This is a genomic window from Ralstonia sp. NFACC01, from assembly GCF_900115545.1.
GTDB lineage: Bacteria > Pseudomonadota > Gammaproteobacteria > Burkholderiales > Burkholderiaceae > Ralstonia > Ralstonia mojiangensis.
In genome coordinates this window covers 1-55,176 of the sequence record NZ_FOWV01000007.1, presented here as the reverse complement: position 1 = coordinate 55,176, position 55,176 = coordinate 1, and the positions used below count along the sequence as shown (strand labels likewise).

The 55,176-nt window shown below is 65.3% G+C and carries 55 protein-coding genes; 30 read left to right on the top strand and 25 right to left on the bottom strand.

The features are described 5' to 3' along the window. The 6 genes from BM136_RS18510 (at position 1) to BM136_RS18485 (ending at position 5,337) form a co-directional block, all read left to right on the top strand. On the top strand, positions 1-522 hold the full coding sequence (locus tag BM136_RS18510) for a phage tail protein (protein ID WP_092973922.1): 522 nt from the start codon (positions 1-3) through the stop codon (positions 520-522). Positions 523-599: 77 nt separating this feature from the next. After that, positions 600-902, top strand: a complete 303-nt coding sequence (locus BM136_RS18505; protein ID WP_092973919.1) for a DUF6916 family protein — start codon at positions 600-602, stop codon at positions 900-902. A 5-nt stretch (positions 903-907) separates the two neighbouring features. Continuing rightward, positions 908-1,417 (top strand): GNAT family N-acetyltransferase, encoded by a 510-nt coding sequence (locus BM136_RS18500; protein ID WP_092973916.1) that lies wholly within the window; start codon positions 908-910, stop codon positions 1,415-1,417. Positions 1,418-1,497: 80 nt separating this feature from the next. Next, positions 1,498-3,159 (top strand): acyl-CoA dehydrogenase family protein, encoded by a 1,662-nt coding sequence (locus tag BM136_RS18495; protein ID WP_092973914.1) that lies wholly within the window; start codon positions 1,498-1,500, stop codon positions 3,157-3,159. Positions 3,160-3,283: 124 nt separating this feature from the next. Beyond that, positions 3,284-4,171, top strand: coding sequence for an amino acid ABC transporter substrate-binding protein (locus BM136_RS18490; RefSeq protein WP_092973911.1), 888 nt, complete (start codon positions 3,284-3,286; stop codon positions 4,169-4,171). A gap of 257 nt (positions 4,172-4,428) precedes the next feature. After that, entirely contained in the window at positions 4,429-5,337 is a 909-nt protein-coding gene (locus BM136_RS18485; RefSeq protein WP_092973908.1) for an amino acid ABC transporter substrate-binding protein, read from the top strand. Between the two features lie 303 nt (positions 5,338-5,640). Here the strand turns inward: BM136_RS18485 and BM136_RS18480 are convergent, their stop codons facing one another. Beyond that, on the bottom strand, positions 5,641-7,371 hold the full coding sequence (locus tag BM136_RS18480) for a GMC family oxidoreductase (protein ID WP_092973906.1): 1,731 nt from the start codon (positions 7,369-7,371) through the stop codon (positions 5,641-5,643). A gap of 351 nt (positions 7,372-7,722) precedes the next feature. On the opposite strand from BM136_RS18480, the gene BM136_RS18475 reads away from it, so the two are divergent. Beyond that, positions 7,723-9,147, top strand: a complete 1,425-nt coding sequence (locus tag BM136_RS18475) for a coniferyl aldehyde dehydrogenase (protein ID WP_254775696.1) — start codon at positions 7,723-7,725, stop codon at positions 9,145-9,147. Positions 9,148-9,173: 26 nt separating this feature from the next. Here BM136_RS18475 and BM136_RS18470 read toward each other — a convergent pair whose 3' ends face one another. Further along, complete coding sequence (locus BM136_RS18470; protein ID WP_092973903.1) at positions 9,174-9,782, bottom strand: LysE family translocator; 609 nt, start codon at positions 9,780-9,782, stop codon at positions 9,174-9,176. A gap of 105 nt (positions 9,783-9,887) precedes the next feature. Here BM136_RS18470 and BM136_RS18465 point away from each other — a divergent pair, with 105 nt between their 5' ends. Beyond that, positions 9,888-10,772: a LysR family transcriptional regulator gene (locus BM136_RS18465; RefSeq protein WP_092973900.1), complete on the top strand. Its 885-nt coding sequence runs from the start codon at positions 9,888-9,890 to the stop codon at positions 10,770-10,772. 14 nt (positions 10,773-10,786) lie between these two features. Here the strand turns inward: BM136_RS18465 and BM136_RS18460 are convergent, their stop codons facing one another. From BM136_RS18460 to BM136_RS18445, 4 genes are all read right to left on the bottom strand, one after another. Continuing rightward, positions 10,787-11,443, bottom strand: a complete 657-nt coding sequence (locus BM136_RS18460) for a VOC family protein (protein WP_092974476.1) — start codon at positions 11,441-11,443, stop codon at positions 10,787-10,789. 117 nt (positions 11,444-11,560) lie between these two features. Continuing rightward, positions 11,561-11,845 carry a hypothetical protein gene (locus BM136_RS18455; protein WP_015856032.1) on the bottom strand — a complete coding sequence of 95 codons (285 nt, stop codon included), beginning with the start codon at positions 11,843-11,845 and terminating at the stop codon, positions 11,561-11,563. A 454-nt stretch (positions 11,846-12,299) separates the two neighbouring features. Continuing rightward, on the bottom strand, positions 12,300-12,521 hold the full coding sequence (locus BM136_RS18450) for a hypothetical protein (protein ID WP_027678733.1): 222 nt from the start codon (positions 12,519-12,521) through the stop codon (positions 12,300-12,302). Between the two features lie 109 nt (positions 12,522-12,630). Next, positions 12,631-13,074, bottom strand: a complete 444-nt coding sequence (locus tag BM136_RS18445; RefSeq protein WP_027678734.1) for an acyl-CoA thioesterase — start codon at positions 13,072-13,074, stop codon at positions 12,631-12,633. Positions 13,075-13,258: 184 nt separating this feature from the next. Between BM136_RS18445 and BM136_RS18440 the strand changes: the two genes are divergently transcribed. Beyond that, positions 13,259-13,693 (top strand): universal stress protein, encoded by a 435-nt coding sequence (locus BM136_RS18440; protein ID WP_027678735.1) that lies wholly within the window; start codon positions 13,259-13,261, stop codon positions 13,691-13,693. A 42-nt stretch (positions 13,694-13,735) separates the two neighbouring features. On the opposite strand, the gene BM136_RS18435 is transcribed toward BM136_RS18440, so the two are convergent. Further along, positions 13,736-14,533 carry an IclR family transcriptional regulator gene (locus tag BM136_RS18435; protein WP_027678736.1) on the bottom strand — a complete coding sequence of 266 codons (798 nt, stop codon included), beginning with the start codon at positions 14,531-14,533 and terminating at the stop codon, positions 13,736-13,738. A gap of 195 nt (positions 14,534-14,728) precedes the next feature. Here BM136_RS18435 and BM136_RS18430 point away from each other — a divergent pair, with 195 nt between their 5' ends. The 6 genes from BM136_RS18430 to BM136_RS18405 all read left to right on the top strand — a co-directional run bounded on the left by BM136_RS18430 (position 14,729) and on the right by BM136_RS18405 (position 19,605). Then, a complete protein-coding gene (locus BM136_RS18430) occupies positions 14,729-15,493 on the top strand; it encodes an ABC transporter substrate-binding protein (RefSeq protein ID WP_027678737.1) in 765 nt (254 codons plus the stop codon). Positions 15,494-15,513: 20 nt separating this feature from the next. Next, a complete protein-coding gene (ehuD, locus tag BM136_RS18425; protein ID WP_027678738.1) occupies positions 15,514-16,185 on the top strand; it encodes an ectoine/hydroxyectoine ABC transporter permease subunit EhuD in 672 nt (223 codons plus the stop codon). A gap of 2 nt (positions 16,186-16,187) precedes the next feature. Then, entirely contained in the window at positions 16,188-16,949 is a 762-nt protein-coding gene (locus BM136_RS18420; protein WP_027678739.1) for an amino acid ABC transporter ATP-binding protein, read from the top strand. Continuing rightward, complete coding sequence (locus tag BM136_RS18415) at positions 16,946-18,265, top strand: NAD(P)/FAD-dependent oxidoreductase (RefSeq protein ID WP_092973898.1); 1,320 nt, start codon at positions 16,946-16,948, stop codon at positions 18,263-18,265. The genes BM136_RS18420 and BM136_RS18415 overlap by 4 nt, the downstream gene beginning before the upstream one ends. Positions 18,266-18,338: 73 nt before the next feature. Further along, a complete protein-coding gene (locus tag BM136_RS18410; protein WP_092973895.1) occupies positions 18,339-18,728 on the top strand; it encodes a hypothetical protein in 390 nt (129 codons plus the stop codon). A gap of 88 nt (positions 18,729-18,816) precedes the next feature. Then, positions 18,817-19,605 carry a COG4705 family protein gene (locus BM136_RS18405; protein ID WP_092973893.1) on the top strand — a complete coding sequence of 263 codons (789 nt, stop codon included), beginning with the start codon at positions 18,817-18,819 and terminating at the stop codon, positions 19,603-19,605. 192 nt (positions 19,606-19,797) lie between these two features. Here the strand turns inward: BM136_RS18405 and BM136_RS18400 are convergent, their stop codons facing one another. Both BM136_RS18400 and BM136_RS18395 read right to left on the bottom strand, forming a co-directional pair. After that, the gene (locus BM136_RS18400) at positions 19,798-20,661 is read right to left on the bottom strand and encodes a DMT family transporter (protein ID WP_092973890.1); all 864 of its coding nucleotides are present in this window, start codon (positions 20,659-20,661) and stop codon (positions 19,798-19,800) included. A gap of 350 nt (positions 20,662-21,011) precedes the next feature. Beyond that, positions 21,012-21,284: a metal/formaldehyde-sensitive transcriptional repressor gene (locus tag BM136_RS18395; protein ID WP_092973887.1), complete on the bottom strand. Its 273-nt coding sequence runs from the start codon at positions 21,282-21,284 to the stop codon at positions 21,012-21,014. Between the two features lie 98 nt (positions 21,285-21,382). On the opposite strand from BM136_RS18395, the gene BM136_RS18390 reads away from it, so the two are divergent. Together BM136_RS18390 and BM136_RS18385 are read left to right on the top strand one after the other, a co-directional pair. Beyond that, complete coding sequence (locus tag BM136_RS18390) at positions 21,383-22,510, top strand: nickel/cobalt efflux protein RcnA (RefSeq protein ID WP_092973885.1); 1,128 nt, start codon at positions 21,383-21,385, stop codon at positions 22,508-22,510. Positions 22,511-22,721: 211 nt separating this feature from the next. Next, on the top strand, positions 22,722-23,030 hold the full coding sequence (locus tag BM136_RS18385) for a hypothetical protein (RefSeq protein WP_092974473.1): 309 nt from the start codon (positions 22,722-22,724) through the stop codon (positions 23,028-23,030). Positions 23,031-23,089: 59 nt separating this feature from the next. Here BM136_RS18385 and BM136_RS18380 read toward each other — a convergent pair whose 3' ends face one another. Then, the gene (locus BM136_RS18380) at positions 23,090-23,986 is read right to left on the bottom strand and encodes a LysR family transcriptional regulator (RefSeq protein ID WP_092973882.1); all 897 of its coding nucleotides are present in this window, start codon (positions 23,984-23,986) and stop codon (positions 23,090-23,092) included. 102 nt (positions 23,987-24,088) lie between these two features. Between BM136_RS18380 and tam the strand changes: the two genes are divergently transcribed. Next, complete coding sequence (gene tam / locus BM136_RS18375; RefSeq protein ID WP_092974470.1) at positions 24,089-24,868, top strand: trans-aconitate 2-methyltransferase; 780 nt, start codon at positions 24,089-24,091, stop codon at positions 24,866-24,868. Positions 24,869-24,953: 85 nt separating this feature from the next. On the opposite strand, the gene BM136_RS18370 is transcribed toward tam, so the two are convergent. Then, the gene (locus tag BM136_RS18370; RefSeq protein ID WP_092973880.1) at positions 24,954-25,790 is read right to left on the bottom strand and encodes a bifunctional allantoicase/(S)-ureidoglycine aminohydrolase; all 837 of its coding nucleotides are present in this window, start codon (positions 25,788-25,790) and stop codon (positions 24,954-24,956) included. Positions 25,791-25,955: 165 nt separating this feature from the next. Then, complete coding sequence (argC, locus tag BM136_RS18365; RefSeq protein ID WP_092973877.1) at positions 25,956-26,888, bottom strand: N-acetyl-gamma-glutamyl-phosphate reductase; 933 nt, start codon at positions 26,886-26,888, stop codon at positions 25,956-25,958. Between the two features lie 115 nt (positions 26,889-27,003). Here argC and BM136_RS18360 point away from each other — a divergent pair, with 115 nt between their 5' ends. Beyond that, positions 27,004-27,888: a LysR family transcriptional regulator gene (locus tag BM136_RS18360; protein WP_092973874.1), complete on the top strand. Its 885-nt coding sequence runs from the start codon at positions 27,004-27,006 to the stop codon at positions 27,886-27,888. 176 nt (positions 27,889-28,064) lie between these two features. Beyond that, positions 28,065-29,366 (top strand): MFS transporter, encoded by a 1,302-nt coding sequence (locus BM136_RS18355; RefSeq protein ID WP_092973871.1) that lies wholly within the window; start codon positions 28,065-28,067, stop codon positions 29,364-29,366. Between the two features lie 4 nt (positions 29,367-29,370). Here BM136_RS18355 and BM136_RS18350 read toward each other — a convergent pair whose 3' ends face one another. The 5 genes from BM136_RS18350 to BM136_RS18330 form a co-directional block, all read right to left on the bottom strand. Next, positions 29,371-29,802, bottom strand: a complete 432-nt coding sequence (locus BM136_RS18350; protein WP_045205217.1) for a hypothetical protein — start codon at positions 29,800-29,802, stop codon at positions 29,371-29,373. A gap of 48 nt (positions 29,803-29,850) precedes the next feature. After that, positions 29,851-30,288 carry a carboxymuconolactone decarboxylase family protein gene (locus tag BM136_RS18345; RefSeq protein ID WP_092973868.1) on the bottom strand — a complete coding sequence of 146 codons (438 nt, stop codon included), beginning with the start codon at positions 30,286-30,288 and terminating at the stop codon, positions 29,851-29,853. A gap of 78 nt (positions 30,289-30,366) precedes the next feature. Continuing rightward, positions 30,367-31,824, bottom strand: coding sequence for a MocR-like pyridoxine biosynthesis transcription factor PdxR (locus BM136_RS18340; protein ID WP_092973865.1), 1,458 nt, complete (start codon positions 31,822-31,824; stop codon positions 30,367-30,369). A 73-nt stretch (positions 31,825-31,897) separates the two neighbouring features. Further along, positions 31,898-33,112: an NnrS family protein gene (locus tag BM136_RS18335; RefSeq protein ID WP_092973862.1), complete on the bottom strand. Its 1,215-nt coding sequence runs from the start codon at positions 33,110-33,112 to the stop codon at positions 31,898-31,900. 20 nt (positions 33,113-33,132) lie between these two features. Then, positions 33,133-34,338 carry a globin domain-containing protein gene (locus BM136_RS18330; protein ID WP_092973859.1) on the bottom strand — a complete coding sequence of 402 codons (1,206 nt, stop codon included), beginning with the start codon at positions 34,336-34,338 and terminating at the stop codon, positions 33,133-33,135. Between the two features lie 230 nt (positions 34,339-34,568). On the opposite strand from BM136_RS18330, the gene BM136_RS18325 reads away from it, so the two are divergent. The 5 genes from BM136_RS18325 to BM136_RS18305 all read left to right on the top strand — a co-directional run bounded on the left by BM136_RS18325 (position 34,569) and on the right by BM136_RS18305 (position 39,033). Further along, positions 34,569-35,048 (top strand): RrF2 family transcriptional regulator, encoded by a 480-nt coding sequence (locus BM136_RS18325; RefSeq protein WP_092973856.1) that lies wholly within the window; start codon positions 34,569-34,571, stop codon positions 35,046-35,048. Between the two features lie 121 nt (positions 35,049-35,169). Next, entirely contained in the window at positions 35,170-35,697 is a 528-nt protein-coding gene (locus tag BM136_RS25755) for a BRO family protein (RefSeq protein WP_368073443.1), read from the top strand. A 451-nt stretch (positions 35,698-36,148) separates the two neighbouring features. Further along, positions 36,149-36,529, top strand: coding sequence for a DUF2795 domain-containing protein (locus tag BM136_RS18315; RefSeq protein WP_092973853.1), 381 nt, complete (start codon positions 36,149-36,151; stop codon positions 36,527-36,529). Between the two features lie 26 nt (positions 36,530-36,555). Then, entirely contained in the window at positions 36,556-37,095 is a 540-nt protein-coding gene (locus BM136_RS18310) for a DUF4142 domain-containing protein (protein ID WP_092973850.1), read from the top strand. 276 nt (positions 37,096-37,371) lie between these two features. Continuing rightward, positions 37,372-39,033: an S-layer protein gene (locus BM136_RS18305; RefSeq protein ID WP_092973847.1), complete on the top strand. Its 1,662-nt coding sequence runs from the start codon at positions 37,372-37,374 to the stop codon at positions 39,031-39,033. Positions 39,034-39,063: 30 nt separating this feature from the next. Here the strand turns inward: BM136_RS18305 and BM136_RS18300 are convergent, their stop codons facing one another. After that, the gene (locus BM136_RS18300) at positions 39,064-40,515 is read right to left on the bottom strand and encodes a sensor histidine kinase (protein WP_092973845.1); all 1,452 of its coding nucleotides are present in this window, start codon (positions 40,513-40,515) and stop codon (positions 39,064-39,066) included. After that, the gene (locus BM136_RS18295) at positions 40,493-41,173 is read right to left on the bottom strand and encodes a response regulator (protein ID WP_024977145.1); all 681 of its coding nucleotides are present in this window, start codon (positions 41,171-41,173) and stop codon (positions 40,493-40,495) included. The genes BM136_RS18300 and BM136_RS18295 overlap by 23 nt, the downstream gene beginning before the upstream one ends. 147 nt (positions 41,174-41,320) lie before the next feature. On the opposite strand from BM136_RS18295, the gene BM136_RS18290 reads away from it, so the two are divergent. After that, positions 41,321-42,370, top strand: coding sequence for an ABC transporter substrate-binding protein (locus BM136_RS18290; protein ID WP_092973843.1), 1,050 nt, complete (start codon positions 41,321-41,323; stop codon positions 42,368-42,370). Positions 42,371-42,388: 18 nt separating this feature from the next. Here the strand turns inward: BM136_RS18290 and BM136_RS18285 are convergent, their stop codons facing one another. Then, on the bottom strand, positions 42,389-43,516 hold the full coding sequence (locus BM136_RS18285) for a porin (protein ID WP_092973840.1): 1,128 nt from the start codon (positions 43,514-43,516) through the stop codon (positions 42,389-42,391). Positions 43,517-43,807: 291 nt separating this feature from the next. On the opposite strand from BM136_RS18285, the gene BM136_RS18280 reads away from it, so the two are divergent. Further along, positions 43,808-44,242 carry a PaaI family thioesterase gene (locus BM136_RS18280; protein WP_092973837.1) on the top strand — a complete coding sequence of 145 codons (435 nt, stop codon included), beginning with the start codon at positions 43,808-43,810 and terminating at the stop codon, positions 44,240-44,242. A 23-nt stretch (positions 44,243-44,265) separates the two neighbouring features. Next, positions 44,266-44,865, top strand: coding sequence for a hydrolase (locus BM136_RS18275; RefSeq protein ID WP_092973834.1), 600 nt, complete (start codon positions 44,266-44,268; stop codon positions 44,863-44,865). A gap of 4 nt (positions 44,866-44,869) precedes the next feature. Here the strand turns inward: BM136_RS18275 and BM136_RS18270 are convergent, their stop codons facing one another. Beyond that, positions 44,870-45,709 (bottom strand): helix-turn-helix transcriptional regulator, encoded by an 840-nt coding sequence (locus tag BM136_RS18270; RefSeq protein ID WP_092973831.1) that lies wholly within the window; start codon positions 45,707-45,709, stop codon positions 44,870-44,872. 125 nt (positions 45,710-45,834) lie between these two features. Between BM136_RS18270 and BM136_RS18265 the strand changes: the two genes are divergently transcribed. Further along, positions 45,835-47,301, top strand: coding sequence for an MFS transporter (locus BM136_RS18265; protein ID WP_092973828.1), 1,467 nt, complete (start codon positions 45,835-45,837; stop codon positions 47,299-47,301). Between the two features lie 130 nt (positions 47,302-47,431). Next, positions 47,432-48,211 carry an aquaporin gene (locus BM136_RS18260; RefSeq protein WP_092973825.1) on the top strand — a complete coding sequence of 260 codons (780 nt, stop codon included), beginning with the start codon at positions 47,432-47,434 and terminating at the stop codon, positions 48,209-48,211. A gap of 10 nt (positions 48,212-48,221) precedes the next feature. Here BM136_RS18260 and BM136_RS18255 read toward each other — a convergent pair whose 3' ends face one another. The 4 genes from BM136_RS18255 to BM136_RS18240 all read right to left on the bottom strand — a co-directional run bounded on the left by BM136_RS18255 (position 48,222) and on the right by BM136_RS18240 (position 55,035). After that, on the bottom strand, positions 48,222-48,869 hold the full coding sequence (locus BM136_RS18255) for a response regulator (protein ID WP_092973822.1): 648 nt from the start codon (positions 48,867-48,869) through the stop codon (positions 48,222-48,224). Positions 48,870-49,121: 252 nt separating this feature from the next. Further along, positions 49,122-50,336, bottom strand: coding sequence for an EAL domain-containing response regulator (locus tag BM136_RS18250; protein ID WP_092974467.1), 1,215 nt, complete (start codon positions 50,334-50,336; stop codon positions 49,122-49,124). Between the two features lie 943 nt (positions 50,337-51,279). Next, entirely contained in the window at positions 51,280-52,086 is an 807-nt protein-coding gene (locus BM136_RS18245) for a MetQ/NlpA family ABC transporter substrate-binding protein (protein ID WP_092973819.1), read from the bottom strand. A gap of 132 nt (positions 52,087-52,218) precedes the next feature. Next, on the bottom strand, positions 52,219-55,035 hold the full coding sequence (locus BM136_RS18240; protein ID WP_092973815.1) for a sensor histidine kinase: 2,817 nt from the start codon (positions 55,033-55,035) through the stop codon (positions 52,219-52,221). Between the last annotated feature and the right edge of the window lie 141 nt (positions 55,036-55,176).

Sequence of the window (55,176 nt, the reverse complement as noted above, 5' to 3'; positions counted from 1 at the left end):
ATGTCCGATCAATTCGTCGGGGAAATCCGTATCTTCGGGTTCAATTTTGCGCCGGTGGACTGGGCCGCCTGCGATGGGGCGATCATGCCGATCTCGCAGAACACGACACTGTTCTCCATCCTTGGCACCAACTATGGAGGCAACGGTTCAACAACCTTCGGCTTACCCGACCTCCGTGCGCGGGCGGTCATGGGCCCTGTGAGCGGCGTGCTCAACGATCCACAGGGCTCGTCCACCGTCTCGCTGGCGGATACCGAGATGCCATCGCACTCGCACACTGCATACGGTGACAACAGTCGTGCAGCGTCGACGACAGCAGGTGGCCGCCTGCCGGCCCGCTTTCAGGTGACGCTCAACCAGTCGTTCATCAACACAGATGCCTCACCAGCGCCGACGATGACTTCGCTGGCACCGCAGGCGGTCGGCACTTCCGGGGACAGCCAGCCGCACGAGAACATGCAGCCGTTCCTGGTCATGAACTATTGCATCGCCCTGCAAGGCGCTTGGCCGCAACACCCGTAAGCCGCTGCCGTTGCGATGGACTGGCGACGCATGCTGTGCCAGTCCATCGCCCAATTTCCGCATCCGATCTGCCGCCCATGACGATTTCCGCAGAGTTGTTCCAGCCGCATGTCGGCACCGCCTTTTCCGTGCTGCAGGCTCCAGGCGGAGCCCACGACCCACAATTCACGCTGAACCTCGACAAAGTGACGGCCGAGCCGGCCCCTCGTCCAGGCCAGCGCGTGTTCTCATTGTTCTTCGCAAGCGATGCGTCGTTCATGCTGCAGCAGGGGACGTACTTCCTGCAGCACGCCACGCTACCCGAACAGCCGGTGTTCCTCGTGCCGATCGCCCGCACCGCGGAGGGCTTTTGCTACCAAGCCTGCTTCAACATCGGCTGAGCGCCATGCCGATCTTTCCGATCGAACGCGCGGGCACCGCGCTGCGCCCCCTGACCGAAGCCGATCAGCCTTTCCTGCGGCACCTCTATGGCACCACCCGCGAAGCCGAACTGCAGGCGACCGGCTGGACCGATGAACAGAAAGCGCAGTTCGTCCGGATGCAGTTCGATGCGCAGCAACGCGCGTACTTTGCCTATCCCGATGCAGAGTTCTTCGTGATCGAGCAGGACGGCGTACCCGCCGGGCGGATCTACCTACAGCATCGGGAAGGCGCACTGCTGATCATCGATATCTCGCTGGTGCCGGAGCGGTGCGGTTCGGGGATCGGCAGCGCGGTGCTTGCTGCTGTATTTGCGCAGGCCCGCGCTTCAGGAAAACGCGTGCAGATTCATGTGGAACGCTTCAACCCCGCTCAGCGCTTGTATCAGCGGATGGGGTTTCGGCTGGTGGAGGACAAGGGCGTGTATCTGTTTCTCGAGTGGGATGGGGCCGCCATCCAAGCGGAACCCGTATAGAAATCCCCCTCCACCCACCCCCACCGCCGGTGGTCTACCATGGCCCACACAACCAAAAGCACCACGCCAGGAGACCCCCCATGCCCACCGAGGCCACCCACCGCGTCTTCAACCAGGTCCCGGACCTGACCGGCTTCAACCCCTTCACGTCCGACACCACGTTGCAAAACGCACTCGAACGTCTGGGCGGCGGCTGGAACGCCAGCGCGCTGCAAGCCTTCGGTGATCAGCTGGGCGCCCCCGAGACGCTGCGGTGGGCCGCCGAGGCCAACACATACCATCCCGAACTCCACACCCACAGCCGCACCGGCGAGCGCATCGACGCCATCCGCTTCGACCCCGCCTGGCATGCGCTGCTCGGGCTGATGCGCAGCCAGGGGCTGCAGGCGCTGCCCTTCGCCGAGCCGCGTGCGGGTGCATGGGCGGCACGCACCGCTGGCTATTTCATGCAGGCGCAGATCGAATCCGGCACGCTGTGCCCTGCGACGATGACGTTCGCGAGCATCCCCGTTCTGCAAAAAGAGACGGCGCTGTTTGCCGAGCTTGGCCCCCGTCTCTACGCCCGCGAACACGACGCACGCGATCTGCCGTGGCGCCAGAAGACCGCCATCCTCGTCGGCATGGGCATGACAGAGAAGCAGGGAGGCTCCGATGTGCGCAGCAACACCACGGTGGCAACGCCGTTGCGCGGCGAGGGCCGCGGCGCCACATACGCGATCACCGGACACAAGTGGTTCTTCTCTGCGCCGATGTGCGATGCACACCTGGTGGTCGCGCGCATGGGCGCGGAAGACGGGCCGCTGTCGTGCTTCTTCGTACCGCGCTTTCGTGACGACGGCGGCAAGAACCCAATCCAGATCCAGCGCCTGAAAGACAAGCTCGGCAACCGTTCCAACGCCAGCTGCGAAGTGGAGTTCCGCGGCGCAGAGGGCATCCTCATTGGCGAGGAAGGGCGCGGCATTCCGACCATCATCGAGATGGCCACGCACACGCGGCTGGATTGCGTGATCGGCAGCGCGGCCATCCTGCGCCACGCGCTGATGCAGGCGCTGCACCACGCGCGGCATCGCATGGCCTTTGGCCGCCTGCTGGTGGACCAACCGCTCATGCGCAACGTGCTGGCCGATCTGGCCCTGGAATCGCAAGCCGCGACCTTGCTGATGATGGAACTGGGCAGCGCGTTCGAGCGCGCAGATGTCGATCCGCTGGCCGCGGCGTGGAAGCGCATCGTCACGCCCGCCGCCAAGTTCTGGGTCTGCAAGCGCGCCATTGAGGCCACCGGCGAGGCCATGGAAGTCTGGGGCGGCAACGGCTACGTGGAAGAAGGCCCGATGGCGCGCCTGTACCGCGAAGCGCCGGTCAATTCCATCTGGGAGGGCTCGGGCAACGTGATGTGCCTGGACGTGCTGCGCGCCATCGCCCGCACGCCGGACGACGCACTGCGCCTGATGCACGACATTGGCGAGCGCGCACAGGGCCACCGTGCCGTGCGCGCGGAACTGGCCGCGCTGCAGGCGATGCTGCATCAGCCGGGCGACATCCAGGAAACCTCCGCGCGCCGCATCGCGCAGGGGCTGGCACTCACGGCCCAGGCCGCCCTGATGCTGGCCCATGCCCACCCCGACGACGCCGAACGCTTCATCGCCAGCCGCTTCCATCATCAGCATGGCCGCGTGTTTGGCACGCTCGACGGACATGCTCAGGAGCTGGGTGCAGTGCTGCAGCGCGCATGGCCTGTATGAAGATTCTGTGAAGAGAAACACGGGGCGGCCGGCGTGAAAGCGGGATGAAAGATCACATCGCCTAGGGTGGGGGAGCCGCGCGAGCGCGCCGGCACCAGAAAAATAACCAGACAGGAGACATCCCGTGCCGCATCCGACCCGCGTATTGCTCGCGGCCGGCCTGGCGTTGTGCGCTTTCCAGGCGTTGGCTGCATCCCCCGTGCTTGACCGCATCCGCGATACCGGCACTGTCCGGCTGGCGTATCGCGAGAACTCCGTACCGTTCTCCTATGTCGATGGCGGCAAGCCGGTGGGATATTCGATCGACCTCTGCGCGAGGCTGGTCGAGGCGGTCAAGGTGGCGGTCAAGCGGCCCGACCTGAAGGTGCAATACGTGCCCGTGACGCCAGCCACGCGCATCGGCGCCATCACCGAGGGCCGCGCAGATCTCGAATGCGGATCGACCAACAACACGCGCGAGCGCCGCGAGAAGGTAGCGTTCACTATTCCGCATTACATTGCCAGCAGCCGCATGCTGGTGAAGACCAGTTCGGGCATCCACCGCTGGGAAGATCTCAACAACAAGACGGTGGTGTCCACGCGCGGCAGCACGAACGGCGGGCAGATCCGCGCGATGGCCGATGCGCGCGTGCTCAGGGTCAACGTGGTAGAGGCCCGCGACCACGCCGAAGCCTTCGGCATGGTGGCGGCCGGCAAAGCCGATGCGTTTGCGATGGATGATGTGCTGCTCTATGGCTTCCGGGCGACGTCGCCAAACCCGGCGGACTACGCGGTCGTCGGCAGCAACCTGGCGGTGGCGCCGTACGCGATCATGCTCGGCAAAGACGACGCCGAGTTCAAGAAGGTGATCGACCTGGCCATGTCACGCACGATCCTCGATGGCGAGGCGGAAAAGCTCTACAAAAAGTGGTTCCAGCAACCCATTCCGCCCAATGGCGTGAAGCTGGAGATCCCGATGAGCTTCCTGCTGCGCGACTCGTTCAAGTTCCCGACCGACAAGGTGGCGGATTAGTGCAACGCTGATCAACCACGCACCGAGAAGGTGCTTGAGGGTATACCCGCATTCAGCGCATAATGCGCGCCCATGGCGGCGCGTGACATTGCTTCACGCTTTGGCATTCCCGGGGGGAGTGACGACGCGCCCCAGCCAATGCTGCGCAGCCGGGCGGATGTCGCCCGGCAATCGATTGCGCGCACGGCCGCATCGATAGGGCCCCGATGCGGTCGGCTGGCCATTAGAAGCCCGAAACTCTCCTAGGACCTTTGACGATGCCGTTCGCTGCGCGCACGTGGCTGCTGGCCGCGCTTGCCGTTCCCGCTGCTGTTTCCACCGCTGTCTTCCCGTCCACCGCCGTTGCCGCCACCCCGACGCTCGATCGCATCCGCGATTCGGGCACGGTGCACGTGGCGTATCGGGAAGACTCGATTCCGTTTTCGTACCTTGATGGCACCAAGCCGGTCGGCTACACGATCGACATCTGCTCCCGCCTGATCGATTCGATCAAGACCTCGCTCAAGCGCCCCGACCTGAAGGTGCAGTACGTGCCGGTGACAGCCGCCACACGCATGGACGTGGTCGCCTCGGGCAAGGCCGATCTGGAATGCGGCTCGACCAACAACTCGCGCGAGCGCCGTGAGAAAGTCGCCTTCACGATCCCGCACTACATCACCAAGGGCCGCATGCTGGTGAAGGCTGGCTCGCCGATCCAGCAATGGGAAGACCTGAACGGCAAGACGGTGGTGGCCGCGCGCGGATCGAGCAATGCCGATCTCGCACGCAAGCTCAACGAGACGGGCATGACGATGCAGGTGGTAGATGCCAACGACCTGCGCAGCGCGTTTGCGATGCTGGCCGATGGCCGCGCCAATGCGTTTGCCGGTGACGACATCCTGCTCTCGGGCATGCGCGCCACGGCCAAGAACCCGGCCGATTACCGCCTGACGGGCAAGACGCAGCTCGTGTCGTCGTACGCGATCATGCTCAGCAAGCAAGACCCGGAGTTCAAGAAGCTGATCGACCAGTCGATGACGCGGCTGATTGTCGATGGCGAGGTGCCGAAGCTGTACAAGAAGTGGTTTCAGCAGCCGATTCCGCCGAATGGGGTGAATCTGGAGGTGCCGATGAGTTATTTGCTGCGGGATTCGTTTAATACGCCTACGGATAGTGCCGGGAACTGATGTCTGATTTGCTTCGGGGTGCTCGTTGATGTTGTTGGGGCATCCCTGGTTTCATCCCCTGCCGGGGCTGACTCACTTTCTTTGTCTTGCCAAAGAAAGTAAGCAAAGAAAGGCGCGCCCGAGATGGCGACTTCTCCTTGAATTTCTGTGACCGTGCGGGGAAGGAGGCAAACTCGCTGCGCTCAGACAGGCCTCCTTCCTTTTTCCGCCCGCTCACAGAAATTCAAGGCGCCATCTAGGGCTCCAACGGCCACACCGTTGGTATGCGGAGGGCGGCGCTGCGGTTCGTCGCCCTCGCTGTTTTCAGTGCACCTCGGCCGGTGCTGCTTGCGCGGGGATGCCGCTCACCACATTTAACGTCGGGCGTCCGCCCTGGCGCATCAGGTCGGCGGCGCGCTCGGCAATCATGATGATCGGGGCGTTGGTGTTGCCGCCGATGAGCGTCGGCATGACGGAGCCGTCGATCACGCGCAGGCCTGTCAGGCCGCGCACGCGCAGTTCCGGGTCGACCACCGCCATTGCGTCGTCGGCGCTGCCCATCTTGCAGGTGCCGACGGGGTGATAGATGGTGTCGGCGTGCTGGCGGATGAGGGCGCGGACGGCTTCGTCGTCGGAGCCATCGCCGCGGATATTTCCGGAATACAGCTCACGCCCGCCAAGGTCAGCCAACGGACGCTGCGCGAAGATGCTCTTCACGGCGCGGAAGCCGGCAAGCATGCCGTTCATGTCGTCGGGGTCGGACAGGAAACGCGGGTCGATCAGCGGGGCCTCGCGCGTGTCGGCGGAGGCCAGGCGCACTTCGCCGCGGCTCTTCGGGCGCAGCACGCACACGTGGCACGAATAGCCGTGGCCGTAGTTGAACGTGCGGTTGTGGTTGTCGGCCATGGCGACCACGAAGTGCAGTTGCAGATCGGGATCGGCCAGATCGGGCCGGCTCTTGATGAAGCCGCCGGCTTCGGCAAAGTTGGTCGCCAGCATGCCGCGACGCTCGCGCCGGTAGCGCAGGATCTCGCCCAGCATGTGGGCGCTGCCGCGCGCGGAATAGCCGATCAGATCGAGGTTGAAGACTTTCTTGTGCAGGATGATGTCGAGGTGATCCTGCAGGTTCTGGCCGACGCCGGGCAGGTCGTGCACGACCGGAATGCCGAGCGAGCGCAGATGCTCCGCCGGGCCCACGCCTGAAGCCATGAGCAACTGCGGCGAGCCGAACGCGCCCGATGAGACGATCACCTCGCGGCGCGCGCGCAGGGTTTCCGTGCGGCCCGCACGCTCCACCACCACACCCGCCGCGCGCTTGCCTTCAAAGACGATGCGCAGCGCCTGCGTGTCGGGCATCACTGTCAGCTGGCGGCGATTGCGGCTGAACGTGGCGTCGGCCTTGTCGCCGCCGTGCAGGTAGGCGCGTGCGGCGTTCCAGCGCTCGCCGTTGTATTGCGTGACCTGGTATGGGCCGACGCCTTCCTGATCGGGGCCGTTGAAATCGTTGTTGCGGCGGTAGCCTGCGGCCACGCCGGCATCGACAAAACGTTGTGCGATGGGGTTGCCGGTGCGCAGGTCGCTCACGTGCAACGGGCCGGTGCCGCCGTGCAGCGCGTCGTCATCGCGGCCGGCAAAACGCTCGTTGCCTTCGGAGCGCTTGAAGTAGGGCAGCACGTCGCTCCAGCTCCAGCCGGTGCAGCCGAGCGCCGCCCAGTGGTTGTAGTCGCTCGGCGTGCCGCGGATGTAGATCATCGCGTTGAGCGAAGAGCTGCCACCCAGCCCCCGCCCGCGCGGCTGATAGCCCTGACGCCCGCCCAGCCCGGCTTGCGGCACGGTCTGGAACCCATAGTTGCGCTTGTTCTTGAACGGCAGCGACGCCGCGCATCCGGCCGGCACCCAGACGGAAAGATGATGATCGTGCGGCCCAGCTTCCAGCAGCGCGACGGTCACGTCTGGGTCTTCGGTCAGCCGGCTGGCAAGCGCGCAACCGGCTGAGCCTGCGCCGACGATGACGTAGTCAAAGGTGAGCGCGGATGTCTGCGATTCGGTGGCCATGGGTGTCTCCGGATGGTTTTCTAATGGGCGAGCGACGCCGCCGGCTTATTGCCGGTCACGAACTCACATCCTAGGCGTGCCGGGTTGTTTCAAACGACCGGGCTTACCCGCATTAGAGGCATCGTTCGATGTCATGCAACAAAGCGGCGGGAGGCAGCCCCCAAACCCCTAAGCCGAAGCCAACGGCTGGATATTGCGGCACAGCAATTCCACGCTGGCACACGGTTGCGTGCGCCCACGCAGGCCGGGCATGCCGCACACGGCTGGGCCGTATCAGGCCGTCGCAATGGCGGCTGGCGACCATACTGCTTTGCAATTGCACCGATCCGCCCACCTTGCCAGGAGCCCCCCATGCAACCTGCCGATCTGCCTGCCCCGCACCTGCTTCGCATGCAGCAGACCTTTGAGGCCATGCGCGCTGCCCATCAGGCCGACATGCTGCCTGCCTGGCCTGTGCGCCGCGACCGTCTGATGCGCCTCAAACGCCTCGTCATGGACAACCGCGACGCCATCGCCCAGGCCGTCAGCGCAGACTTCGGCAACCGCTCGCGGCAAGAGACTGACCTGCTGGAGATCTTTCCGAGCGTGGACGGCATCAAGCACGCGCTATCGCACGGCAAGCGCTGGATGCGCGTGCAGCGGCGCGGCGTGAGCCTGTGGTTCCGGCCCGCCAGCTCGCGGCTGATTCCGCAACCGCTGGGGGTGGCGGGCATCGTCGTGCCCTGGAATTACCCGATCTATCTGACCATCGGGCCGCTGGTGTCTGCGCTGGCGGCGGGCAACCGCGCAATGGTCAAGCTCTCGGAATACACGCCGCGCTTTTCCGCCCTGTTTGCCGATCTCATCGAGCGCAACTTTGCCGCCGATGAAGTGCGCGTCATCAATGGCGATGCGGCAGTGGCCGAGGCGTTCTCGCGGCTGCCGTTCGATCACCTGTTGTTCACAGGCTCCACCAACGTCGGCCACCACGTCATGCGCGCTGCGGCCGACAACCTCACGCCGGTCACGCTGGAGCTGGGCGGCAAATCACCCACGATCATCGGGCCGGATGCGGATTTCGACCGCGCGGTGGAGCGCACGCTGGTCGGCAAGCTACTCAATGCAGGGCAGACCTGCGTGGCGCCCGACTACGTATTGCTGCCCGCCGGCGCCGAGCAGCGTTTTATCGATGCGGCACGCAAGCTGGTCGACAAGATGTACCCCGACATGGCGCGTAACCGCGACTACACGACACTCATCAGCCCACGCCACTTCCAGCGCATGGCCAGCCTGGCCGACGAGGCTCGCGAGCAGGGCGCGCAGGTGCTGCCGCTCACCAACGCCGTGCCCGACGAAGGCACGCGCCAGTTCCCGCCTGCGCTCATCACGGGCGGCACCGAGGCAATGCGCGTGATGCAGGAAGAAATCTTCGGCCCGCTGCTGCCGCTGGTGCCGTATCGCACGCTGGACGAAGCGCTGGACTACATCAACGCCCGCCCACGGCCGCTCGCGCTATACCTGTTCGAGCGCAACGGCGCCACGGTCGACCGCGTGATGGCCGGCACCATTGCCGGCGGCGTGTGCATCAACGAGACGCTGCTGCACGTAGCGCAAGACGACCTGCCCTTTGGCGGCGTGGGCGCCAGCGGCATGGGCGCGTACCACGGCATCCACGGGTTCGAGCGGTTCTCGAAGATGAAGCCGGTGTTCAAGCAGGCCCGGCTGAACGGGCTGGGCCTGTTCCGCGCGCCGTACGGCAAGACGTTCGAGACGATGATGAAGCTGCTGGTGCGCTGATCGACCGGCACCCAATCACCACCCAATCACGGCTGCCACATCGGCACGATCGAGACGGCCAGCAGCACGCCCAGCACCGCATTGAGCACACGCCACTGGCGCGGCGTCTTCAACAGCCGCGCCAGCACGATCCCGGCCGCGCACCACAGCGACAGCGACGCCAGGGCAGCCAACCCAAAGGTCGTGCCCAGCAGCGCCGCCAGCTGCAGCGGGCCGCTCGCCAGCATTGCGAACGAAGCCGCCGCACCCAATGCCATCGCCCAGCCCTTGGGGTTCAGCCACAGCAGGCAGGCACCGCCCAGCAGCGTGGTCGGCACCGTGGCGGCGGCATTGAGATTGGGCGGACCGCTGCGCGCTACCTTCCACGCCAGCCACAGCAGATAGGCTGAGCCCGCCGCCTTCATCACCAGCAGCAGCCCCGGCGCGGCCATCAGCAACCCGGCCAAGCCCGCTGCCGCACCCGCTGCCAACGAAGCCAGCCCGACGGCAATGCCCACCATGAGCGGAATCGAGCGCCGAAACCCAAATTGCGACCCCGAGGCTGTCGCCAGCGTCGTGGCCCCGCCCGGCGACACGGTAGACACCACGGCAAACAACACCAGCGGCGCGATGGAGGAAAACGCTTCGACGGCCATGGGCTGCACTCTTCGGTTGGTGACGGATGGCCCACTGTAGAGCGCGCAAAATCATTAGCAAATCGAAGGTTTTTGATGCAACCCATTAGCATCTAGAATGCCTCGATGGCCAAGAACCTCGACATCACCCTCGTGCGCACCTTCATTGCCGTGGCCGAAAACGCCAGCATGACGGTGGCCGCCAATGCGCTGCACCTCACGCAGGGCGCCATCAGCCAGCAGATCAAGCGGCTTGAAGACGCGTTCGAATGCCGCCTGTTCGAGCGCGACGGCCGGCGGCTGGAACTCACCCACGCGGGTGAACGCTTCCTCGGCCGTGCCAAGCGCCTGCTCGCGCTCAACGACGAGATCTGGGCCGACATGGCCGCCCGCCCGCTGCAGGGTCCGGTGCGCCTGGGCGTGCCTTACGACTTGGTCGGCACCGTTTTCCCGCCAATCTTCAAGGCGTTTACCGAAGCGTGGCCATCGGTGGAATTGACCATCGTGTGCGGGACGTCGCCCGAGCTGGCGCAGAGCATTGCGCGCGGCGAGCTGGACGTCGCCGTAGTCGAAGCGCCGGTGGATGAAGCGACGGGTGAATGCCTGTGCGTGGAACGTCTGGTGTGGGTCGGCCCGCGCGGCGGCAATGTGCATGCGAAACGACCACTGCCGCTATCGATGGTGGACGAGAGCTGCGCCTTCCGGGCCCGTGTGCTCAAAGCGCTGGGCGAGCAGGGCATCGAATGGCGCACGGTGTTCGAGAGCGGCAACATTGAAGCGACCACCGCCACGGTGCGCACCGGGCTGGCCGTCACGGCATGGCTGACGCCGACGGTGCCGGCGGACCTGGACATCCTCGGCCCCGAAGCCGGCCTGCCTGAACTGCCGATGTTTGCGATCAGCCTGCTGCTGCCCGCGCAAGGCGCGAGTGCCGCAGCGCTTGCGTTGGCCCAATGCGTGCGCGACGGGTTCTCTACGCGGCAGCGCGTGGCGGAGCGCCGCGCCGCCTGACCCGTGGCCGGCGGTTACAGGCCGCCGCCTTCGATCTGCACGCGCCCGTTCGGCGTATCGAGCACAAGCGTCAATGCCGGCCGTGCCGAGTCGGTCAGTTCGACGTGTTGGTTCTCCGGCTCGGAAGCATTCCACCCCAGCCCATGAAGCTTTGCGCGGATGGCCGGCATCCCCGGATGCGCGAGTTGGAATTGGTTCAGGCGCAGCCCAACCTCCTGCATCCGGTCGACCGGGCTTTGGCCGCCTGCCCAGTCGATGAGTGCGGGCCAGCAACCGCCCGCTTCCGCTTCACCGTCGCTGCGGTGAAAGAAGTGCCATCGCAAATCGCCACGCGTCACTTCCAGCAATTCGTGCTGCGGTGATTCGCTTACGTTGCGCGCCAGATCCGGAACGCTCGCGACCCAGCCGAACAACCGGGGCGCCTCTTCCAATGTGCCTTCCCGCGTCAGGCGGTCGAGCGCAAACCAGCGCGTCCTGTTGGGCGCCGCCGCCTCCGGGTCGATGGCGATGAACTCCAGAAAGACGCCGGGCGCAATCTGCGTGACGAGGTTGTGCGTGCCCATCAAGGGATGCTTGCCGCCTGCGGGCAGCGCCACGCCAAACCGCTGCGCGGCATAGGCCTGCGCCTGTTCAAGTGATTGCGCGACGAAGGCGATGTGATCGAGCTTCAAGATGGCTCCCGCTGTATCCGCCTCAAATGTGAGGGCCCAGCATGCCACAGCGCCTTCCACGGCGTTGCAGCGTGGTGCCGGCATCCCCGCCCGTCTCGGGGATGGGTCCAACTGTTCTTATGCGGCGGAAACCCGCCGGCGCTCAATGGCGGCCAACACCTCCCACGTGTGCGGATCCACGTCGCTCCCCCCGAGCGACATCGACAGATACGCGTCGATGGCATCGATAAAGCCTTTCACGAATGCCGGCGGATACGCGTGTTCCGAAAAGTACGTGAGCTGCTCGCGCAGCCTGCCGGGCCGGCAATGCCCAGGGTCGCGCATGACGCTGTGCGTGCGGCACAGAAATGCGCGTGCCGAGACGGCGCCATCCAGGTAGAGGCGGTTTTTGGTCAGCGACATGCGGCACCTCCCGGTTGTGCGGGAAGCCTGCAGCGCCAAGGCGGTGGGGAAGGGTAAGACGCGGGGCGATGCCCGCTGAGTGCGGTAGCCATGTGGCCTCCTGGAGTGGATTGAAGGAGACCCGGCCCTCGCTGCGAACGAGGGTGGCGGGCCTGACGACAGGGTTCGCAGACCGGCCCACTCCAGCTCGCCGGCAGACCCGAAGGTCTCCCTGCCCGGCCCGCCGCAGAAAGCATAGGCGTGCGCAAGCACCGGACATGAAAACGCCGCTCGGAAGCGGCTGTCCGTCTGGAGGGAAAATGGGCTGCGAAACCCGGTCACCGTTGGTGCGGTGACGGTGGGGATTATATGTGCCCATATGGCGGCAAGGACTCGCCTCGAACGCACGGCACCAAAAAACAAAAACCCCGCCAACCGGCGGGGTCCCCCAAATCCTTTTGAGCCTGCAAGCAATTCAAGCCTGCGGCGCGGCCCCATCTTCAGGAGCTGCCTCGGCGCCTTCGGCCTTGGCTTCGTCCTTCTTTTCCAGCATCTCTTCCAGCGCGCCAGCGCCCTTGAAACCGGCGACGGCGGCAACCGCCTTGGTCAGCAGGCCGGCATCCGGGTCGACTTTCTCGGCGGCTTCAACGGCGGCGACGGCGCCGGCGATCTTGCCCACTTCATCCAACAGTCCCATGGTCACCTCCGCGTGATTGAACGGGAGAGCCATCTTCCCACCGGCAAGGGGCGCAAGTGCAAGCAAAGTTAAAAATTTTCCGCGGACGGACGTTTGCGTACAGCGCGCATCACTCTGCTTCTGCGCCGGCAGGGGTGGCGGTGAGCGCGGCAAGGCGCTGACGGGCGCTATCAGTAATCGGGCTCGATTGGCGCGTGGCAACGTCGATCTGCACGATTACCGATTGCGATGTGGCGGCGCAGCGGCCGTTCTGGAAGATGGCCTGCTCCAACTTGACCGAGCTGCGCCCGACGCTCGCCACACGCGTACCGATCTGCACGGAGCCGGGCCAGAGAATCTCGCTGCGGAAGTCGAGCACAAGCTGCGCGATGACGAACTCGCAGCCGGGCGCGGCCAGCGGGTTGTCGGGCGTGAAGAGCATTTCCACGCGGCCTGTCTCTAGGTACGTGGCGAAGACGGCGTTGTTGATGTGGCCCTGGCGGTCGGTGTCGCCGTAGCGGAGCTTGTCGGTCGAGTGCAGCGGGAAATCGGAAAGGGATGGTGTGGTCGTCATGTGGGGCGCGAAATCTGGGTCAACCTGCGCATTCTGCCTGCCTTCCTGTGCAAACGCTGACCGGGTGACCGCACCACAGCGCTTACGTTGACTCGTATCAACGCGTGGCTTTCAGCAGCGCTTACGTTGGAAGCAGACGCCGGCCGCGCACGCTGCGCGACCGCAGACATGGCAAGGAGGCCACATGAAAACCCTGGTACTGGCAACGGACGGATCGGCCTATTCCGATGCGGCAGCGCGGTGCATTGCCGACAAGACCCTCTTCGGCAGCGATGTGACGGTGCACGTGGTGCATTGCATGCCGGACCTGTCTGGCGACATCAAATCGCTCGTCGGTAAGGCAGAAGTTGACGCGTGGTACGCGGAGGAAAGCACCGGCGCGATGGCTTCAGTCTGCGCGATCCTGGGTGCGGCCGGCGTGCCGTTCGAGCAGCACGCACTGGTCGGTTTTCCACCAGAGCGCATCGTGCACCACGCGCAAAGTGCGGGGGCCGCGGCCATCGTCATGGGCTCGCACGGGCGCGGCGTGTTCGTCGAGGCGCTGATGGGCTCGGTGGCAGGGCGGGTGCTCGCGCATGCCGAATGCCCGGTGCTGCTGGTGAAGGCGCCCAAGGCTTGAAGGTGGCGGGCGGCGCGCTGCTCAACTCCGCCGCGCGCCGCGCTATCCCAGTGCCCGCACCGACGTGCTGATCGCCCGCGCGCATTGCAGCAGCGCGGGGCCCAGCTTTGTTTCCATCTCTTCCGCCGTCCACCGCCCGGTGGGCGCAACAAGGTGGATTGCCCCCAGCGGCCGCCCGTTGCTACTGACGATGGGCGCGGCGATGGTCATGTCCCCGAGGAACAGTTCTTCGCAGTTGGTGGCGTAGCCGCGCTGGCGCGCCAGGCGCAGCGTTTCCATGATGTCGGCCACGTCGGTGCGCGTGTGCATGGTGTGCGCCACGCGCTGCGACGCCTCGACGATGGCTTGCGCTTCCGGCATCGGCAGGGCGCTCAGGTAAGCACGGCCCGACGCGGTGCAATACATCGGGATGCGGCTGCCAATGGGCATGTGCACCGGCACAAAGTGCGCACTCACAAAGCGGGCGACGTACACCATCTCGTCCTGATCGGGCTCGGTCAGGCACGAGGTTTCGGTGGTCATCTTGGTGAGTTCGGCCAGGAACGGATTGGCCACGTCGATGAGCGTGTCGGCGGCCAGGTAGTTGAAGCCGATCTTCATCACTGCGGGGGTGAGCTGGTAGCGACGCGTCTGCGGATGCTTGCGCAGGTAGCCGAGCTGCTCGAGCGTGTAGATCATCCGCTGCGCCGAGCTTTTGTTGATGCCGGCAGCGGTGGCCACGTCGGCAATCGTCATGGTGCGGCGCTGCGCGTTGAAGGCCCCAAGCACGGCCAGCCCTTTTTCCAGCGACTGGTTGAACAGCAGGTCGGGCGCATCGGCAGATTCAGCAGCGTCGGTCATGGCAAGTGGCGGCTCATTGGCAAATCAACGGACAAAGAATCGCATATCGATTCATATACGTCGATTAGTGGTTTTCCATAGTTATTAATCGATTCGATACGTTCGAATATTGGCACAACCATTGCATTACGTTGAGCCATTCCCCGTGCATGCGCGTTCGGGGTGCGTCTTTTTTCCGTTGCCTGGAGGATTGCCATGTCTGTTGTCACCACCTTCCGTCGCGCTGCACTGGCGTTGTGCATGCTCGCCACTGCATCGTTTGCCTGGGCGCAGGGTGCGCCGGCCACCTACAACGTCGGTGCCACGGCCACGGGCGTGCCGTTCACGTTTCTGGACGTGAAGACGAATTCCATCCAGGGGATGATGGTCGACACCGTCACGGCCGTGGGCAAGGCGGGCGGCTTCAACGTGAACGTGCAGCAGACGGTGTTCTCGGCGCTCATTCCGTCGCTCACGTCGAACAAGATCGACATCATCTCGGCGGCGATGCTCAAGACGCCGGCGCGCGCGCAGGTGGTGGATTTTTCCGACCCGGTCTACTCGTACGGCGAGGGCCTGATCGTCAAGGCTGACGACGCCAAGAACTACGCCACGCTCGATGATCTGAAAGGCGAGGTGGTGGGCGCGCAGGTCGGCACGGTGTTCCTCGACATGCTCAACAAGAAGGGCATCTTCAAGGAAGTGCGTAGCTACGACTCGGTGGCCGACATGACGCGTGACCTGGCGCTGGGCCGCATCAAGGCCGGCCTGGGCGACCAGCCGATCATCGCGTACCAGATCCGCCAGAACGCCTTCCAGGGCGTGAAGCTTGCTGCCGGCTACAAACCCGCCAACGTGGGCGATGTGTGCCTGGTGGTGCGCAAGGGCGATACCGAAACGCTCAACCGCCTCAACAAGGCCATCGCCAAGATCAAGGCGGACGGCACGCTGGAAGCCATCGTGAAGAAGTGGGGCATCTGATTTCAGACCGGTGATGCGCCATGAGTGTTGCAACGTTTCTTGAGAACGCGCAGGACTTCCTGCCGATCCTGCTGAAAGGGGCGGTGGTCACGGTGGAGGTGACCGTGCTGTCGTTCCTGCTCAGCAGCGTGATCGGGCTGGGGCTCGCGCTGATGCGGTTGTCGCCCATCAAGGCCGTATCTGCGGCCGGGGCGACCATCGTCAACATCATTCGCGGGCTGCCGATCATCGTGCAGCTCTTCTACATCTACTTCGTGCTGCCGGACATCGGCATTCAGCTCACCGCGTTTCAGGCGGGCGTGATCGGGCTGGGCATTGCGTATTCGGCGTATCAGGCCGAGAACTTCCGCGCCGGCATCGAAGCCGTGGACCCCGGCCAGCGTGAAGCCGCGCAGGCCATGGGCATGCGCGGCACGCTGATCATGCGGCGCGTGATCCTGCCGCAGGCGTTTCGCATTGCGCTGCCGCCATACGGCAACACGCTGGTGATGATGCTCAAGGATTCGTCTCTGGTGTCCACCATCACGGTGGCGGAAATGACGCGTGCGGGGCAGCTCATCGCTTCGTCCACGTTCCAGAACATGACGGTCTACACGCTGGTGGCGCTGCTGTATCTGGTGATGAGCCTGCCGCTGGTGTTCGGCCTGCGCAAGCTTGAACACCGCTTGGGCGCAGGGAGGGCCAAACGATGAGCATGATCGAGATCCGTGATCTGCAAAAGCACTTTGGCGAGCACCACGTGCTGCGCGGCGTGAGCCTGCATGTGGACAAGGGCGAAGTCGTCTGCCTGATCGGCCCATCCGGCTCGGGCAAGTCGACCGTCCTGCGCTGCATCAACGGGCTGGAGTCGTATGACGGCGGCGAGATCCGCGCTTTTGGCGAACGCGTCGATCAACACAGCAAAACCATCCACACGCTGCGCAGCCGCATGGGCATGGTGTTCCAGCGTTTCAACCTGTTCCCGCATCGCAGCGTGCTCGAAAACGTGATGGAAGGCCCCGTCTACGTGAAGGGCGAACGCCCTGAAGCGGCACGTGCCAAGGCGATGGCGCTGCTGGAGAAGGTGGGCCTCGCCGCCAAGGCGCAGGCTTATCCGGCGCAGCTCTCCGGTGGCCAGCAGCAGCGCGTGGCGATTGCCCGCGCGCTGGCGATGGAGCCCGAGGCGATGCTGTTCGACGAACCCACGTCTGCGCTCGACCCCGAACTTGTCGGCGATGTGCTGGAGGTGATGCGCGCACTCGCTCGCGAGGGCATGACGATGATCGTCGTCACGCACGAGATGGGTTTTGCCCGCGAGGTGGCCGACCGCGTGTGCTTTTTGCACAGCGGCGCCATCGTCGAAGAAGGCCCAGCCGCGCAAGTGCTCGGCGCCCCGCGTCAGCCGCGCACGCAGGACTTTCTGCGCCGCGTGCTGCACAAACCCGCCGATGCTCGCGCCGGAGACCTCGTGCCATGACGCAGCCGCACCTCGATATCGCCCCGGGCGCTTTGGGCGGCGAGCCGCTGCCGCCGTCGCTGTGGGCCGCCACGGCGCCGGCCGCGCCGCCCACGCCTGCGTTGATGGAATCGATCACCACCGATGTGCTCGTCGTCGGCGGTGGATACACGGGGCTTTCTACCGCGCTGCATCTGGCCGAGCGCGGCACGCAGGTCACGGTGCTGGAGGCCAACGATCCGGGCTGGGGCGCCTCCGGGCGCAACGGCGGGCAGGTCAATCCGACACTCAAGCATGACCCCGATGAACTGGTGAGCCTGTTCGGTGCCGCGCGTGCCGAACCGTTGATCGACGCCGTCTCGCGCTCCGCCGATTTAGTGTTCGATCTGATCGACCGGCACCACATCGACTGCCAGCCCGTGCGTGCCGGGTGGCTGCAGCTTTCCTATTCGGACAAGGCCGTGCCGGCGCTGCATGCGCGCGCAAGGCAGTGGGAAAAGCGCGGCGTGCCGGTGGAAATGCTGGACCGCGCCGCCGTCGCGCGCCGGGTCGGCACTGAGGCGTTTGCGGGCGCGTGGCTCGACGGCCGCGCGGGCGGCATTCAGCCGATGGCGTACGCGCGCGGTTTGGTGCGCGCCGCACAGCAAGCGGGCGCCGCCGTGCACGGGCAGACCGCCGTAACGGCGCTGGAGCGGCAGGGCGCGCAGTGGATCGCTGCCTCCAGCACCGGTGCCGTGGTGCGAGCCCAGCGCGTGGTGATCGCCACCAATGGCTACACCGGCCCGCTGTGGCCGGGCCTGGCGCAGACGGTGCTTTCTGCCAACAGCTTTATCGTTGCGACCAAGCCGCTCAAGACGGCGGATGCACAAGCCATCCTGGCGCGCGGTGAGACGGCTTCCACATCGCAACGGCTGCTGCTGTATTTCCGCAAAGACGCAGCCGGGCGCCTGCTGATGGGTGGACGCGGCTTCTTTTCCGAGCCGCGCGACGCGCAGGATTTTGCACACCTTGAACGCTCACTGGAGCTGCTCTTTCCGCAACTCGGCCCGCTGGAATACGAATACCGCTGGGCCGGCCGCATCGCCATCACGCGCGATTTCATGCCGCACATCCACGAGCCCGCGCCTGGCATCACGATGGCGTTGGGCTGCAACGGGCGCGGCATCGCGCTGTGCACCAGCCTCGGCCAGCACATCGCCGCGCGGCTTGCGGGCAGTGGAGAGGCGTTTCCGTATCCCGTATCGCCCATCACGCCGATCCCGCTGCATGGGTTGCAGCGCTTCTACATTGCGGCGGGCGTGGCGTGGTACAGCCTGCTCGACAAGCTGGGCGGCTGAGCACAGCGACACCCCAGGCCGGGGCGGCATGGTCTAGGATGAAGGCTCCTTTTCGTCACATCCTGGGGGACCCATGTCGCATCGCCGCCGTCTTGCGCTCGCCTTCGCGGGCGCCGCACTGTTTGCTGCAGCCACGCCTTCGTTTGCCTATTTCCGCAACGTGCTGGCCAGCACCATCATCGGCTCGATGAGCCCGACGGAGTTGAAGTCGTTCACCAAGGCCATCGGCGATGTGCTGAAGAGCACCGCCGACAACACGCCTGCGCAATGGACTTCGCCAGCCAGAGGCAAGCAGCCCGCCATCGACGCGACCATCACGCCGCTGGAATCCAAGACCGACGCAGGGCAATCGTGCCGCCGCTTGCAGAGCGAGCTGGCACGCGGCAGCAGCAAGGAACAGTGGACGGCATGGCTGTGCAAGCAGCCAAGCGGGGAATGGAAGTTGCGGCGGCTGGCGCAGTAAGGCATCGGCCACCGGGCGGCTATGGGTCATCTAAGTCTGCCTCGGCAGACTGGTGCGGAATCTCCCTCCGCCTCTCTGGAGAATTCGCATGACCCTCTCCACACATGCGCATACGCGCGAGCCCGCCGCCTCGCGCAGCAAATTGCCCGAAATCACCTTGGCGTTCTGGATCATGAAGATCAGCGCCACCACGCTAGGGGAAACCGCGGGCGATCTGCTCTCGATGACGCTCAAGATCGGCTATGCCGCCAGCTCGGTGCTGCTGATCGGCGTCTTTCTCGTCACGCTGGGCGCGCAACTGCGCAGCAAGACGTATCACCCGCTGCTGTACTGGGCGGTGATCCTTGCCACCAGCACGGCGGGCACCACGCTGTCGGATTTCATGGACCGCACGCTGGGCCTGGGCTATGCCACCGGCGCGGCCATCCTCGCCAGCTTGCTGTGCGCAGTGCTCATCTACTGGAAGCTGACGCAGAAATCGTTGTCGGTCACGCATGTACGCAGCAGCGGGCAGGAATTGCTCTACTGGTGCGCCATCCTCGTGTCCAACACGCTGGGCACGGCGCTGGGCGACTTCCTGGCCGATTCGTCAGGGCTCGGTTTTGCGGGCGGCGCGCTGCTCATTGCCGCAGCGATTGCGCTGATTGCAGCGGCGTATTATCTGACCGGCATTTCGCGCGTGGCGCTGTTCTGGATGGCCTTTGTGCTAACTCGGCCCCTGGGTGCCACGGGCGGCGATTTGCTGACCAAACCCGTCAGCGCGGGCGGGCTGAACCTCGGCACGGCCGGCGCATCGGCCGTGCTGCTGGCGATCCTGCTCATCACCATCGCCATTACGAGTTGGCAGGCGCGGCGTGGCGCGCTGCAATCTGCCTGACGGTTCACCAGACACTGCATGCGAGTGCTCCTCGTTGAAGACGACCGTGCGGCGGACGCATTGGCCTGCCGGTCGCCCATGACGCGCACGTTGTATCGATTGCCGCGCAGGACTCTAGCCCCGGCATCCCCACCGAGGAGCGCGCGCGTGTTCGCCCCGTTTTATCGCGCGCTCGGCAACGGGGCGACCGGTCTACCGCCGCGCCCGAAACGCCACCGCCAACCCCAGCAGAATCATCGCCATCCCCGACATTGCAACGGGCGCAAGGCGATGCCCCAGCACAAGATCATCCAGCAGCGCCGTGACCACCGGCACGAGGTAGAACAGGCTTGTCACGTTGACGAGGTTGCCGCGCTGCATGAGCCGGTAGAACAGCAACTGCGCACCCACCGACATCACCACGCCCATCCACAACAAGGCGGCGATGCCGGGCAGGCTGGGCGTGAAGGTCAGTGTTTGCGCGGGCAGCGCCAATGCAAACCCCACACACAGCACAAGGCTCACTGCGTTCTGCAGCGGCAGCGTATCAATGGGCGACTGGTTCAGCCGCTTCTGGCCAATGGCGCCAACCGTCATGCAGAAAAGCGCGGCCAGCGCATAGCCGAGACCGGCCATCGGCACCTGCCGCGCATCGGCCCCGCCTACCACGAGCGATAGGCCGCCCAGCGCGAGCATCAGTCCCGCCATCCGCCGAACAGACCACGTGCGCTCGGTCGCCAGCAGCGTGAGCAGCGGCTGCACGCCAAGCACTGTGGCCAGCAACCCGGGCGTGAGGCCGCCGTCCAGCGCGAGCAGATAACAGATCGAATAGCCGCCGGTCAGCAATGCGCCGGTGGCGGCCACCTTCAGCCTTGATCCCCGCGCCGGCCACCATTGCCCCCGCCGAAACCCGAGCCCTGCCAGCACCAAAGACGCGAGCGCAAAGCGCCCAACCAGAAACGCGAACGCCGGGACATGCTGCACCCCGATCTCCGCAAAGATTGCGCCGCTGCTCCACAGCAGCACGAATAGAACCGTCGCGCCGGACCCTGCCAGCGCGGCTTGCATGGAACGCATACCACTCACCTGTCGAAAAGAATGTCGGGTTCCGGCGCGCAGGCGAGCGCCTGCCTCGGGCGTGTGCCCGAGCCTGGTTCAGGTCAACCGGAAACGAAGCGGCTGAGAATCAGCCGAGAGCGGGCGGAGGCGGCGGCGGCTGTGCGCCGATCGCGTCGTAGCCCCAAGACACGACAGGAGGAGGGAAGGGCCCGGGCTGCACGCACACGTCATCCACGCGGGCGCGATGGCCGGCGGCGAGGAGGGTGGCGTGAAGTCGGGACATGAAGACGAAGATTCGAAGAATCAGAATTGGCCGATGGCGTTCGAGCAGCGTATCGGCATCGCGCGCATGGCGCAAGGGTGACGCGCTACTTCAGGTACGACTTGATCACTTGCATCACCGCGTCGAGATCTTCCTGGCGCTGCGCCTCGGCAGGCTCCTTCACCACGTGATCCGTCAGGTGGCCCTCGATGACCGCCGCCATCAGCCCATTGACCGCGCCGCGAATGGCCGCAATCTGCTGCAGGATGGCCGTGCAATCGCCCTCTTCGGCGAGTTGTTTTTCCAGCGCAGCGGCTTGCCCCTGGATACGCCGCACACGCGCCAGCAGCTTGGCTTTGTCGCGGATGGTATGGGCCATGGGTCGGGTATCGAGGTGGTGTAAATGACGCGGGAGGGTAGCATCACTATACTAGGGGGGAGTATATTTCGCCTACCCGAATTGATCGACTGCCATCCATGACCGCCTTCACCACCCTGCTGCAGCAAGGCAACGCCTGGCTGTTCGTTCCCAGTGCGATCCTGCTAGGGGCGCTTCATGGTCTGGAGCCCGGGCATTCCAAGACGATGATGGCGGCGTTTATCGTGGCGATCCGCGGCACGCTCACGCAGGCGGTCTTGCTCGGGCTGTCGGCCACCGTGTCGCACACGGCGGTGGTGTGGGCGGTGGCCATGGCGGGCCTGTACTTCGGCCGCAACTGGAACGCCGAAACCACCGAACCGTATTTTCAAGTGGTGTCTGCCGTGCTGATCGTGGCCGTGGCAGCGTGGATGATGTGGCGCACCTGGCGCAGCACCCACGCGGCGCACGACCACGATCATCATCACCATGATCACGATCATGGCCATGACGAGGTTCAGCGCATCGACACCGGCCATGGCGTCGTGCAATTGGCGATTTTCGAAGACGGCGTGCCGCCGCACTTTCGGCTGACGCGCGAAGGCACGCGCGGCAACGCGTGGCCGGCCGAGCAGGTGCAGGTTGTGACCGAGCGGCCCGACGGCAGCCTGCAAACCTTCCGCTTCATCCAGCGCGACGGCTTTCTGGAATCGGAGCAATCCATTCCGGAGCCGCACGCGTTTGTGGCGCGCCTGTCGCTCGGGCCCGAACACCATCGGCATGACTATGACGTCACGTTCACCGAGCATGATCACGAGCACAACCACGACCATGGCGGGCTCGATGTGTCATCTGCCGAATACCAGGACGCCCACGAACGCGCGCACGCCAACGACATCCGCCGCCGCTTCGCCAACCGTGAAGTGACCACAGGCCAGATCATCGTGTTCGGGCTCACCGGCGGGCTGATTCCGTGCCCGGCGTCGATCACCGTGCTGCTGTTGTGCCTGCAGCTCAAGAAGATCACTTTGGGCGCGGCGCTCGTGCTGTGCTTCAGCATCGGGCTGGCGCTCACGCTGGTGGCGTCTGGCGCGCTAGCGGCGCTGAGTGTGAAACACGTCTCCAGGCGCTGGGGCGGCTTTGGTGAATTCGCACGCAGGGCGCCGTACTTCTCTGGCGTGTTGATTGCCCTCGTGGGGCTCTACGTGGGGTGGCAGGGCGTGCACGGCTTGATGCAACTGCCGTAGCAACGTCCGCATTTTTCGCAAGGGCTGCATCCATTGCCGCACGGGCTGCGTATCTGCAGGTACAGGCTGGTGCGGCAATTTTTTTCGCCAATGCAGTGTCAGGTTTGCATGCGCACTGCGACCAACCTGTGGGATCCGGGCGGCCACGCTCCGCCGGCGATCCGATGGGATGCCGCCTCCGGCGGCACGTTCACTGCTCGAGGAGTTCACCATGCATACCCGCCGCATTACCCTGGCCTTGCTTGCCACGCTTTCCGCTTCTGCCGCACTGTTCATCGCGCAACCGGCTTCGGCCGCGCAGGCCAAGTACGATCCGTACACGCAAGGCGCCGTCGACAAGACGGACCCGTTCACGCAGGGAGCTGACCGCCAGGCCGATACCTATGGCTATCTGTCGTGGAAGTACGATCGCTTCGATCCGTATGCGCAGGGCGCGGATCGGCAATCCAGCGCACATGATGTGCTCGCATGGCGCGGCGATACGCGCTACCCCAGCACCACGGATGGCGCAAGCGCGTGAATGGCTGCGTATGGCATGAGAGGGGCCGCTGTGAGACACCGCCCCCCTCTGTGCTGGCATCACGCCGACGGTGTTGCCCCCTCGACGATCCGTTCGTATAGCGCACGCGCCGCAGGTGACAGCTGTGCCGCCTTGCGCGTGACGAGCACCAGCGTGCGCGACACTTCCGGTTCGACCAGTTCCACCGTGCGGATCATCGGATACGCATTCTTCTGAAGCGCAAGACGCGGCACCACCGCCGCGCCCCGCCCTTCCGCCACCAGCCCGAGCGCCGTTGAACTGCGCTGCACCTCGTAGAACGAATGCAGCGTCACGCCGCTCGCCTTGAGCGCGCCGTCGAGCAGGCTGCGGTTGCCGCTGACCTCGCCGGCGAAGATGAGCGGGTAGGGCTGCAAGGCTTGCCATCGGATGCGGCGGCGCTTGGCCAGCGGATGATCGTCGCGGCAGACAAGGACATACGGATCGCTCGTCAGCGGCACGCTCACCAACTCCGGATGCTGGTCGCCTGCAATGCTGATGCCGAACTCCGCCTCACGCCGCAGCACCGCTTGCAGCACAGACGCCGATGCATGGTCGAGAATCTTCACGCGATCGTGCGGGCGGTGCTCTGAGAACGCGCGCAAGATGCGCGGCAGATATTGCACACCCACCGTCGGCACGCACGCGATCGTGATGTCGCCGCGCTGGCTCAGGCCGGTCTCGCGAATCTCCGTGAGCGCATCGGACAGTTCGTTGAGCAGACGCCGCGCCTGTGGCAGGAAGCGTTCACCGATTTCCGTCAGCTCGGTCCGGCGCGTGGTGCGCTCCACCAGCGCGACGCCCAGAAACGCCTCCAGCTTGCGCAGGCGTTGCGTGATCGCAGTCTGCGTCACGTGCAGCGTGTCAGCGGCTTGCGTAAAGCTGCCGCACTCCGCAATCGCCACAAATGCCTGCACGCCCAGCGTATCGATTTTCATCAGCGTTGTGAATCAATCCGGAAATTGAATTCATTTTACTGATCGATCGGGAAACCGGACACTTTGCGCATCCCGCACGCAAACCACGACAAGGAGCGCATCGTGACGACCCCCCACGATTGGTACGCAAAGCAGTACGTGCAGTTTGAGGACGAGCGCACGCGACCCGTCCGGGACCTGCTGGCCGCAGTGCCTCCCACGCCCATCCATGTCGCCATCGACATCGGCTGCGGGCCGGGCAACTCGACCGAAGCGCTGATGGCGCGTGCGCCCGCCGCGGCCGTTCGCGGCACCGACGCCTCGCCCGACATGATCCAAGCCGCACGCAAGCGCCTGCCCGAGGTGCGCTTCGATGTCGCTGACATTGCTGCGTGGGATGAGCCCGGCGCGTATGACCTGATCCTCGCCAATGCGGTGCTGCAATGGCTGCCGGCGCATGAAACGCTGTTTCCGAAGCTCATCGGCAAGCTGGCGGCGGGTGGCCACTTGGCCGTGCAGATGCCGGACAACCTTGACGAACCGGCGCACCGCTTGATGCGCGAAGTGGCCGCTGCGGGGCCGTGGGCCGGCAAGCTCAAGGGTGTAGAGCGCACGGAGCGCTTCGATGCGCGCCGCTATTACGCGCTGCTCGCGCCGCTGTGCGCGCGCGTCGACGTCTGGCGCACCACGTACATGCATCCGCTCCAAGGCGGCGCCGATGCGGTGGTCGAATGGTTCAAGGGCAGCGCGCTACGGCCCTTCCTCGCAGCGCTGAGCGAGGACGAGCGCCCCGTATTCCTCACGCGCTATCGCGACATGATTGCGCAGGCCTATCCGGCACTCGACGATGGCACGGTGCTACTACCGTTTCCTCGCCTGTTCATCGTGGCGACGCGCAAGTAGGTGCAATCGCAGAAGCGGAAACGCCGGCCATGAAAAAAGCCCGACGGTAGACCACCGGCGGGCTTTTATCTGACACCTGCGGCGCTCAACGCGACGGGTTCAGGGTCAGGTTCATGTGACGGTTCACGTCCTTGTACAGCAGGTAACGGAAGCGGCCAGGACCACCCGAATAGCAGGCCTGCGGGCAGAACGCGCGCAGCCACATGAAGTCGCCGGCTTCCACTTCGACCCAGTCCTGATTGAGGCGATAGACGGCCTTGCCTTCCAGCACGTACAGGCCGTGTTCCATCACGTGGGTTTCGGCAAACGGAATCACACCGCCCGGCTCGAACGTCACGATGTTCACGTGCATGTCGTGGCGCATGTCGCTCATGTCGACAAAGCGCGTCGTCACCCACGCGCCGTTGGTGCCCGGCATCGGGATCGGCTCGACGTCCTGTTCGTTGGTGACGAAGGCTTCCGGCAGGGGAATGCCCTCGACGACCTGGTAATGCTTGCGGATCCAGTGGAAGCGCACCGCGGCATCGCTGACGTTGTGCAGCGTCCAGTCGACGCCCGGCGGAATGAACGCGTAGCCGCCTGGCGTGAGCGTGTGCTTCTTGCCCTGCAGCGTCAGCTCGGCTTCGCCTTCCACGACGAACAGCACGGCTTCGGCGTTCTTGTCTTGCTCGGGCTTGTCGCTGCCGCCGCGCGGGTTCACTTCGACGATGTACTGTGAGAAGGTCTCGGCAAAACCCGAGAGCGGGCGGGCGATTACCCACAGGCGCGTGTTGGTCCAGAACGGCAGCCAGCTCGTGACGATGTCGCGCATCACCCCCTTGGGGATCACCGCGTACGCCTCGGTGAACATCGCGCGATCGGTCAGCAGATCCGTCTGCGGCGGATGGCCGCCATGCGGCGCGTAATACGTGGTCTTAGACATATTGCATTCAGGCAATGGGTTGGTCCGGCCCCGGGCACAAACAGCATCGGGCAGTTCGTACACGAGCGGCGTTGACGATAGCGAAGTCGCTCACAATCGCCCAATTAAATGTTGCGATGACTTCCATTCGATTTGCCACTACCCGCCGGACCTGCAACGCGCAGATCAGCGCGCCAGCATCAGGTCCAGGTTCTGTACCGCCGCGCCTGAGGCGCCCTTGCCGAGGTTGTCAAACACCGCTGTGAGCAGGACCTGACCGTGCTCGTTGGCGAACACGCCCAGCCGCATGTCGTTGGTGCCGTTGAGCGCCTGCGGATCGAGATGCGGCAGGGCGGACGGCGCCTGCAGCGGCATCACTTCCACATGCTGCGCGCCAGCGTAGTGGTCGGTCAGGCAGGCGTGCAGCGCGGCCGCGTCGATCCCGGCGTTGAGCAGGCGCAGTTCCAGCGGCACCGTCAACACGATGCCCTGGCGATATGCGCCGTAGGCCGGGATGAACATTGGCCGCTGCGTGAGCCCCGCATGCAACTGGATCTCGGGCGTGTGCTTGTGGGCCAGGCCCAGCCCGTAGACCTGGAACGGCAATGCGTTTGCTGCATCGGGCCCCTCGTAGGTTTCGACTGCAGCGCGGCCACCACCCGAATAGCCGGACACGGCATGAATGCTGATCGGGTAATCCGCCGGCACGAGGCCCGCCTGCACGAGCGGGCGCAGCAGCCCGATGGCGCCAGTGGGGTAGCAGCCCGGATTGGTCACGCGCGACGCTGCGGCAACACGTTGGGCCTGCCCTTCGCTCATCTCCGGAAAGCCGTACACCCAGCCCGGCGTGGTGCGGTGCGCGGAGCTGGCGTCGATCACGCGCACGCTTGGGTTGACGACGGCCGAGACCGCGTCGCGCGCAGCCGCATCGGGCAGGCACAGGATGGCGATATCGCAGGTGTTGATGGCCTCGGCTCGGCGTTGCACATCTTTGCGCGCGTCGGCGGGAAGCGTCAGCAGTTTCAGGTCTTGTCGCTCAACGCGGCCGCGCAGGCGCTCGTGAATCTGCAGGCCGGTGGTGCCCTGGTCGCCATCAATGAAGACGAGGGGAGTGGACATGGCGGGACGCTCCAATAGAAGAAAGAGGGCGGTGAATGCGAACCCCCATCTTCAAGCGCGACCTAGAATATGAAAAGTTGAATTTCCAAACCATCACATTCAGCTTTTCTGAATCATGCGAGAAATCAGCCTGGACCGCCTGCGCACGCTTGTGGAAGTTGCCCAGCGCGGTTCGTTTGCCGACGCGGCGCGCGCGCTGCATCTGGCGGCGCCCACCGTCAGCCTGCACATTGCCGAGCTGGAGGATCGCGTGGGCGCGCAACTGCTCTCTCGCAAGCGAGGGCAGGTGCAGCCCACCGCCATCGGCGAGGTGATGGTGGAACGCGCGCGCAAGCTGCTCGCCGATGCCGAGCAGGCGCTGGACGACATCCAGCGGCAGGTGCAGGGCCTGAGCGGGCGCGTCCGGCTGGGCGCTTCCACCGGCGCCATCGCGCATCTGCTGCCGCAGGCGCTGGACGTGCTGCGGCAAGACCACCCCGGCATCGACGTGCAGGTGGCAGTGCTCACTTCGCACGAAACGCTGGCGGGTCTGGCCGATGGCGCGCTCGATATTGGCCTGGTGGCGCTGCCGCAATCGCAGGTGGCCGGCCTCGCCATCAAACCGTGGCGGCGCGACCCCGTCATGGCGTTCCTGCCGGCGCACTGGACGAGCCCGGCGCGCATCACGCCCGCGTGGCTCTCCGCGCAACCGCTGATCCTGAACGACGCCACCACACGACTCTCGCGCCAGACGACCGAATGGTTCGCGGCGGGCGGCCATCATCCCGTGCCGCGCATCCAGCTCAACTACAACGACGCCATCAAGAGCCTGGTCGCGGCCGGTTATGGCGCCACGCTGCTGCCGCATGAGGCATCGGCCGCGCCGTCGGATGCACGTATCACCATGCGGCCGCTCCGGCCCGCCTTGTGGCGCGAGCTTGGTATCGCGCACCGGGCCGGCCACGTAGAGCGATCGACCCAGCACGTGCTTGACGTGCTTTGGATGCTCCGGGCGAAATAGCCCATTGCTCGCCTCGAAACCGTGACGAGGCGGAAAATCCCGCTTGAATAAAGTTTGACTTCTTGTGTCGCGACAACTATCGTAAGATATGTTTTCTGACACAACTCGGTGCGCCAGCCGGCCGATTCCGGCTCCAGCCTGCACGCGCCGCCTCCTCCCTTTCTTCGCTCGCCCTCATGCCCTTACTTGATTCCTCGCGCGAGCGCCGGCTGCTCTGGCTGCTCGCGCTCACGCAGTTCACCGTCATCATGGATTTCATGGTGATGATGCCGCTTGGTCCGCAGATCATGCATACGTTTGGCATCGGTCCGGCGGCGTTCGCCACGGCGGTGTCGGTGTATTCGCTGTGCTCGGGTGCTTCCGGCCTGCTGGCCGCCACCTATGTCGACCGCTTTGACCGCCGCCGCCTGCTGCTGACCGTCTACGGCCTCTTCACGCTGGCCAACCTCGCCTGCGCGCTGTCGGGCAGCTACGGCATGCTGCTGTTTGCCCGCGCATTTGCGGGCGTCACGGGCGGCGTGCTCGGGTCGATCATCATGGCCGTGCTGTCAGACGTGGTGCCGCCCGCGCGGCGCGGCGCCGCCACTGGTGTGGTGATGTCGTCGTTTGCGCTGGCGGCCATGGCGGGCGTGCCCGTGGGCATTGCCATTGGCGCGCACTTCGGCTGGTCGGCGCCGTTCTTCCTGCTGACGGCGCTCACGGTGCTGATCTGGCTGGGCGCACGGCAGACCATTCCGCCGCTGGCCGAACATCTGGCAGGCAACCGGAGCCAGACGCTGGGCGAAGTGCTTTCCGGCCTGTGGCGGTTGCTCACCAACCCGCGCCACCTGCGCGCCTTTGTGCTGACCTTCGTGATGATGGGCTCGCACATGATGGTGATTCCGTTCATCTCGCCGGTGCTGGTGGCCAACCACGGGGTGTCGCCCGAAAGCCTGTCATGGCTGTATGTGGCAGGCGGCGCGGCGTCGTTCTTCAGCTCGCGTGCCGTGGGCAAGCTGGCCGACCGTTACGGCCGTCGCCGCGTGTTCGTGGGCGCCGCGCTGCTGGCGTTCATCCCGGTGCTGGTGATGACGCATCTGCCTGACTGGCCCTACATCGGCATGCTGCTGTTCTTCCCCTTCTTCATGGTGATCCTCTCCAGCCGCATGGTGCCGATGCAAGCGCTGATGACGACGGTGCCCGCCCCGCAGGTGCGCGGTGCATTCCTGTCGGCCAACAGCGCGGTGATGTCGGTGGGGACCGGCGTGGGTGCGTGGCTGGGCGGTCTGCTGCTGTCTGGCGGCGCCGGCGGCCGCATCGAAGGCTACGGCCTCAACGGCTGGCTGGCCGTGGCGGCGGGGCTGTTCTGCGTGTTCTGGGTGAGCCAGGTGAAGGGCTCGGATGCGCAAGGCGATCCGTCGCTGGCGGCATCCCCTGCCTCCGCCGGCGCATCCGGTCCGCAAACGGCGCCGCAAGCCCCGCAGGCGGAGAAGGCCTGAGCGGTTATTCAGCTTCCAGCACCATCTTCAGCTTCACCAGGTCACGCTGCACCCATTCGGCATCGGCGTCGAATTGTGCGTCGTCCATGTTCGGTTGCTGAAACAGCGTGAGCGAGACGGTCGTGCCCGCGCCGTTGCGCACCACGCGCAGCGGCACGTAGACGATCGATCCGTCCGGCAGGCGGACCCAGTGGTCAGCAATGCCAAACTCGTTAGGCGGGCTGAAGCGGATGAACACGCTGCCTTCGTCGCTGTTGGGTGCGGCCTTGGCGATCCACTCGTCGGGTGCCGCGCCCGAACCCTGCGTACCGGGCGCCAGCCCTTCCGACAGGCCGGTTGCCCAGATCGGGAAGTTCAGCGGCTCGGCCAGGAACATGGCCACGTCATCGAAGTGACGCTCGACATTCACGCTTAGGGTGCGGACGTTGTGCAGCATGTGGCCTCCGTGTGCGGCGCGCGCCGTGCGAGGCAGTATATGCGGCGCTCAGGCGGGCAGCTTGCGAAAGCTGATGGCCAGACGGTTCCACGTGTTGATGGTGCTCACCAGCAGCGTCAGGTCGACCAGCTCGGCATCGGAGAACTGCGCGCGCACGGCCTGCCAGACGTCGTCGGGCACGCGCGTTTCTGCGACGAAGGTGACGGCTTCCGTCCAGGCCAGCGCGGCGCGTTCGCGGTCGGTGAAGAAGGGCGTTTCATGCCAGACCGACACGGTGGCGAGGCGGCGGTCGTCTTCGCCGCCCTTGCGGGCATCGGCGGTGTGCAGGTCGACGCAATAGGCGCAGCCGTTGATCTGCGAAGCGCGCAGACGCACGAGTTCAGTCAGCGGTTTTTCCAGCGTGCTTTTGCCCAGCGCTTTTTCGAGGCCCATGACCGCCTGGATGGCGGCGGGATTGCTTTGATAGAAGTCGAGGCGGGGTTCCATGAGAGGCTCCTGTGCTTGAGAACTGGAGCCAGTCTAGGTGCCGTAGTGGCACCTTGAAATCGCCAATCCCAGTGAATATCAGGTAGCCACTGTGGCCAGCGCTGCCGCCAGCTTGCCGAGTCCCGCGTCGATCTCCGCAACGTTCACATGGCCGTAGCCGACCAGCAACCCGGGCTGCGGCGGCTGCGCCACATACATCCTGGCGGTGCCGTACAGCCCGACGCCCACGCTTTCCGCCAGCTTCACCAGCTCGGCTTCGGGCAACGGCGCGTGCACCTGCGCCGCCATGTGAATGCCCGCCGCCGACGGCACGGGCGCCAGCCACGGCGCCAGCGGGCCACGCAGATGCCGCAGCAGCGCATCCCGGCGCGCTGCGTATTCCTTGTGCATGCGGCGCAGGTACTTGGCGAAATCGCCGTCGAGCATGAACTTACCCAGCGCCGCCTGCATGAGCGATTCACTGTGCCAGTCGGCCACCTGCTTGGCGTGCCGCAGCGGCGCAACCAGCGAAGCTGGCGGCACCACGTAGCCGATGCGCAATTCCGGAAAGATCGTCTTCGAAAACGTACCGACGTAAGCCACGCAACCGGCGGTGTCCAGGCTTTTGAGCGATTCCATCGGACGGCCGTCGAAGCGGAATTCGCTGTCGTAATCGTCTTCGATGATCAGCGCGTCATGACGCTGCGCCCAGTCGAGCAGTTGCGCGCGACGCGCCAGGCTCATCGGCATGCCCAATGGAAACTGGTGCGACGGCGTTACGTAGACGAGCTTCGCGTGCTTCGGCAGCGCATCGACGACGAGGCCTTCGGCATCGACCGGCACCGGCACGACGTTGGCACCGAGGGCCTGCAGCGCAATGCGCGCGGGCGGGTAGCCCGGATCTTCGATGGCCACGGTGTCGCCCGGGCGCACCAGCACGCGCGCAATCAGGTCGATGGCCTGCTGCGCGCCATGCGTGACGACAATATCGGCCCAGGCACACACCACCGCGCGGCTGAATGCGAGGTAGCGCGAGATGGCCAGCCGCAGCGCCTGATCGCCCGCCGGGTCGTGATAACCGCCGCGCCCGCGCGCCTGTTGGCGCAACGCGTGCGCAACACAGCGGCGCCACACGTCGAAGGGAAACAGGCGCTTCTCGGTCACACCCCCAACAAAATCGTGGACGATGTTCGCGCGCGGCTGAGGGAGCACCACGGGCATGTTGTTCCACGGCGTGTCGAAGGTGCGAGCCACCGGCGCAGGTGACGCCAGTTGCGCCGCGGGCGAGGCCGTCGGCGTGCGCGCGCGCAATCCTTCGGTGGCTTCAGCGACGAAGGTGCCCGAACCGGCGCGCGTGCGCAGATAGCCCTCGGCAATGAGGCGCTCGAATACGTCGAGCGTGGTCTTGCGCGACACACCAATCTGCAGCGCCAGGTCGCGCGTGGAGGGCAGACGCTCGCCCGGCACGAGCCGGCCATCAAGGATGGCGGTGCGGAGTTGTCGATAGAGTTGGCCGGCAAGGTCATGCCGGCCGTGGATCGTCAAATGGACATCCATCGTGGGCGCAGTGTGCAAAGGGGCTGCGCCATTCTACGGAAGCCACCGAGGGCGGAAAGGGCAGGGGTGAAGCTCAGCCTTCCCGACCGTCAGCGCGCGGCGCCATCAGCCATGGCGTGTAGCGCCACAGGTACGCCACGAACGCCGCCACCCACAGCACGCTCGCCCCGCCGATCCACATCTCGCGCGGCAGCAAGGCGGGGCCAGCCACCCGCACAAGTCCAGCCAGCGCGACGGCTGCGTAGGCGAAATTCTCTGCCCGGCCTGTGCGCAGCATTCGGCCGGTGTGGCCCAGCGCGGTGCGCGTGATCATGGCGATGATTGCGCCGCCAATGGCCCCCGCCGTGAGCGCGTGCAGCGCGGTGGAACGATCGCCCCAGCCGAGCGCTGCGGCGGCCAACATGGCAAAGCCGATGGGCAGAAAGGCATACGCCACATGCAAGATGGAGACGATGGGCGTGCGCAGCGTGCGGCGCGTGTCCCAGCCGGCCCAGCGGACGGCCTGCACGACTGCTGCCGCCACAAACACGATGGCTGGGACGGTGCCTTGAAGCGGCGTCGCCAACATGGCGACGGCGAGCGCAGTCGCCGGCACGATAGCGCGCTCGGCCCACACTACGCGGCGCACGTGCACGCCCGGGACGGCGTTGGACGTGAACATCGGGATGACGCGCCCGCCGATCACCGTGACGAACAGGCAGACCAGCCCGGCGGCCGCATCGAGGCAGCGCAATGCAGCCAGCGGCGCGTCCCAAGCCAGCGCCGCATGGAACGCCGCGTTGATGGCACCGAGCACCAGCAGAGCGATCGCCAGGCCGTAGTTGCGTGCGCTTTTTGCGCGCCGCAGGACGCGCAGGAACGCCACGCCGCACGCCGGCAGGAAAGCCACATCCGCCGCCACGGCCAGAGGCACGGGACCCGTCCACATCAGCACACGCGCCGCCAGCCACAGCGCAGCCAGCGCGGCGAGCTGCGCGCCTTGTGGCGTCTGCAGGCCCGTCCAGTTTTTGCCCGCTGTGAAAAGGAAACCGACCACCACCGCTGCCGCAAAGCCGAACACCATCTCGTGCGCATGCCAGAACAGCGGTGCCATGGTGGCGGGGCCCTGCGTCGACGGCAGCACCCCCAGCAGCAACGCTGCCCACAACGCCATGCCCAAGGCGGCAAAGGCGGCTGCAAGCAGGTAAAAAGGTCGGAAGCCGAGCGCGAAGACGGCCCGCCCCGTGTAAGGCATGCGGCTTGCCGGGTCGGGCTTGCCGATGGTGAGCAACGGGGCTTGGCGGGGCATGGTGATTTCCGTGGTTCAGGTCAGAGGATGTCGTCCAGCAGATCGGGGCCGAACACTTCGCGGTGGATGCGCTCCGACGGCACGCCGCTGGCGAGCAGCGCCGCGCGCTGCGCCTGCATGAACGGCAGCGGGCCGCAGAGATAGAAGTCCGCTTCCGTCCCGTGGTCGCGCACGAACGTGTCGACCGTCATGCGGCCGGGCTGGGCCGGGCGCTGTGCGAACTCCGCGTCTTCGCCGGACTCCAGGAACACGTGCGCCTCGAACGCCGGCAGCGCTTGTGCGGCACGCTCCAGATCATCCGCGTGGGCGACATGCGAGGCCGCACGACCGGCATGGCTGAAGATGATCTTGCGTGCGCTGTTCTGCTGCGCGAGCGTGTTGAGCGCCGAGATCATGGGCGTGATGCCAACACCGGCCGACATCAGCACGATCGGGTTGTCGGTCGCCAGTTGCGGCACGAAGTCGCCGTACGGTTGGCTGACCAGCAGCACGTCGCCTTCGCGCGCGTTGGCGTGCAGCCAGCTCGACACGGTGCCCGCAGGGCGGTTGGCATCACCCGCATCGCGCTTGACCGAGATGCGCCACGTGCGGCCATTCGGCGCGTCCGACAGGCTGTACTGACGCTGCTGTTGCGCACCCGGCGCCAGCTCCACTTGCACCGAGATGTATTGACCCGGCAGGAAATCGGCCAACGGCGCATCGCCCACGGCCGCGAGCGTGAGCGAGACGACGTCTTCGGCCTGCTGACGGCGTTCCACAATACGCACCGGCTGACGGTGGTCGGGGCCGCTGCCGGTGTGCTGGTACAGGCGTGCTTCAGCCGCAATCAGCTCGGCTGCGAGCAGCCAATAGGCCTCGTCCCAGGCGGCAAGCAGGTCGGGCGTGGCGGCATCGCCCAGCACTTCGGCAATCGCACCCAGCAGGTGGCGCGCAACGATGGGGTAGTGGCTCGGCTTGATGCCCACAGCGGCATGCTTGTGCACGATGCGGTTGACCACGGGCGCCAGCGCAGCGTTGTTGCCATGGTTGGCGGCGTACGCAAACACCGCCGAGGCCAGCGACTGCTGCTGCGACCCATTGGCCTGGTTGCCCATGTTGAACACGTTGGTCAGCTCGGGGTGGCTGGCGAACATGTTGCGATAGAAGGTCTCGGTGATGGTCAAGCCGTGCTCGCGCAGCACTGGAACGCTGGCATCGATGTAAGGCTTGGACTTGTCGGACAGCATGCTGGACTCCAAATATGCGTGAAATATGCAACAAATAAGACGGGGGGCGCCGTCACGCTCTGTTTTGGATGGCCTGGTGCTCAGGCAACCGCTTGCATCAGATTCTATTAAACATATATTTGTTATGCAACAAATTGACCTGCGGCAAACCGGCGCATCTTGTGGGCAACTTCCCGATAAGATGTGCCTCTCATGAATGTTTTTACCTGCGGCAAACCCGCACGCCCGCCATGCGACTGACCGACTACACCGACTACGCCCTGCGCACGCTGATCTACGTGGCCGTGCACCCGGACGAACTCGTCACGATCCAGCGCATTGCGGATGCCTTCGACATTCCCAAAAACCACCTCATCAAGATCGTCCAGCAGCTTGGGCAGGACGGCTTCCTGCACACCGTGCGGGGGCGCGCCGGCGGCATCACGCTTGGCCGCCCTGCGGGCGAAATCAACCTCGGCGATGTGGTGCGCGCCACCGAGCCCGACTTCCGCATGGTCGAGTGCTTCCACGGCGACGACAACCACTGCGTCATCACGCGCGTGTGTGGCTTGCGCGGCGTGCTGCACGCGGCGCTGCGGGCGTACTTTGAGGTGCTCGATGGCTACACGCTGCAGGATCTGGTGGACAAGCCGAATGCGGTGAACCGGGCGCTGGGGGAGGCGCCGCTGCCGATGCCGCGTGCGGCCAGACGCAAAGGCGTTGAAGCTTAAGCACCTGTCCCAGCTGCCGTAGCGCGCCCCGCATCCGGAGCAATTGACCACGTTTGACAGCGCCTTTCCCCGACGGCTCCTAGATTGTTTGCTCCGCAAACTTTCAGTATCCGGGAGCAACATGGCTGGCGTACCTGCCCACAACCACCACCAAACATTCGAAGGGATCAAGCTGCTGGACGACGATGGGTCTGAATTCTGGTTCGCACGCGAGCTGGCACCGCTGTTGGACTACCCGCATTGGCATAACTTCGCCCGACTGATCGAGAAAGCCGAACTGGCGTGTCAGCGCTCCGGCCAGAAGGTTGCGGACCATTTTTACGAGACCGTTAAATTGGTCGAACTCGGCTCCGGCGCGGAACGTCGGGTGACCGACCACCGGCTCAGCCGCTACGCCTGCTACCTCCTCGTCCAGAACGGCGACCCGTCAAAACCGGTCATCGCCAATGGGGCAAACGTACTCTGCTGTGCAGACACGCCGCCAAGAGTTGGTGGACGAAGCCCGCCTTGGTCAGCCCAACGAAGATGCGCGCCGCCTCATGCTGCGCGGCGAGCTTGCCGAGCACAACAAGACACTGACGAGCGCTGCCAGGAAAGCCGGCGTGGAATCCACTCTGGACTACGCCATCTTCCAGGACCAAGGCTATAAGGGGCTCTACGGTGGCTTGGGCGCCAGGGACATCCACGCAACAAAGCGCCTCAAGAAGAGCCAGAAGATTCTGGACCACATGGGCAGCACAGAATTGGCCGCCAACCTGTTCCGCGCGACCCAACCGGAAGACAAGCTGCGCCGCGACAACGTGCGCGGCAAGCGCCACGCCAACGAGACGCACACCGCGAAGTTGGCGCCAAAGTACGCCAGACCATTGCCGAGATTGGCGGCACCATGCCCGAGAAGTTGCCCACGCCGGCCAAGAGCATCAAGCAGATCGAGAAGGAACAGGAAGCACTGAAGAACGATGTCGAGCCGACGTAACTCGGTCGCTGCGTGGGCCCCTTCGTCCCGTCCCGCCGCACTGCAGGCATGTTCGCTGCTGCAGAACGGTTGCGGGCCGCGCCATTTCCGGTGACGGCCCAGTCAACTGACCAGCGGAGGTGTCATGAAACCGACTCGCGACAAGAGCAATCACGCGTCGCACTCGAAATCGACGTCCCAAAGCACGCGCAGCAGCGCATCCGACAAGGAGCGTGGCGGGCACGCCAGCCACGGCAGCGCAGGCAAGTCGTCTGAACGTGCGGGTGCCAAGTCGCACGAGCGCGGCGCACAGGGCGGCAGCGGGCGTGAACACGCAACGCATTCTCCGATCGGCATTCAAAGGGCCCTGAAGGGCGCGTCCTACCCCGCGAAGAAGCAGGATCTGGTGAAGACCGCGCAGGCCAACGGCGCAGACGACAGCACGCTCAAGACGCTGCGCGACATGCCCGACGACGAGTACGACACGCCGGCCGCCGTTTCCAAGGCCATCGGTCACGAAATGTGATGCGTACCCGCGCAGGAGGACGACTCATGAACAGATCGACACAGCAGATTGGCGCGCGCCGCGTGGCCGCGTTGTTGGTGGCAGGCGCGCTGGGCTTTGGCGGGGCGCTTGGTATAGCGCGGGCGGCGGCGGACAAGTCCGATACCACCTTCGTCACCAAGGCGGCGGCGGCCGGGATGCTCGAAGTGCAGGCCAGCCAAGTTGCCATCACGCGCGCCAGCAATCCCGACGTACGCGCCTTTGCACAGCGCATGGTGAAGGACCACACCGCGGTGGGCGACGAACTCAAGGCGCTGGCTGGTAAAAAGGGCATTACGGTGCCGGACAGCCTGCCCACCGACGAGCGCGCCAAGGTCGACAAGCTCAGTGCGCTGGAAGGCGCGAAGTTCGACAAGGCCTACGCCGACGAGGTGGGCGTGAAAGCTCACAAGGAGGCGGTCTCCCTGTTTGACAAGGCGTCGAAGGATGCGAAGGACCCCGACATCAAGGCGTTCTTTTCACATAACCTGCCTGCGCTGCGCGAGCATCTGCAGATGGCGGAGCAGTTGAAGCCCGCGATGAAATAATTCCGCGCTGCGCCCCCAAGACCCCGCCCTGACGCCGAAAGAAATCGCGATGAACGCGGCCCCTTTTTGGGGCCGTTTTCTTTGCGCGCAGTTTGCGTGCCCGCTCTGTTCGCTTCGGGCCGCACCGCTTCCTGTTTTCACACCGCTTCGTCACCAAACCGTAACGGTTTATCGCCAAGATTCGGCCGCGCAAACGTTTTAGTCATGCATGAGTCGCCCACACGCATGGGTGGCCGGAGGCGTTTGCCCGACCTCATGAATCGACAGGAAACCACAATGCTTTCGACCAAGAAAACGCTGCTCGCGATTGCGGTGCCGGCATGCATGACCCTCGGCCTGTACGCCTGCGGCGGCAGTGACGACCCCGCGCCCACGAGCACGGCAGGCAGCTCGCCGGCACCGACGACGCCCACCACACCGACACAGCCTGCCAAGCCGCAAGGCATGTGGACCACGGGCGACCTGCACGTGCACACGGCCGAGTCCGTCGATGCCGTCACGCCGCTGTCCACGGTGCTCGACCACGCGTTCGACCTCAACAGCCTCGACTGGATGGCCGTATCGAACCACCTGCGCCCGTCGCCGCGCGATGCCACGGGCGCCACGCTCACGGGCGGCTCCATTGCGGCGTCCGCCGGGATCGCCAAGTACGAGATGCCGGCCATTGCGCAGGCACAGGCGGCAGGCAAGTACGCCGGCAAGCTGATCTTCTCGGCTGCCGAGTGGGACATGCCGACGCACGACCACCTGAACGTCGGCATCTTTGACGGCACCGACAAGCTGCAGACGTCGGCCAAGGGCCTGAACAAGTTCGAGTACTTCTTCACGCAGCAGTCCGCATCGCTGTTCGACCCGAACGATGTGACCGCGTGGCAGCAGGAAGGCCCGCGCGCCGGCACCACACATGCCGACGTGGTAAATGCCTTCAAGTGGCTGAAGACGAATTACCCGAACACCAGCTACGGCCTGATCAACCACCCGTCGCGCAACCCGGGCAAGTACACGGTGGCGGACTTCCGGGAGTTCAACGACACCGCGCCCGACATCATGTTCGGCATCGAAGGTATGGTCGGCAACCAGATGGAACCCGATCGCGGCGGCTATACCAGCGCCTACACCGACGCCAACCTGAAGAACCGCACCTACGGCGGCGTCGACTACGTGGTCGCGCAGGTCGGCGGCATCTGGGATGCGCTGCTCGGAGAGGGCCGCCGCATCTGGAACTTTGCAGATTCCGATCACCACTTTGAAGTGGATGCCACACAGCAGTTCAGCAGCGGCTATTACCCCGGCGAGTACGCCAAGACGTACATCTGGCTGCCGGGCACCAGCACCGACCTGAAGACGCTGCTGGCGGCCATGCGCTCGGGCAAATCATTCGCCGTGTTTGGCGACCTCATCAACGCGCTGGACTTCAGTGCGGGTACCGGGGCCACGTCAGCCGACATGGGCGGCACGCTCACGGCCAAGGCTGGCGACAAGGTGACGATCACCATCCGCTTCAAGAGCCCCGACCACAACAACTACGAGTACCCGCTGGGCAGCGGCTTCAAGGTCAACATGCGTCCAGTGGTGGATCACGTTGATCTGATCGCCGGCGACGTGACGGGCAAGGCCGCATCGGGCACGCCGGCCTATGCCAAGGACACCAATGACTCCGCCAAGGTCATCGCCACGTTCACGAAGGCAGACTGGAAGGTCGACGCCGACGGCTACAACAGCATCACGTACACCTACACAGCGGCCAAGAATCAATACTTCCGCCTGCGCGGCACCAACCTCGGCATGAATGTGTCGGGTGAGACCAGCAACGGCAACCCGCTGCCCGACCAGAAGACCGTGGTGACAGAAAACGCTGCGCGCTTCAACGCCATCAACGATCGCAACTACAACGATCTGTGGTTCTACTCGAACCCGGTGTTTGTGTCGGTGCAGTGACTATCGAAGCAGTAAGGCAGCGGCGGTGACTCACGCGGCGGCGGGCGCACTCGTCCGCCGCAGCCAAACCGTCACCGCGAGCCCCGCGCCGCCCGGTCCGGGCGCCAGCGCAATCTGGCCGCCCATGCGATCCACGATCTGACGCACGATCGCCAGACCCAGGCCGCTACCCTGGGTCTGCGTGCCTTCCAGGCGCGTGAAGCGCTCAAACACGCGTGTGTACGCCTCGGGCGGAATGCCGGGGCCGTTATCGGTCACGGTCAGCATTGCCCATCCGTAGTCCGCTGACACCTGCACCGTCACGCGCCCGCCTTCCTGCGTGTAACGCACGGCGTTGTCGACGAGGTTGAACAGCAGGGCGGCGATCAGCGTGCGGTTGCCCGACGTCCACACAGGCTGCTCGGCAGGCTCGATGCCCAGATCGATCCGGCGGCCATCGGCCAGCAGCGCGAGGTCTTCGAGGACGGTGCGCGCCACCTGCGAAAGGTCGACGGCCTCGCTCGTCGCGGCCGAGGCCTCGGCCTGAGACAGCAGCAGCAAGTCGTTGATGAGATCCGCCAGGTTGCGCGTGCTGGTTCGCGCGGCCTTCAGGACTTCGTGCAGCGCGGCATCTGCGTTGGTTTGCGCCGCCACCTGCATCTGCGTATCGAGAATCGCCAGCGGCGTGCGCATCTGGTGCGCGGCGTCGGCAATGAAACGCTTCTGCGTGATCGCATTGTCGGCAATGCGCTGCAGGTACTGGTTGAACGCCCCGGCAATCGGCTGCAGCTCGTGCTGCAAGCCATTCGGGTCAAGCGGCGCAAGGTCGGTAGGCGCGCGTGCCGACACATTGCCGGCCAATCGCAAGATCGGCCGCAGCTCCAGCGTCAGGCCGATGAGAATCATCGCCAGCGCCAGCCCCACCAGCGCGAGCTGGCGCACGGTGGCGGGCCACCACAGCTGGCGGATCATCGCGTCACGACCGTTCATGGTTTGCGCGACGCGCGTGACGACGCGTTCGGTGCGGCCGGCGTCGTACATGGTGCGCACCACGGCGGCTACGTGCACGGGCTGGCCTTCCACGGTATCGGTGTAGGTTCCGGCATCGGCCAAGCCCGCTGCGTCAAACGCGGGGCGCGTGCCAAAGTCGAGCCGCCCAGCCAGCAGGCGGCCATGCTCGGTGCTGACCTGGTACGCCACCTGATCGCGCACCGGGGTTTCCGGCGCGGCAAACACGGCCAGCGCGGCCGGCGGCACCGACACGCGCAGGCGACCTTCATCCCATTCGATCTGGCCGCTGATCATCTGTGCGGCCGTGTCGAGCGCATGGAAGTGCACGAGATCGGCGTTATGGCGTGCGGCGGCCAGGTCGAGCCAGCCATCAGCCGCCACATAGACGACCAGCGGCAGCGCCAGCCACAACACCAGCCGCGCACGTAGGCTGCGCGCCCGCGTCGGGGCGGACTGCGCTGGCGCTTGGTCAGGACTGCGCGGCGGAGGCATCGCGCAGCAGGTAGCCAAGGCCGCGCAGCGTGACGATGGTGGCAGCGGAATGCTCCAGCTTCTTGCGCAGGCGGTGGATGTAGATCTCGATGGCCTCGGGGCTGGCTTCGTCGTCCATCCCGAACACGCCGTTCACCAGCGCCGGTTTGGACACCGTGCGCCCTAGCTTGAGCATGAGGATTTCTAGCACGGTGTGCTCGCGCGCAGGCAGCACCAGAGGCTGGCCGGCCAGATTGAAGGTGCGGCTGCCGGTGTGGTACGTCAGGTCGCCACATTGCAGTTCGACGGATTGGTCTGGCGCGCTGCGCCGCACCAGCACCTGGATGCGCGCAATCAGCTCGCGAATCTCGAACGGCTTGACGAGGTAGTCATCGGCGCCGGCGCCCAGGCAGGCGACCTTGTCATCGATCCCGCCGCTTGCCGTGAGGATCAGCACCGGCACCGGGTTGCGCCGGCCACGCAAACGTTGCAATACACCTTGCCCCGACAAGGTGGGCAATTGCAGGTCGAGCAGCACCACATCGTAGTGTTGCGTGAGCAACAACGTGTCGGCGGATTCGCCATCGGTGGCGTGATCCACGGTGAAATGGGCGCGGCGCAGGGCTTCAGAGAGCCAGTGCGCCAGCGGGGCGTTGTCTTCGATCAGGAGCAGCTTCATGCGAAAACAGCGCGTCCGAAAAATGAAAGCGATTTGTGGGTTGCCGCTTCCTAGAATGGTGGCGGCTGCCTACGCGCGCCGGAGGCATCACTCAACAGATCCGGACCGCGCGATACTGATATCTACAAAAGAGCCGGAGACAACTCAATGGGTGTTTTTACCTGCAGGAGCGCCCGCGCACGCGGCGTCCGGGGCTGGATCACGCCGTGGCTCGCTGCCCTTCTGGCAGTGGCAGGTTCACATGCCCTTGCGCAAGACCCGGCGCGCCTGACGCTCATGGTCAGCGGCACCGCCAAGATGATCTACCTGCCCGCTACGCTAGCGCAGCGTCTGGGCTATTTCCATGACGAAGGGCTCGACGTGGAACTGCTCTCGCAGCCCGCCGGTGTCGATGCGGAGAGCGAGCTGCTCACCGGCTTTGCGCAAGGCGTGGTCGGCTTTTATGACCACACCATCGACCTGCAGGCCAAGGGCAAGGAAGTGCGCGCCATTGTCGTATTCAGCCAGGTGCCGGGCGAGGCGGAAGTCGTGTCGACACGGTTGCCGGCGACGGTGCAATCGATGCATGACCTGCGCGGCCGCACGCTGGGCGTGACGGGCCTGGGCGCATCTACCAGCTTTCTCACGCGTTACCTGATGGCGCAGCAGGGGCTGTCGGCCGGCGACTACACCATGCTGCCAGTCGGCGCCGAACGCAGCTTCGTCACCGCGCTGCGCAGCGGCCGCATCGATGCCGGCATGACCACCGACCCGACGGTCTCGCGCCTTGTCCACAGCGGTGAAGCGCGCGTGCTGCTCGACTTGCGCACGCTGGAGAGCACGCGTGCCGCGCTGGGCGGTTCGTATCCGGCAGCGTGTCTGTACCTGCAGACCGAATGGCTGGAAGCGCATCCAGACGTCGCCGCCAAACTGGCCCGCGCATTCGTGCGCACCCTGCGTTACATGCACACGCACGGCGCAGAAGACATTGCCGCGCGCATGCCGCCTGAATTCCGGCGGGATCATCCCGAGCTGTACACAAAAGCGCTTGCCGCCGCGTTGCCCACCTTCAGCACCGACGGACGCATGCCGGACGACGGCCCACCCACCGTCCTGCGCGTCCTCGCCGCCAGCAATGCCAACGCGCGCGACAAGCACATCGACCTCTCGCGCACCTACACCAACAAGTTTGTCGATCAGGTGCGCGAGCGCCGCTAGCTCAAGCCAAACAGGCGCTTAGAAGCGCGTGCGCATACCGACGCCAAATTCCGTCTGGCTGTTGTGGCCGTTGGTGCCGCCCACGATGTACTGATCCTTCAGCTTCATGTAGTCAGCCGCCACGTAGAACTCCGTGCGCTTGGACACGTGGTAGAACACCGAGCCGTACAGCGTGTTCTTGCGGCCGCTGCCCGAAGCCGTGGCGCCGACCACGCTGGCATACGCGTTGAGCGTGTTGCCATCTGCGCTGAAGGCAGCGTTGTTCGCCTTCATGATCTGATAGCCGATTTCATAGTCGAAGGCGCCTTGCGGAGCAACCTTCAGCGACACGGTGTATGCGTTGTCGCTGCGGTTGCCAATCGCGGCGGGTTGCTCGCCGGTGTAGTGGAAGTAGCCTGCGTTGACGCGGAACATTCCCAGGATCACGTTGCCGCCCACTGAGTACGAACGGTCCATGAAGCCGCCCACCTTGGCCTGTTGCGCGAAGCCCGCCAGGTGGAAGTTGTCGCCGTTGTAACCCAGGGCGAGCGATTCGGTGGTGCCTTGCGTGAACTGGCCCGGCACTTCGCCAAACTGATAGCCCAGGGCCGTCAGGAAGCGGCCGCCCCACATCTTCTTCCACACCACGCCGTTGTTCATGCGCGTGCCGGTGGCGCTGCCTGCGTAGAAAATCAGCTGCTTGAAATTGTTGGTGTTGGTGTACCCGCCTTCTTCCAGACCGACTTTCTCACTGGTGTACGGATCGCCGTAGATGGCAGAGATGTCGCGCGCAATCGCGTTCTGGCGGCCGAAGGTCAGCTTGCCCAGCGATTCGCTCGACAGGCCCACCCAGGCGTCGCGGTTGAACAACACGCCCGGCGTGTCCATGTTGCCCGTGGGCGTCTCGAACTCCGATTCCAGGCGGAAGATGGCCGACGTGCCGCCGCCCAGGTCTTCCTTGCCGGTCAGGCCCCAGCGGCTGCCCGAGAACCAGGGAATCTGGAAGCCGGTGGTGCGCGCACCTGAAGCGTTGGTGTTGTTGACGGTGCTGATGGTGGTGTCGATCAGGCCGTAGAGCGTCACGTTCGACTGGGCATGAGCGGCGCCGGTGGCCAACGTGGCCGCAGCGGCTGCAGTTGCCGCAAGGGCAAACTTGATGCGGGACATTGAAGTCTCCTTCCTTTGTGGGTGATGGTGTCCGGTCGTGATGCCGGCTTCGGGAAACGCGCAAGGGCAGTGGGTCAGACCGCCCGATGCAATCGCTGGGCGAGCGTAGAAGGGGGCACCTTTCTGGAGCCTTTCGCGTCGGCGTGCACGCAACGCTAGGGTCTACCCGCATTGGGACGTGCGCAGAGGCGGGCGTTGTTGCGTCGTCCAATGCAACGCATTGCAGCCCTGGCAATCGGGCTCGCGGTAGAGTGTCGAGTCACCTCATCTCAACTCCGCCAGACTCCTCCCATGCATCCGTCCCAAATGACCGGCCTGCAACTGCTGCAGGCCATGGCGCACGGCGATCTGCCGCGCGCATCGATCAGCGAAACGATCCCGATGACGATGGACGCCATCGAGGCGGGCACCGTCCACTTCGGTGCCCGGGCCGACAAACGCCACCTCAATCCGCTGGGCGGCGTGCATGGCGGCTTTGCGGCGACGGTGCTCGACTCCGTGACGGGCTGCGCCGTGCATTCGATGCTCGAAGCCGGCGTCGGCTACGGCACGGTCGATTTGAACGTGAAGATGGTGAAGGCAGTGCCGGTGGATACGCCGCTGGTGGCTGTTGGACGCGTGCTGCATGTCTCGCGCACGATCAGCGTGTCGGAGGGCACGCTCAAAACGCAGGACGGCACATTGCTGGCGCATGCCACGGCAACGTGTGTCATCCGCCGTCCGTAACACCGATTCATCTGGAGCAACTGATGTCCGAACCGCTGCAAACCCTGTCCGCCTTGTCTGCGAAAACCACCGCGCTTGTGCTGATCGACCTGCAACGCGGCATCCTGCCGTTTGCCCAGGGGCCGCACTCGGCCGAGCAGGTATTGGGGGCGGCTGCCCAACTCGCCAAGCGCTTTCGCGAGCTGGGTGCGCCCGTGGTGCTGGTGCGCGTGGGGTGGGCGCCGGATTACGCCGATGCGCCGCGCCAGCCCGTCGACCGCCCCGCGCCCACACAGCCGGGCGGCCTGCCGCCGCAATGGTGGGAACAACCCGCCGAGCTGGAAGTAGCGCCTACCGACATCCAGATCACCAAGCGCCAGTGGGGCGCGTTCTACGGTACCGAACTCGATCTGCAATTGCGCCGTCGCGGCATCACCACCATCGTGCTGGGCGGCATCTCGACGCATGTAGGCGTGGAATCGACCGCGCGTGCGGCGTGGGAGCACGGCTACGCGCTGGTGCTGGCCGAAGATGCGATGAGTTCGACCGACGCGGCCATGCATCGCTCATCGGTGGAGAACGTGTTCCCGCGATTGGGCCGCGTGCGCGATACCGGCGCTATCCTCGCGGCGCTGACGGCCTGAACGTTCAGGCGCCGTCCTCGACCGGCACGTATAGCACCATGCGCAGGCGCGGGTCTTCCATCACCGGCAGGCCGATGTAGTCGTAACGGACGACCTTGCCGGCGGGCGTGCGAATCAGCTTGTGCTCCGCGCGCTGGGCGCGCACCTCGTGCTGCCGCCACCAGGTATCGAACTCGCGGCTGCTCGTGCGCAGCCGGTCGACCAACGCGACGAGCACCGGGTCATCTGCGTGCGGGTCGTACACCGCGCGAAACTTCGCCAGCATGCGCCGCGCCTCGTTCTCCCACTCGACAAAACGCTCTCGTGCATTCCCGTACAGGAACATGTACACCAGCGAGTTGCGGTCTTCCGGCGGCATCGTGCCGAAATCCATGAAGAGCTGCGAGGTCGCCTCGTTCCAGCACAGCAGCTCGGTGCGGTAGCTGCGCACGTGGGCGGGCAAGACCATGCCGGCGACTGCCCGACGCAAGACATCGGGCACCGCTTCAGCCGCCGAACGACCGGTCGCCGCCGCCCCGGTGAGGACCGATTCCGCACGCGCCAGGCCGCGCATGTGCGCCCGTTCGTCCGAAGACAGCTTCAACGCACGCCCGATCGCCTCGATGGTCGCCACGGAAGGCCGCACGTCGCGCCCCTGCTCGATGCGCACATACCAGTCGATGCTGATGTTGGCGAGCTGTGCGACTTCTTCCCGGCGCAGGCCGGCGGTGCGGCGGCGCCCACTGCCCTCCGGCAGCCCTACGTCCTGCGGGCGCAGGTGGCTGCGGCGGCTGCGCAGGAACTCGCCCAGCTCGTTGCGGGGCGTGGCAGGGAAGGGAGCAAGGTCGGCAGTGAAATCGTCCATGAGGAGCATTACACACGACAGCGTGTGAAGGTGGGAGGGACAACCCAATCCTAGGTTAATCCTAGCTCTGCATCGAATCGGCTCGCACACCTACGCTGCGTTCATCCCTCTTTACGGAGCCGATCGTGACTCACATTTCCTCTGCTTCTTCAGTATCGGAACCTCGCCGCTGGCTCGCCTTCGGTGTGATGGTGACGGCGCAATTCATGTTCATCGTCGACGCGTTCATTGCGAATGTGGCGATCCCGAGCATCCGCACAAGCCTGCACGCCACGCCCGCGCAACTGGAGGCGGTGCTGGCGGTGTACCAGCTTGGCTACGCAATTCTGCTCATCACGGGTGGCCGCCTGGGTGATCTGTTCGGGCGCCGGCGCGTGTTCCTGCTGGGCCTGGTCGCGTTTACCGCCACCTCGGCCGGTTGCGGGCTGGCGGGCAGCGCGGCGGCGCTCATTGCATGGCGTTTCGCGCAGGGCTTGTCGGCCGCGATGATGGTGCCGCAAGTGCTGGCGAGCGTGCAGGCGCTCTTTGCCGGCGCCGAGCGTGACCGCGCGCTATCGATCTTCGGTCTGGTGATGGGCACCGGCGGCGCGGCCGGGCTCCTGGTGGGCGGCGCACTAACCAGCGCGGACATCGCCGGGCTCGGCTGGCGCGCGGCCTTCCTGATCAACGTGCCGGTCGGGCTGACGGCCGCGCTGCTGGGCTGGCGCTGGATTCCGCACCCGAGCGCCAACGCAGCGAAGGTGCATCTTGATACCGCCGGCGTGGTGTGGATGGCTGTGAGCGTGGCGGCTGTGCTGGTGCCGCTGCTGTTCGGTCGCGAACTGCACTGGCCGGTGTGGACCCTGGCACTGCTTGTTGTGGGCGTGCTCGGCATGGCCACGTTCCAGCAGCTTGAGGCCCGTGTCGACCGCGTCGGCGGTACGCCGCTGCTGCCGCCCACCTTGCTGCAACATCGCGCCTTCATGACCGGCCTAACGGCGTCTGCGCTGCACTACATCGGGATGATGGCGTTCTTCCTGGTGCTGACGCTGTATCTCCAGAACGGGCGGCAGCTTTCTGCGGTGCGCATGGGCGTCGCCATCCTGCCGCTGGCCATGACCTTTTTGATCACGTCGCGGGTGGCAAATGCCTTGGTGCGGCGCTATGGCGTTCGCGCCCTGCTGGCAGGCCTCGGCCTGATGGCGCTGGGCCTGCTGGCACTGCTGTCGGGTTTCGGTACGGAGTGGGCGCACCCCGCCACGCCAAGCATGGTGCGCATCGGCATTGCCGTGGCGCTGTACGGGGCAGGGCAAGGCCTGGTCGTCGTCCCGTTGATCGGCCTGGTGCTGACGGGCGTAGCACGTACGCAAGCGGGCGCAGCAGCAGGGCTGCTGATTACCGCACAGCAACTGGCAGGCGCACTGGGCGTTGCCTGCATCGGCGGGCTGTATTTCACCTTTGCCGCTGCCGGTGGCGCCAACGGCATGGCGCACGGCACGATGGCAGGGTGCGTCGCCATGCTGGCAGCGCTCGGTGCAGCGGCCGTCGGCTTCGCGCGGCTGGGTGCACAACAGCGCCAACTGGCCGCAGCCGGCGCGGCAAGCCCGGCCTGAGCCACACCGCACCATCCCGCCATTCGATACTCGGGCGCGCGACACAAGCGCGCCCGTGTGCATTGATCGGCCCCGACGGAGGTTCCAAACTCCCGCGCGATGCGCTTGGCATCGTTCCTCTTCTTTTCTCATGGCCACTGTGTCACACCTTCGCGCCGCGGCTTCGGCCACGTCCGCTGCACCATCCCTGGCGCGCCGCATCGTCGCGGAGGGGCTCGGTACGGCCCTGCTGATTGCGGTGGTGATCGGCACTGGCATCCACGCAAGCCGTCTCTCCGGCGGCGATGCCACGTGGACGCTGCTGGCGCAATCGCTGGCCGGTGGCGCCGGCCTGCTGGCGCTGCTGACGGTGTTTGCGCCGGTGTCGGGTGCGCACCTGAACCCGGCGGTCACGCTGTCGGCATTGCTGCGGGGCAGTCTGCGTGGGCATGAAGCGCTGGCCTATCTGGCTGCACAGGCCGTGGGCGCCACGCTGGGTGTGGCCGCTACGCACGTCATGTTCGGCATGGCGGCGTGGGCGCCGGGCACGCATGCCGCCACGGGCCCCGCACTGTGGTGGAGCGAAGCTCTGGCAACGTTCGGGCTGATCGGCGTGGGCATCGCATGCGGGCGTCATGCGCCGAAGCAATTGCCGCTGGTGGTAGCTGCTTATATCGCGGCGGGGTACTGGTTCACGTCGTCGTCATCGCTGGCCAACCCGGCGTTGGCCTTTGCCTGCGCACTGACCAACGGCCCCTCCGGCATCCGCCCCGGCGACGTCCCGGGCTACATGCTGGCGCAACTCGCCGGCGCGCTGCTGGCAACGCCGTGGTTCAGTTGGCTGATGGGTGTGGAAGCCGCACCCGCGCAGGCATCCAACGCCCCTATCGCACCGGCACAAGCCGTGCCGATGCACCACCAGGCGAGCTGAGGGTGGGCGCTCAGCGGAGCGCCGTCAGCCCGCGGGCGCGGGCGTACTGAAAGAGATCGATCTCGCGCGCCAGGCCCAGCTTGCGCAGCGCCACGGCCTTTTGCGTGCTGACCGTCTTCACGCTCGAACCGAGCATGAGCGCTATGTCGGACACGGCGGTGCCGCCGGCATACAGGCGCAGGACTTCGCGCTCGCGCGCGCTCAGTCGCTCGCAGACATTTCGTTCATTGGAACCGAGGCCCGTCTCTTCCAGGATGCGCGGGCTGTCATACCGCACGCCGCGTGCGGCCGCCATGACAGCGTGCCCGACATGAACGAAGTCATCGTTCTTGCTGACGATGCCAGCCACACCAACCTGCCGCATGGCGCGCAAGAGGGCCGGGTTACGGACCATCGTACAGACGACGATAGCGCGCTTCTGATGCTGCTTGCGCAAGCGCGCCAGCAACTGCATGCCATCGAAGGCAGGTTCGCCACCCAGGTTGTAGTCGGTCACGATGACGTTGCAGTCGATTTGCGTAAGCACGTGCATCAGCTCGCGCCCGTCGTGTGCCTGTGCCACGACCTGCTGCTGTGGAAACTGCGCAATGGCGGCCGCCAGCCCCATAAGAATCACCGGATGATCGTCTGCCATCACGATCGAGAGGACAGAGCACATGCGCACGCCGTCAGGTCAGGTGCGTCGCCAGCGACGAGGTGTCCAGCGTGGCGAGCAGCAGGGTGGAAGAGATCGGAGCCGTCATGGGAGTCAGAAGCGCCGCTGAAAGGAGCCGGTACCTTACTCACCAGATATGCCGCGCGGGATCAGACTTTTCTGACTTTGGCTCCGCGTAACCTTTCGGGGCAGAAGCTGCTTCTATCTGGGTTGAGAAAAACTGAATGGCCCAGCGGCATTCGCGCTTATTCGTGCTTACGCTGCCGCCTGCACGTGCGCAAGAAACGCGGTGACAGACAGCGGGGCCGCCCACAGATAGCCTTGCCCGGTCGCACAGCCCAGCGCGCGCAACGTCTGGCGCTGCGTTTCGGTTTCCACGCCTTCGGCAATGCACTCGAGATGCAGCGTGCGCGCCAGTTCGATCATCGTGCGGCAGATCACGCCGCGCTGGCTGGTCTGGTCCACCGCGGCGGTAAACGGGCGATCGATCTTCAGGATGGTGAAGGGTAGGTCGGCGAGCAGCTTGAGCGTGGCAATGCCCACACCAAAATCATCGATGGCCAGGGGATGGCCCAGCAAGCGCAGGCGGTTGAGTGCGATGGTGAGCTGCGTGGCATCGTGCACCGGCGAATCTTCCGTCAACTCGATGGCGATGGCCGCCGGCGCAATGCGGGCCTCGCGCACGATGGCTTCGATGCGCTCGATGGTGCCGGCCCGGCTCAGCGTCTGCGCAGACGCATTCACACCGATCGAAACGGGATACGCATGCGCGGCCAGCGCGTGCTGCACGCGCACGCAATGCTCCAGCACATGGAAGAACAGGCCATCAGCCAACCCGAGCGCCTCCAGGCGCGGCACGAACGCCGCGGGCGACACTCGCCCATGCACCGGATGCATCCAGCGGCAGAGCGCCTCGGCGCCAGCAATCTGGTTGGTGGCCAGATCGTGCTGGGGTTGGAATACGACCTCGATCTGTTCAGGCGTTTCCTGAATGAGCGCGACAAGTTCGTCGTCGGAAAACTGAGGCAAGCCAGCGGCTGCAGCCGGTGCCCCGTCCCGCTCCCGCTCGGCGGCCTCTTCCAGCAGCGGCAACACGTGCGCTGGGCGCAGCGGCTTTTGCACGCCGTGCGTGCGCGTCAAACCGATCGCGTCGGCCAGGCTGACGTGCGACTCGACAATCGGCGCATCCAGCGCGCTGACCCACGCCCACACGGGCGCCTGTCGCGGAAAGACGCGGCCGCCGCGCAAGTGCATCTGCTCCATCAGCTCGGGGCCGTTCATGCCGGGCATGTCGATGTCGCACAGCACGAGATCGACGTGGCAGAGCTGGAGGAGGTAGAGCGCCTCGCGGCCGTCGCAGGCGGTCAGGATCTGCTGCACGCCCAGCGTATGGAGCAGTTGCCGGGCGGCCGCCCGTTGCACGGGATGGTCGTCCACCACCAGCACGGCGAGTTGCGCGAAACCTTCCATCGGCCAGTCCTTGTTGTTGTCGGTATTGGGGCGAGGCGCATCCCGTTTGCGCTGAGTGACGCCACCGTCAGCCGCCATTGAAGCACCGGCCGGGGGCCTTGTCAGGTGGAGTCAGCGTGCGGCGCCGGAAAAAACAAAGCCCGCGCAGCTTTTCAACTGCGCGGGCCTTGAGAGATTCCCCCAACCTTTTGAGCTTCCGACGCCGGTGTCGACAGCGTCGGGATGGAAGAAATCGTGCCCGAAAAAAATGAAGCCCGCAACAGGGGCGGGCTCAAAAGGGGGGGAGTGCTCTCTAAAGAGAGAGCAAGGTGAAGTTTAGTGGAGGGGATGCAGTCAGACTGTCCGGGGTTGGCCGAAAGGCTTGTAGGACAAAAACTGACGATATTTCGCGATGTTAGCGACACAAAGCGGCGGGTTGCGCGCACATTCACAGCGTTAACGTGATTCAAACAACGCTTTGACTCTTTTCCGCCGACATGCGTGTCGGTGTTCGAAGGGTGGCTCGAAGCGCACGCTTGAATAATTTGCGCTCGTTGCTATGAGGCAACGCCGCAGCGGAAAACACGCAGAAAAATTGAGAATTCAGGGTAGCCGGAACTGGCCGAGATGCAAGGCGGCCGGAAGAACAACAAAAGCCGCGCGCCAAAGAAAAAAGCCCGAGCACCAGGTGCTCGGGCCACAATCCACCAAGGAGGGTGGAGGAGACAGTTCCTACTATAGCGAATCGTTTGTTGCGTTGCAATAACGTAGAACTACTTAATGTAACGAGAGGCTACAAGCGTTGCCAAGGCGCCACGGGTGACGAAAACGATTGCACTTGTCACACGATGACGCAGCGCAGCAAAACAATGTGGTGCGCTCAAAAGCTAGTCTGGCTACCGGCACGCCATGCTTCACTCTCGGGCCCAACCAAGAAAGTAACCGCTGACTTAGCCCCCGCTGCTTAAAACGCCGGCAGGATCGCGCCCTTGAACTGCGTGTCGATGAACTTGCGCACGTCTTCCGATTGGTAGGCGCGCACCAGCGTCTTCACCCACGGCTGGTTCTTGTCTTTTTCGCGCACGGCAATCAGGTTGGCGTACGGCCCCTGGCGATCTTCCAGTGCGATGGCGTCCTTGGCCGGCGTCAGGCCGTTCTTGACCGCGTAGTCGGTGTTGATGGAGGCGGCGTCCAGATCATCCAGCGAGCGCGGCAGTTGCGCCGAGTCCAGCTCGATCAGCTTGATCTTCTTCGGGTTCTCCACCACGTCACGCGGTGTCGCATTGTTGCCGTTCGTGCCGGCGCCCGCCTTGAGCTTGATCACGCCCGCCTTCTGCAGCAAAAGCAGCGCACGGTTGCCATTGGACGGATCGTTCTGGATACCGACCTTGGCGCCTTCCTTGAGCTGCGCCAGCGACTTGATCTTCTTCGAGTAGAAGCCCATCGGCGCCACGTAGGTCAGGCCTACGTTGACGATCTTGTAATGGCGCGCCTGGATCTGGCTGTCGAGGAAGGGCTGGTGCTGGAAGCCGTTGGCGTCCAGGTCGCCCGAATCGAGGGCGGGGTTGGGCTGGGCGTAGTCGTTGAACTCGATGACCTTGACGTCGAGGCCGTCCTTCTTGGCGACCTTCTGCACGACTTCCCAGATTTGTGCGTCGGGGCCGCTCATGGTGCCAAGCTTGATCTGCTTGGTGTCGGCGCTGGCGGCAGTGGCAACGGCAAAGGCGATGGCCGGTACGGCCACGCGCGCAAGGCGGGAGAACAGAGACATGGAGAAACCTCGTGGATCTTGTCGTGAATGAAATCGCCCGCGGGTAGCGGGCGGTGTGACGCAATCGTGTCACGCATGCGCTCACGACAGAACGACTTTTTCGGCATGTCCATATGCCCAACAACGGTGCAGCTAGGCGATGGGCTCGCCGTCTTCCATGGGCGGGGGCTCGGCGGCGGGCAGGGCGACGACGAAGCACGCGCCGCCATCGGCCGGCGCCTCCACCCGGATACGGCCGTGATGCGCGCTCACGATGCCCTCACACACGGCCAGACCCAGGCCGACGCCGGTGGTGGCCGACTCCTTCTCACCGCGCGTGAACTTCTCGAAGATGGTCTGCACTGAGCCCGCAGGCACGCCGGGGCCGTGGTCGCGCACACGCAGGCACAGTTCATCGCCGCGCGCGTCGTCGTGGATGATCTCGCCGGAGATGCGCACCTCGGTGCCGGCCGGCGCAAACTTGCCCGCGTTCTCCAGCAGGTTCGACAGCACGCGCTCCACCAACGGCCCATCGCAGCGGATGAGCGGCAGGGCCACGAGGTTATCCACCACCACACGATGATCGGGCAGCGGATTCGCCTGCAGCGCCGCGCCAACAAGCTCTTCCATCGATTGCCACTCCAGCCGCAGCTTGACGTCCTGGTTCTGCAGGCGCGCCATGTCGAGCAGGTTGGTGACCATCGTGCGCATGCGCTGCGCCTGCTGGCCGATGGCGGTGGCAGCCTCGGCCTGCAGCGCGGGCAGGGGCGGCTGCGCACGCAGCAGCGTCTCGGCCATCCCCACCAGGCCGGTGAGCGGTGTGCGCAAATCGTGCGACACGGCGGCCAGCAGTGAATTGCGCAGCCGCTCCGATTCCATGCGAACCAAGGCGTCACGGGCGACTTCCACGTAATGCACGCGCTCAATGGCAATGGCGATGAGCGTGGCGCAGGCATCGATCTGGCGCCGGTTGTCAGGCTGCGCGAGCACGTGGAAGGTTTCGGGCTCCACGGCCAGCACACCGCGAATGGCCATCGGCGCTTTCAGCGGCAGATACAGCACCGAGCCCGACGGCAGCGTGTGCGTACCTGTGCCGGCAGGCTGGCCGTGCTGGTACGTCCAATCGGCCAGCACGCGATCGAGGTTCGGCATGCCGGATGGTGCATCGGTGCTGCCCTCCGGCTTGGCGACCTGTGGCGCACCAAGCCGCCCATCAAGCCCGACGAAGAAGAACGCGCAGCGCCCGCCAAAGGTCGCGTTGACGAAGCGCCCGCCGATGCTGACGATCTGGTCCAGCGTGAGCGCGGCGGACAACTCCCGCGCGGCCTCATACAGCGCATGCGCCGACGCCTCGCGCTGCACCGCCACCTCGGCCTGTTCACGCAGGCCGGCCGTCAACTGGCCCACCAGCATGCCGACCGCCAGCATCACCGCAAAGGTCAGCAGGTACTGCACGTCGCTCACGGCAAAGGAATAACGTGGCGGCACGAAAAAGAAATCGAACAGCGCCACCGACAGCACCGACGCCAGCGCGGCCGGCCCCCGGCCATGGCGCATCGCCACCGCCACCACGGCGGCTAGGAACAGCATGACGATGTTGGCCAGATCGAACACCGGCCGCACGAGGCTGGAGAGCGCCGTCGCAATCCCAACGTACACGCACGCGGCCACGTAAGCCGGCTTGAACCAACCGGCCTGCGCATCGGCCGCGCGCTGGGCTTCGCTGCGCACATCAGCACGGCCGACCTCTGCTGCGCGCGGCGTGAGCTGGATATGGGCCGGGTCCGCCGCGGCGCGAATCACGTCAACCTCAGGACAATGCCGCGCCAGCGCCTCGGCAAAGTCGCCGCTGGGCAACCGACGCTCCAGCCCGATCGCCAGCCGCAGCGCAACCACGATGGCCCGCGCCGATCGCCAGCGCTTCTCCGGCGGCCGACCGATCACGGCCTTGGTGATGTTGTGGCGGCGGATATAACCGGTGATGGCCTCGACGGCATTGGTGCCGGCCAGCGTTTCCACGCGCGCACCGGCGTCTTCGGCCAGCTTGAGCAGGGCGTGCAGGCGTTCGGCGCGCGCATCGGCCGCACGCAGATGCGGCATCACCACGGCCACGGCATGCCAGTCGCATTCCAGCTGCGCGGCCAGGCGCGCAGCGCTGCGGATCACCTGTTCGCCATCGCCCTGCGGGTCCAGGCAGGCGACGACGGTTTCGCGCGTGCGCCAGACGTTTTCAATGCGGCGCGCGCGGCGGTAGGCCTGCACGTCGTCGTCCACGCGGTCGGCGGTGCGGCGCAGGGCGAGTTCGCGCAGGGCGATGAGGTTGCCCTTGCGGAAGAAATTGCGCGCCGCATGCTGCGCCTGCTCGGGCATGTAGACCTTGCCCTCGGCCAGTCGGCGCAGCAGTTCATCGGCGGGCAGGTCGACGAGGATGACTTCGTTTGCGGCATCGAACACCGCATCGGGCACGGTTTCCCACACGCGGATACCGGTGATGCTGCCCACCGCCTCGTTCAGGCTGTCGAGATGCTGGACGTTGACGGTGGTCCAGACGTCGATGCCGGCGGCAAGCAGGTCTTCAATGTCCTGCCAGCGTTTTGGGTGGCGCGACCCCGCCACGTTCGAGTGCGCAAGTTCGTCGACAAGGATGAGCGCGGGCTTTCGCGCCAGCGCAGCATCGAGGTCGAACTCGGGCAGCGTGCGGCCCTTGTATTCGATCTGGCGGGTGGGGAGGTGTTCGAGGTCGGCGACCAGCGCGGCGGTTTCGGCGCGGCCGTGAGTTTCGACCAGGCCAATGATGGCGTCGATGCCCGTTGCGCGGGCGGCCTTTGCTGCTGCCAGCATCGCGTAGGTCTTGCCTACGCCGGCCGAGGCGCCGAAGTAGATGCGGAGTTTGCCGCGGGCGGACTGCTCTTGGCCGGATTGGAGTTCGGCTAGGAGTTGGTCGGGGTTCGGGCGCTGGTCGGCTGGCATGGTTTGTATTTTGGGTGCTTTTTGTTCTTGTGGTGCATCCCTTGTTTCATCCCCTGCCGGGGCTGACTCACTTTCTTTGTCTTGCCAAAGAAAGTAAGCAAAGAAAGGCGCGCCCGAGATGGCGAAAGATTCCTTGAATTT

Excerpts from the sequence above, each read along its gene's own strand:
- BM136_RS18255 (WP_092973822.1), bottom strand. The coding sequence starts at position 48,869 with ATGTGCTCTGTCCTCTCGATCGTGATGGCAGACGATCATCCGGTGATT.
- BM136_RS18430 (WP_027678737.1), top strand. The coding sequence starts at position 14,729 with ATGTCTGTTGTCACCACCTTCCGTCGCGCTGCACTGGCGTTGTGCATG.
- BM136_RS18335 (WP_092973862.1), bottom strand. The coding sequence starts at position 33,112 with ATGCCCCGCCAAGCCCCGTTGCTCACCATCGGCAAGCCCGACCCGGCA.
- BM136_RS18470 (WP_092973903.1), bottom strand. The coding sequence starts at position 9,782 with ATGGCCGTCGAAGCGTTTTCCTCCATCGCGCCGCTGGTGTTGTTTGCC.
- BM136_RS18340 (WP_092973865.1), bottom strand. The coding sequence starts at position 31,824 with ATGGATGTCCATTTGACGATCCACGGCCGGCATGACCTTGCCGGCCAA.
- BM136_RS18350 (WP_045205217.1), bottom strand. The coding sequence starts at position 29,802 with ATGCTGCACAACGTCCGCACCCTAAGCGTGAATGTCGAGCGTCACTTC.
- BM136_RS18250 (WP_092974467.1), bottom strand. The coding sequence starts at position 50,336 with ATGGAAGGTTTCGCGCAACTCGCCGTGCTGGTGGTGGACGACCATCCC.
- BM136_RS18270 (WP_092973831.1), bottom strand. The coding sequence starts at position 45,709 with ATGGACGATTTCACTGCCGACCTTGCTCCCTTCCCTGCCACGCCCCGC.
- BM136_RS18440 (WP_027678735.1), top strand. The coding sequence starts at position 13,259 with ATGAAAACCCTGGTACTGGCAACGGACGGATCGGCCTATTCCGATGCG.
- BM136_RS18370 (WP_092973880.1), bottom strand. The coding sequence starts at position 25,790 with ATGTCTAAGACCACGTATTACGCGCCGCATGGCGGCCATCCGCCGCAG.
- BM136_RS18500 (WP_092973916.1), top strand. The coding sequence starts at position 908 with ATGCCGATCTTTCCGATCGAACGCGCGGGCACCGCGCTGCGCCCCCTG.
- BM136_RS18435 (WP_027678736.1), bottom strand. The coding sequence starts at position 14,533 with ATGACCGACGCTGCTGAATCTGCCGATGCGCCCGACCTGCTGTTCAAC.
- BM136_RS18325 (WP_092973856.1), top strand. The coding sequence starts at position 34,569 with ATGCGACTGACCGACTACACCGACTACGCCCTGCGCACGCTGATCTAC.
- BM136_RS18240 (WP_092973815.1), bottom strand. The coding sequence starts at position 55,035 with ATGCCAGCCGACCAGCGCCCGAACCCCGACCAACTCCTAGCCGAACTC.
- BM136_RS18315 (WP_092973853.1), top strand. The coding sequence starts at position 36,149 with ATGAAACCGACTCGCGACAAGAGCAATCACGCGTCGCACTCGAAATCG.
- BM136_RS18345 (WP_092973868.1), bottom strand. The coding sequence starts at position 30,288 with ATGGAACCCCGCCTCGACTTCTATCAAAGCAATCCCGCCGCCATCCAG.
- BM136_RS18405 (WP_092973893.1), top strand. The coding sequence starts at position 18,817 with ATGACCCTCTCCACACATGCGCATACGCGCGAGCCCGCCGCCTCGCGC.
- BM136_RS18455 (WP_015856032.1), bottom strand. The coding sequence starts at position 11,845 with ATGTCGCTGACCAAAAACCGCCTCTACCTGGATGGCGCCGTCTCGGCA.
- BM136_RS18280 (WP_092973837.1), top strand. The coding sequence starts at position 43,808 with ATGCATCCGTCCCAAATGACCGGCCTGCAACTGCTGCAGGCCATGGCG.
- BM136_RS18305 (WP_092973847.1), top strand. The coding sequence starts at position 37,372 with ATGCTTTCGACCAAGAAAACGCTGCTCGCGATTGCGGTGCCGGCATGC.
- BM136_RS18295 (WP_024977145.1), bottom strand. The coding sequence starts at position 41,173 with ATGAAGCTGCTCCTGATCGAAGACAACGCCCCGCTGGCGCACTGGCTC.
- BM136_RS18485 (WP_092973908.1), top strand. The coding sequence starts at position 4,429 with ATGCCGTTCGCTGCGCGCACGTGGCTGCTGGCCGCGCTTGCCGTTCCC.
- BM136_RS18505 (WP_092973919.1), top strand. The coding sequence starts at position 600 with ATGACGATTTCCGCAGAGTTGTTCCAGCCGCATGTCGGCACCGCCTTT.
- BM136_RS18330 (WP_092973859.1), bottom strand. The coding sequence starts at position 34,338 with ATGCTGTCCGACAAGTCCAAGCCTTACATCGATGCCAGCGTTCCAGTG.
- BM136_RS18245 (WP_092973819.1), bottom strand. The coding sequence starts at position 52,086 with ATGTCTCTGTTCTCCCGCCTTGCGCGCGTGGCCGTACCGGCCATCGCC.
- BM136_RS18495 (WP_092973914.1), top strand. The coding sequence starts at position 1,498 with ATGCCCACCGAGGCCACCCACCGCGTCTTCAACCAGGTCCCGGACCTG.
- BM136_RS18400 (WP_092973890.1), bottom strand. The coding sequence starts at position 20,661 with ATGCGTTCCATGCAAGCCGCGCTGGCAGGGTCCGGCGCGACGGTTCTA.
- BM136_RS18480 (WP_092973906.1), bottom strand. The coding sequence starts at position 7,371 with ATGGCCACCGAATCGCAGACATCCGCGCTCACCTTTGACTACGTCATC.
- BM136_RS18465 (WP_092973900.1), top strand. The coding sequence starts at position 9,888 with ATGGCCAAGAACCTCGACATCACCCTCGTGCGCACCTTCATTGCCGTG.
- BM136_RS18475 (WP_254775696.1), top strand. The coding sequence starts at position 7,723 with ATGCAACCTGCCGATCTGCCTGCCCCGCACCTGCTTCGCATGCAGCAG.
- BM136_RS18445 (WP_027678734.1), bottom strand. The coding sequence starts at position 13,074 with ATGACGACCACACCATCCCTTTCCGATTTCCCGCTGCACTCGACCGAC.
- BM136_RS18355 (WP_092973871.1), top strand. The coding sequence starts at position 28,065 with ATGCCCTTACTTGATTCCTCGCGCGAGCGCCGGCTGCTCTGGCTGCTC.
- BM136_RS18275 (WP_092973834.1), top strand. The coding sequence starts at position 44,266 with ATGTCCGAACCGCTGCAAACCCTGTCCGCCTTGTCTGCGAAAACCACC.
- BM136_RS18380 (WP_092973882.1), bottom strand. The coding sequence starts at position 23,986 with ATGAAAATCGATACGCTGGGCGTGCAGGCATTTGTGGCGATTGCGGAG.
- BM136_RS18260 (WP_092973825.1), top strand. The coding sequence starts at position 47,432 with ATGGCCACTGTGTCACACCTTCGCGCCGCGGCTTCGGCCACGTCCGCT.
- BM136_RS18410 (WP_092973895.1), top strand. The coding sequence starts at position 18,339 with ATGTCGCATCGCCGCCGTCTTGCGCTCGCCTTCGCGGGCGCCGCACTG.
- BM136_RS18415 (WP_092973898.1), top strand. The coding sequence starts at position 16,946 with ATGACGCAGCCGCACCTCGATATCGCCCCGGGCGCTTTGGGCGGCGAG.
- BM136_RS18290 (WP_092973843.1), top strand. The coding sequence starts at position 41,321 with ATGGGTGTTTTTACCTGCAGGAGCGCCCGCGCACGCGGCGTCCGGGGC.
- BM136_RS18360 (WP_092973874.1), top strand. The coding sequence starts at position 27,004 with ATGCGAGAAATCAGCCTGGACCGCCTGCGCACGCTTGTGGAAGTTGCC.
- argC (WP_092973877.1), bottom strand. The coding sequence starts at position 26,888 with ATGTCCACTCCCCTCGTCTTCATTGATGGCGACCAGGGCACCACCGGC.
- BM136_RS18310 (WP_092973850.1), top strand. The coding sequence starts at position 36,556 with ATGAACAGATCGACACAGCAGATTGGCGCGCGCCGCGTGGCCGCGTTG.
- BM136_RS18450 (WP_027678733.1), bottom strand. The coding sequence starts at position 12,521 with ATGGGACTGTTGGATGAAGTGGGCAAGATCGCCGGCGCCGTCGCCGCC.
- BM136_RS18420 (WP_027678739.1), top strand. The coding sequence starts at position 16,188 with ATGATCGAGATCCGTGATCTGCAAAAGCACTTTGGCGAGCACCACGTG.
- BM136_RS18510 (WP_092973922.1), top strand. The coding sequence starts at position 1 with ATGTCCGATCAATTCGTCGGGGAAATCCGTATCTTCGGGTTCAATTTT.
- BM136_RS18300 (WP_092973845.1), bottom strand. The coding sequence starts at position 40,515 with ATGCCTCCGCCGCGCAGTCCTGACCAAGCGCCAGCGCAGTCCGCCCCG.
- BM136_RS18390 (WP_092973885.1), top strand. The coding sequence starts at position 21,383 with ATGACCGCCTTCACCACCCTGCTGCAGCAAGGCAACGCCTGGCTGTTC.
- BM136_RS18395 (WP_092973887.1), bottom strand. The coding sequence starts at position 21,284 with ATGGCCCATACCATCCGCGACAAAGCCAAGCTGCTGGCGCGTGTGCGG.
- ehuD (WP_027678738.1), top strand. The coding sequence starts at position 15,514 with ATGAGTGTTGCAACGTTTCTTGAGAACGCGCAGGACTTCCTGCCGATC.
- BM136_RS25755 (WP_368073443.1), top strand. The coding sequence starts at position 35,170 with ATGGCTGGCGTACCTGCCCACAACCACCACCAAACATTCGAAGGGATC.
- BM136_RS18285 (WP_092973840.1), bottom strand. The coding sequence starts at position 43,516 with ATGTCCCGCATCAAGTTTGCCCTTGCGGCAACTGCAGCCGCTGCGGCC.
- BM136_RS18385 (WP_092974473.1), top strand. The coding sequence starts at position 22,722 with ATGCATACCCGCCGCATTACCCTGGCCTTGCTTGCCACGCTTTCCGCT.